Source organism: Desulfovibrio simplex (assembly GCF_055387835.1).
Window position 1 is genome coordinate 1,560,001 of record NZ_AP042377.1, and the last position, 57,671, is coordinate 1,617,671.

Consider the following 57,671-nt stretch of genomic DNA (forward strand, 5'->3'; position numbering starts at 1 on the left):
CATCCACGATTTTCTCAAGCGCAAACATATCCGAATTCCCGATGACGAGTCTGACGGCAGCGATGACGCCGGTTCCAGCGCAGAAACCGCCGCCGCGGACAATACATCCAACTGATCCACAAATGAGATCCGCCAGGAGATCCGACCATGAGCCACTGCTCTACCGATGAACACGAAGGCTGCGGGCAAGATTGCGGCTGCAAGCCAGCCGACGGCCTCACCCCGCTGCATGCACATGACCATACGCACGCCTGCGCTGGAAATGTTCCCGCTACTGACGCTTGCGCTGACGAAAAAGAAACTGACTGCGGATGCAGCTCTTGCGGTTGCCACAGTCGTGAGCATGATCATGCTCACGGATCGGGCGACGACAAACGCGAACTTTTGCTCATGGGCGCATCTGCCCTGCTTTTTGCCACAGGCATGCTTGTTGATGACCGCATGGCCCAGCATGTCCCCCACTGGTTGGTAATAGCCATATTTTATGTCCTGCCCTATATCCTTTGTGGCTATGATGTTCTTCGGCTTGGCCTGAAAAGCATTCTAAATAAAGATTTTTTCAATGAATTCACTTTAATGGGCGGTGCGACCATCGCAGCCATTGCTCTGGGCGAGTTGCCTGAGGCTGTGGGGGTCATGTTGTTTTACCGCATCGGAGAATTTGTGCAGGAACGGGCTGCCGGTCATTCCCGCCGATCCGTCAAGGCGCTCCTGGCAGCGCGCCCGAGCATTGCGCACCAGATTGTTGACGATGGCAGCATTCGTGATGTCAAGCCCGAAGACCTGGGCCCTGGCAGCCACATTCTTGTGCGGCCCGGTGAAAAAATCCCCCTGGACGGTACTGTGCTCGAAGGCGAATCCCAGGTTGACACATCACCCCTCACAGGTGAGTCGGTTCCTTTGAGGCTCTTGCCTGGCAGTCGCGTACATGCGGGAACCATCAACCTGAACGGCTCGCTGCGGGTAGAGGTCACATCCGCCTTTGCCGAATCATCCATCGCGCGCATTCTGGAGATGGTGGAAAACGCCGTGGCCCGCAAAGCCCCCACCGAGCGCTTCATAACTCGAGTGGCGCGCTGGTACACTCCTGCCGTCACGGGGCTGGCCCTGCTGGTCGCCGTAATTCCCCCTGCTCTGGGCTTTGGCGCCTTTTCTGAATGGCTCTACCGTGCACTGGTTCTTTTGGTAATCTCCTGCCCGTGCGCCCTGCTCATTTCCATTCCTCTCGGTTATTTTGGCGGCATTGGCGCGGCGTCGCGCAGGGGCATCCTTATCAAGGGCGGTGCTGTGCTGGACAGTCTGCGCGACATTCGCGTGGCCGCCCTGGACAAGACAGGCACCCTCACCGAAGGCGTTTTTGAGGTCAATGCAGTATTGCCCGCACAGGGCGTGGAGCCAGATGAACTGCTGACAACGGCGGCCCTGGCTGAAAGCCGTTCCAACCACCCTATAGCGCGCTCCGTGATGCGGGCCGCGCTCGAGGCCAACATTATCACCGATGACGCAGCCATCACCGGCATGCGGGAAATTCCCGGGAAAGGAGTGGAAGTGCACGCTGCCGACGCCACCCTGCTTGCGGGCAACGCTGCGCTTATGGAGGCCTATGGCATAGTGCCGCAGACAGTAACCATACCGGGCAGCGTCGTTCAGGTTGCCAGCAATGGCCGTCTGCTTGGAGCCCTTGTGGTTGCGGACCGGCTCAAGCCGCAATCACCGGAAGCCATTGAAGAACTGCGCCTTTTGGGCGTGGGCACCATAGCCATGCTTACCGGAGACCGCGCGGAGCAGGCTCATCCTGTGGCCGAACGCCTGAAGCTGGACATTCTCAAGGCCGACCTTCTGCCCGAAGACAAGGCAGGCGCGCTTGAGGCCATTGGGCCCGTCAGGAACACGCTTTTTGTGGGAGACGGCATCAACGATGCGCCAGTGCTGGCCACGGCAGGCGTCGGCGTGGCCATGGGTGGCCTGGGCGCTGAAGCCGCCATTGAAACCGCCGATGTTGTCATTTTGGACGACAACCCCGCCAGGTTGCCGGAACTGCTCCGCATCGCCCGCCGCACCAGAACGATAGTGTGGCAAAATATCATCATGGCTCTTGGCATCAAAAGCGTCTTTATGGGGCTTGGCATCTTCGGACTTTCTGGTCTGTGGGAGGCCGTATTCGCCGACGTGGGCGTGGCGCTCATGGCAGTGCTGAACGCCGCCCGCGCTGGAAAAATCGATACCCAATAAAGCAGCCGGCCTTTGAAAAAGGCTCCATGCTCTAACACTGCGCTCAACACTGCGTGCGCGTGCAGCGCGCCGCAATGTGGCGTGAATTCTGCCGAGAATCGCATTTTTCGGCAGAATGACAATTTGAAATGTGAAGCATTTCTAAGTAAACCTGATCTGGAGAAATCAAAAGCACGAAGGGCGCTGCTTGTGAGGCAGTGCCCTTCTTTTTTAAATCAGGTCAGCTTCGAGAATACACATTCCCGAAGCTTATGACACCCCGTTAGCGGGCATTTCGACGCGGGTCGACAGCATACACGCCTTCACGGCAAACGCCACCTCGCTCATCCATCCGAATGCCCGAAGCATGGCATCGCTCCGACCGAGAAGTTCTCTTTATCCGGCAGGGGCGTTTTCGGCCGATGAGCCGCACGCATTCCCATCCCCTGGTGCCCCACGGTCAGCCCAGCCACTCCACCTCATGCCCGGCCGATTCAAGGACAGCAAGGGCTTTTGACAGAGTATCTTTTTTGACCAGTATATAGTCAGTGTCGTACGTGGAAAGCGCGAAAATACTGACAGACGCCTGAGCCAGCACCGTGGACAGTCCCGCCAGCACGCCTGTCATGCCGAAGTCCATTTGTCCTGCCACCCGAAAAGCGCGCCAGCCGTCTTCACGCGCAAGACTGTGCAACGGGGCATGCGCGGACAGACAAACTAAAGAAATTTCGGCGTCGGTTCTGCCTATAAAAAGCCAGGGGGCAGCAAGGTTCACCCCGTGCATGTCGGACACCTTGCAGACAGTAAACTCCCCTTCAATTACTTCAACACGCATGATTTTTTACCTTACTTGGAGCAGATTGGCAGGCAGGGAATTTGCCCCAAAAAGCTCTGCCAACAAGTATGGGCTTGGCAGGAAACCGCGCCCAAACCGCCGTGAAGGCGTACCTCAGGAAAGCAGGAGTTTTAAGTGCGTATAGGCGCGCGCAGTGGCCATACGGCCGCGCGGGGTACGTTTAAGAAACCCGCACTGGATAAGATATGGCTCGTAAATATCTTCAATTGTACGAACTTCTTCTGAGCACGCCACCGCCAGGGTTTTTATGCCCACAGGGCCGCCGTCATAGTGTTTGATAAGCACTTCAAGGAGCTTACGATCCATCTGGTCCAGGCCATGCTCGTCCACATCCATACGCTTGAGCGCCGCTGAGGCCTCATGCCCCGTGACTTGCCCATTGCCATGCACCAACGCGAAATCTCGCACCCGACGCAGCAGCCGGTTGGCGATACGCGGCGTGCCGCGAGAACGGCGGCCAATTTCTTCCGCCCCTTCCTGCGTAATGGACACGCCAAGAATACGGGCAGTGCGCAGCACAACACGGGCCAGATCAGCGGGGGTATAGTATTCAAGCCGGGCCACAATGCCAAAACGGTCGCGCAGTGGAGAAGAGATCAGCCCCATGCGGGTGGTGGCACCGGCCAGTGTGAAAGGCTCAAGGTCTATTTTAACCGTTCGGGCTGCCGGGCCCTGCCCAATAACGAGATCGAGCTTGAAGTCTTCCATGGCAGGGTAAAGAACTTCTTCCACCGCGATGGGCATGCGATGGATTTCGTCCACAAAAAGTATGTCGTGGCGATTCAGGTTGGTAAGGATGGCGGCCAGATCTCCGCTGCGTTCCAGCACCGGGCCAGATGTGCAGACCAGATTGACGCCAAGCTCAGCGGCCATGATCTGAGCCAGGGTTGTCTTGCCAAGGCCAGGGTTGCCATAAAAAAGCGTATGGTCAAGAGCCTTGCCGCGTTCACGAGCGGCATCAAGAAATACGCGCAGATTGGCCCTCAGGTCGTCCTGGCCGATAAAGTCATCCAGACTGTGCGGACGTACGCTTTCATCAATATTGACAGCGCAGTCCGGCTGACAAAATTCCGCCATCAGGATCTCCCTCTGGCCAGCGTCTTCAGCGCGGCCCTGAGCGCGCCGGTCACATCCAGATCAGGCTCTTCAAGCAAGAGTTTTTTGACCATGGGGGCGCATTCGTCCTCGGCGTAACCCAGGTTGGCCAGGCCATCAAGCACATCCCGGAACACAGAGCCGGGCCGTTGGCCGGTCGCGGCCAGCACCGCAGTCTGCGGAGCCTCATCAACCTTGAGCTTATACTTGAGTTCCAGAAAAACATGCTGCGCGGTTTTCTTGCCGATTCCCGACACGCGGGTAAGCGCCATCACATCTTCTTCAAACACAATGCGACGCAGGTCGTCGGGTCTGTAAATGGAAAGAATGGACAAGGCAGTGCGGGCGCCCACTTTTGAAATGGAGACCAGCACTTCAAATGTCTGGCGTTCCTCAAAGGTGGCAAAGCCGAAGAGTTCCAGCGCGTCTTCACGCACGGCAAGGCTTGTATACAGGGCAATATGCTCTCCCTTGCCCGGCAGGGCCGACAATGTGTGGGCGGGTAAAGCCACTTCGTAGCCCACGCCGCTTTCAGTGACGAGCAGGCAGGCATTGCCCCATATTTCGGCCAGGCGGCCTTCAAGGTAGGCTATCATGAATTCCCTTGTAGAAAGTGCTGTTGGCGGCGCACAGATCAGCGTTGAAATAACATTCTCGACATTTAGACACGCCCGCTTCGTCGCGTAACAGCCGGACGAGCCGCGCCCAAGCCTTCACGGTGAGCGCCTGCACACCCAGCCGACAGAGCGATTTTCATGCAAACTCTGGAGCGCTGCCGTAAAATAATGTCATGAAAACCAGGCAGCCTGCCGCATTCCGGCCTGACTTACGTAGTTGAGCCGGGCAAAACCTCACGCAACGCGGTCACACGGCAGCCCATCACAAAAACGATCAGCATTGGAAAGAAGGGTTGCCCGTGATCTTTTCTAGACTAAGGATATACGGAACAGCCCGAGTTTTCAAATACGCCGGCACCGTTTTTTTAGCCGCCTATGCCCACCATCTGTTTGTCGACCACAGCCCCCTTGGTCCTGCTGGCCAGCAAGTCCGCGCCAATAGGCTTTTCCGCACATGCCTCGCGCACAAATCGCCCGATCTGGGCGTCGCTTACGCTTGTATCGCGCAACATGTCACGCAAGCCGTATTCCCTGTCGTCAAAAAGGCATGTGCGCAGGTTGCCGTCACTGGTAAGCCGCAGGCGGTTGCACGACCCACAGAAATGGCAACTCACCGCCGTGATAAAGCCCAGTCGCCCCAAGCCGCCTTCAACGGCAAACATGCGGGCTGGCCCGGCCTCGCCCGTATCGTCACGCGAGGGCATGAGCCGCGCGCGGGCTTCAGCTTCCGCGCGAATCTGCGCGGCAGGCCAGAAGGTCTCTTCATTCCACAAGGTTCCATTGCCCATGGGCATAAATTCTATAAAACGCAGGTCAATGGGCATGGTTCGGGCGGCATGAATAAAGTCGTCCATTTGCCGATCATTGATGCCACGCATGGCTACCGCGTTTATTTTAACCTTGATTCCCGCCTCCAGTAATTTATCCAGAGAGGACAGCACCGCTGGCAACATATCGCGCCCGGTGACGTGTGCGAACGTCTGCCTGTCAAAACTGTCCAGCGACATGTTGACGGCTTTTACGCCAATCTGCCGCAGCAGGGGAATATGTGGTTCCAGCAAGGTCCCGTTGGTTGTGATCCGCAGATCCATGGCGGGAAAACGCTTGTGCAGCATATGCAAAAACTCGTCGCTGCCTTTGCGTGCAAAAGGTTCGCCTCCTGTCAGGCGGACCTTGACCACGCCCATGGCGGCCATGATGGACACCATACGTGCCATTTCTTCATAACGCAGCACCTGCGGGTGCGGAATGTAGGTCTGACGGGCATTGCTACAGCAGTAAATACAGCGCAGATTGCACCGGTCCGTAATGGAAAGCCGCAGATAGCGCACCGTGCGCCCGTGATTGTCCACAAGCGGCGAAAGGCTGCGCCTGTCACGGCAAAGACCGCCGCTTTTCTGACCGCCGTCCGTCACAGTAGCGTCATCCCTGTTGCCAAGAAACGAAAATGGATTTACATCTGCCTGCATGAAACACCTGCTTATGGGAGCGGCCCTCGCGGGCATCCTGAGTTTAGCCCTGTGTGCCCCCCCGGTTGCCCGGGCTTGGGATGGATTTGACGCGGACTCCGCTGACCTTGTGGAAATAACCCCTGACCGCGTGCCTTTTCAGGGCGATGCGGTGGATGTTCGCAACTACGATTCCGATTCTGTTGAAACGTGTCTCGTTGAAAGCGTAAAACGCAATGCGCGCACTGTGGAACTGGTGGTGCGCACCCCTTCCGGCGCTACGCGCACGCTCGTAATGGAAGGACGCTGAAAAAACATTGGGCGCGGCCCGTTCAAGGCAGCGCCCAATGAAAGCCCTCTACCGGGGCGTTTCTTCATCCGCACCGCGCTCATGGCCTGGCAGAAGAATGCTGGCACTCTCAGCCTGACCCTGTCCTTTGGGACATTGATCCTGAAGATGACAGATTTCACACCCCCCACGAAAGGGAAAGTGCGTCACAACCGCATAGCGGCGGGACAGAACAGATGCGCCGGGCTTGTATTCAAGCCCCAATTCGCTTAATACGGTACGCAAGGCCTCAGTAGGCCTGGGCGAAGGCGCACAGCCTGCGTCCTCCACTTGCGGGAGCATCGTCTGCACTGCGCTCATGCACATGAACTGGGCAAGGTTATTGATCATAAAGCCGTCAGAGGCGGATTTTCCCCAGGCTTCATCCACTTCAATCTCCACTTCTTCCGGCAGCCATACCGCCAGATATGAAATTTTGCCTGTGGTTATTTCGCGCACCTTGAGTTGCGCCAACCACTTCCCCCACAATTCAACCAGACGCTCAAGAACTGCCCCTCCAAGGCGGGTTTCCTGGCTCATGACCAAAAAACCTTCCATGTCAAAATAGGGCTGGATGTCATGTTCCTTTACGCCAGCACTGCTTGCCTCGCTCACATACGCTCCTTCAATGAATAAAAACACGACCACGTGCCGTCGCTTAAACGGGTTTCAGCCCTGCGCCCGGACGCTTGTACCTGCCAGGATAGTTTAACCAAGGGGCGGGCATCGTCAAGGGCCATGCGCACAAATTGGGCAGATTACCTTTGAAAACATGCATTCTCAAAAGGCACAACCCGCCCGCTTCAGCGAGTACCAGCGCAGACAAACCACGCCTGCGCCGCTTGGCGCGCGCCTGCCCGCGCAACACCAGCGCGTTTCAAAATGAAAACTCTTTGCATCTGAAGCGACGCTACGCCTGCCGACAGTATTTTGATCAATTTTTCAAGACCGCCAGCCTGACCGCTGCCTTTGTATTTAAGGCGCGCCGCGGGCTGGTCCCCCATCGACCGTGAAGCGGCTTTACTTGGCAGAGCCGCTTTTTTATCATATGCCATTGCACCATACGTACACGAAAGGAAAGGAAGGCGCATGAACAAACCGAACGCACATCCGGCTAAAATCCGCTATAGATATAATATGGACAAAGAGGCCCGTCTTCAGACGGCCCATGGCGTATGGGGAGGAATCAACCCCCAGGGTGAAATAGAAATGAATTTCTATCACGAGAGCGACTCGCTGCCCGCGTTTTCCGAGCAGCTTGTGGCCCCTGACGGCTCCATAGGGCATGAAATGATCCCCGGCGAAGACGACCTGCGCGAAGTCACCCGTTGCATACACAGCCGTGTGCTGCTCAACTACCATACCGCCCGCGCCGTGCTTGACTGGCTTGAAGACCGCGTGGCCGCCCTTGAAGAAGAAGGGGCCACCGGTATGTACGAGGCGGATCTGGACATTGAACAATAGCCGCCATGATTGAAAAAACTTACCATATCATGACATTCGGTTGTCAGATGAACGTGCACGACTCACAGTGGCTGGGTCGTGCCCTTACCGCTCGCGGCTTTGCGGAAGCCTCGCTTGAAGAAGCCCAGGTGGTCGTGGTCAATACCTGTTCCGTGCGGGAAAAGCCGGAACAAAAGGTCATGAGCGCTCTGGGGCGCATCCGTCAGGTCACGGGGGGCAACCCGGAGGTTCTGGTTGGCGTTGCGGGCTGCGTGGCGCAGCAACTGGGCGAGGCCTTTTTTACAAAAGAAAGCCAGGTGCGCCTCGTGGCTGGCAGCGACGGCATCAGCGGCGCGCCTGCGGCCATTGAACGCCTGATTGAAGAGCCCGGCCTGAAGCTTTCATTGCTTGACTTCACAAGCCATTATGCTGAACGCGAAGCCGGACCGGAAACAGCCGAGGGCCCGTCCGACCCTGTGGCCTACATAAACATCATGCAGGGCTGTGACAACTTCTGTGCCTACTGCATCGTGCCCTTTACGAGGGGGCGTCAAAAATCGCGCTCCTCAGCGGCCATTCTGGAAGAATGCCGGGCTGTTCTTGACAAGGGGGCACGAGAGATCAGCCTGCTTGGCCAGAACGTCAACGCATTCGGCCAGGACAAAAGCGGCGACGGCACAAGCTTTGCCCAACTGCTACGGCAGATCGCCGCCCTTCCTGGCCTTGAGCGCCTGCGCTATGTGACCCCGCATCCGAAAGATATGGGGCCCGAAGACATCGCGGCCTTTGCCGAACTGCCCCAACTGTGCCCGCGCCTGCACCTGCCGCTTCAGGCCGGCTCCGACGCAGTACTCAAGAGCATGCGCCGCCGCTACGACAGCGAGACCTTTTTGCGATTGGTGGAAGACTTGCGCACCGCACGGCCGGATATAGCGCTGTCCACGGACCTTATTGTCGGCTTTCCCGGTGAAACTGAAGAAGATTTTCAGGCAACGCTCGACATGATGCGCACCTGTGCCTTCATGTCCAGCTTCTCGTTCATTTACTCGGACAGGCCCGGCGCAAGAGCCGCGCTTTTTCCTGACAAAATACCAGCGGAAGTGGCTCAGGACCGGTTGATGCGCCTCCAGGCGCTTCAGGACGAACTGGGGGCCCGGTGGCTCGCCAGCCGTCTGGACGGACAGGCGCAAAGCACACTGCTGCTCGAAGGGCCAAGCCCCAAAACCAGTGAAGGACAAGAGCCCAGCTGGCAGGGACGCGACCCCTACGGCGTACCCGTTCATGTGCCGCTGCCCGCCGGAATCGACCATACTGGCCGCCTTGTGCAGGTAACCGTTACCGAAGCGAAAAAGCACAGCCTCATGGCCGTGCGCGCGGGGGAGCCATGGTAGAGATGAACGTCTTCGGCCTGACCATTGATCCGCAGACCAAGACCCCCATAGTAATGCTGCGGGAAGTGGACGGAGAAACCATCCTGCCCGTATGGGTTGGCGCCATGGAGGCTATGGCCGTCTCTCTTGTGCTCAACAAGGAAAATCTGCCACGGCCTCTGACCCATGACCTTTTGCTTATGACGCTCAGGGCGCTCAAGGCTTCTCTGACCCGCGTGGAAATCACCGACCTCAAAGACGGCGTTTTTTTTGCTCTGCTGGTGCTTCAGGGGCCGGACGGACGCGTGCGTGTGGACTGTCGTCCTTCTGACGCCATTGCTCTGGCCATGCGGGCCGAAGCCCCCATCATGGTGAATGAGGATGTCTTGCGCCGGGCTGCCGAAGCTCAGGAAAAAGCGGAACAGCGCCTCAACGAAGAAGTGTTGTCTCCGGTGCCGGACGCGGCTACCGACATGGTGCGCAAAGCCGGCGCCCGCAAGGAGGCCGACATGCTGCACAGCCAGTTGCTGCGCGGCGCAGCCCTGCCGGATGGCATTGATCCGGAAGAAGACCGCAGGTTTCGCGAAATGCTGCGTTCGCTTGAACCTATATCGCGGCGCAAAATGTGACGGCGCGCGCCGCAACCTCAAAAAAATCCAGACACCTTGAAATTGTGTTAAACCGCAGTCAATTGCTCACATAACTGGTGAAAATCCCTGCCAAACCCGGCCTAAAGCTTTTTTCTCCTGTTCCGAATAGACTCGCATAACAGGGAAAAAACATGCTGGATTATCGCCTTTTCAAAACAATCAATGACTTTTTTGCGTCAGGTCAGCACGACAAGGCCCGTCACCTGCTCATGGAGGTGCAATCCCGCTGCATAGCCCTTCGCGATGAAGTAAGCATGCTTAAAATTCGTCTGAAGACTCTGGAAGATACAGCTTTTCTGGCTGAAAATCTACACCTCAAGGACGGATTCTACTGGCTGACCGCCAATGACGTACGTCAGGGCCCCTTTTGCCCGCGCTGCTATGAAAGCGAGGGGGGGCTCATCCGGCTCGAGCGCTCGCAAAAGGGCCTGCACTGCCCTTACTGCCACGCCGTCTATCCCGGCATCAGACAAGAGGCTGAATACCAGGATGGCGCCACCGTGCGCCACGCCCGGATCATTCCCTTTGCCCGCTGATTCGCTTGCCTACGGGGCCGCTCCACTATAGAATTACAACGGACAACAATGCCCTCGTAAATTTCCCCGCCCGGGGACAGTTCCCGCCCCTTGCCCCTTGAGGATGTACATGACCTGGCCAGCCTCCCTGAACATTCTTCTTCTTAGCGAAAGCGATTCGCTGGCCAGTCTTGACCGGCGCGCCCTGCGTGAAGCCGGGGCCAGCCGGGTGGACAGCATGACATCAGGCATTGACGCGGCCCGCATGCTGGCTGCCCTTGATCCGGTTCAGGCAACCCTTATGCCCGATGTGGTCGTCTGTTCACAAAAACTGGCCGATATGGACGGTGAGCAGTTCTGCGCCATACTGCGCCTGCACCCCCTGCTTCTCGATTTGCCGGTTCTGCTCATTTTACCCAATGACAGCGAGGTCGAACAGCTCAAAACTCTGGGTTGCGGCGCCAGCGCCTTGCTGGCACGCCCGTACTCCGTCAACGTTCTCAAGGCCCATCTGGACTCCCTGACAACCTCGCGCCCAAGCCTGCAGCAGCTCCAGGACGCCCAGCGCTATACAGACACCAGCTCTTTTGACCAGGCGCTTGCCACCTATGGCATCCTGCTCAAGCCCGTGCGTCAGCCCGAGGACTATTTTCGCGTGGGTATGCAATGCTTGCAGCAGCGCCAATGGAATAACGCCATAAACGCCTTTCAGCGCGCCCTGCGGGGGGCGCTCATTCAGGGACATGCGGAGCTTGGAATGGCTGTCGCCTGGAAGGGCAAGGGCGACATGGCGCAGTATCGCCACTATCTCGGGCTGGCGGCCACTACCTTTGTGCGTGCCCGTCACTGGCACCAGGCGCGCACCGTATACGTCGGGCTGCTCCGGGAAGACCCGGACGCCAGAAGTCCTTTTTTGTCCGAAGCTTTTCAGATGATGCGCCAGGGACAGTACGACGAGGCGGCCGAGGTGCTGTCGCAGGGACATGATGTGACCCCCCGGCGGCAATTGACCGAGCGTATAGCCCAAACCTGCCTCAGCACCGATGAGCCGCAACGCATGCTGGCCGAACTCGAAGCCAGTCTTGGCCGTACCATAGGCATGGCGGCCGGGCCGTTGACCGAGGCCATCCGTTCGACGCTGACACATCTTGCACGGCAGCAAGAAGAAAAAAAACGCCAGGAAGCGGCTGAAAATCAATGGCTGGCAGCCCGTCAGGCCGCCCGCCAACGCGAAAATGCGGAACAGGCCGAAGAATCGGCCAATGTCGCCGCCTCACGTCAGGCAGACGGCAAGCCGTCCCGGAGCCCGGACAGCAGCCTTGGGGCCGCAACGTCAACGCGCTCTCAAACGGACAGCGCCGCCGCGTCCAAAAGGCAAACCAGCGATAACGACGCAGAAATCCTGCCTGTCCTGTTATGGGGACAAGACACGGCAGACTTTCCGCAAACGGCGTTCGACCAAGAACATGCCGCCCCGGAAGCTTTTTCCGCCCCCTTGCGGGAGGGAGGCGATACAATGCCCCTTGAACCTCTGGCTGAAGCTGACCGTGCACACAGGCTTACCGATCTGCTGTCCGTGATGAAGTATACCTGGAAAATGGCCCGACGCCGCAAAGAATAGCCATCCGCTCTACCTGCGCACCCGCAGGAGTATGGCTTCGGGCGCAAGACCGTGCAGAAACCGTACCCGCAAAAGATAGCACAGGGCGCCAAAACCAAGGGCCACAATGTAGGCTATCCAGAAGCCCTGGGCCCCCATGAGCGGCGCCAGCACATTGGTGCGGGCCAGCACAAAGCCCAATGGCAGCCCAATGACCCAGTAGGCTATAAAACAGATGGCGGAAATGATCCGCGTGTCGTTATAGCCACGCAAAACGCCTATGCCCGTGACCTGAAGCCCGTCCACCACCTGATACGCCGCCTGAAAAAGCAGCAGATGCACGGCAAGAGCCGTAACTTCGGGATTGTCCGTGTATATGCGCACGATCCCATGACGGAACAGCACGGTGAAGATGGCGATCGCAAGAGCAAAAACCACACTGAGAATAAGGCCGGTCCGCGCCACCAGTTTGGCACGCTCGACCTGCTGCGCTCCCAGGCAGCGCCCGACGCGAATGGTGACGGTCATGCAAAGGGACAAGGGCACCATAAAGGCCAGAGAACCAAAATTGAGCGCAATCTGGTGCCCGGCCACCATTACTGTGCCCAGCGGAGCCAACAGTATGGCGCTGAGCGCGAAAAGCGAGACCTCAAAAAACAGGGCCAGCGCGCCGGGCGTGCCGATGCGCAGAATTCTCCAGACCAGCGCGCCGTCAAAACGCGGCGAGCCGCCCACCCCATCGCTCGCGTCCCCGGCCGAAGCGCTCTTGCGCCAGAGAGGGGCGAAAAGCGGCCGCAGGTGGGCATTGCGCGAATCCCGCCAGACATAAAAAAGCATACACAAGGCCATAACCCAGAAACTGATGGCTGTTGCAACGCCACAGCCAACGCCCCCCAACTCCGGCATGCCGAATTTGCCGTACACAAAAATGATGTTGCAGGGCACGTTGATGGCCAGACCCACGAGCCCAATGATCATGGCGGGCCGGGTACGCGCAAATCCCTCAAGAAAGCTGCGTAGATTTACAAAAAGCATGAAACCGGGCAGTCCCCACATGATGGCGCGCAAAAAGCCGCCTGAAATTCGCGCCATTTCCGGGGTCAGCCCAAAAGATTCCATCCTCCACGAAGCCACATAAAAAAAGCTCATGAGCACAACGCTCAGGCCCAAGGTCAGCCACAAGCCCTGACGCAGAAGGTGCGCCGCTTTTTCCGGCCTGCCAGAACCCACCATCTGGGCGCTCAAAGGGGGAAGAGCCAGCAGGCAGCCAATGCCGAGCAGCATGACGGGCACCCATACGCTGCTGCCAACGGCCACCGCCGCCATGTGTTCCGCGCTATACTGACCCGCAATGGCGGTATCGGCAAAAGTCATGCCCGTCTGTGAAAGCTGGGCGATAAAAATCGGCAGGCCGATGGAGTAAAAACGCCGGGCTTCGGACAAGGAAAAATATTTATGAAGCATAGATCTTGGGGGGGTTGAAGGTCATCCATGGCGGACCACAGCAGAAGCGTCAGTACTGTTCAAACCGGTGGCGCAAAATTCTCGGCCATCCGGTTTATGCTGCGACCGCCAGAATACTGGGGAAATGTTGCGACATCGTTGCGCATTGGCGCAGTTATCGCAAAAACAAACCTTCGGCAGGCAGTTTTTTGCCTGCCATATCTGCGGCGCGACCCACAAGATGCTCAATGGCAGACCGGCCTGAAGCGCCAAGGTCCAGGCTGAAATCCGTCACAAATGTCTTGATGTGCGCGCGCGTGACGTTTTCGTCCATTTCCTGGGCATGGGACCTGATGTAGTCGCGCGACGTGTCAGGATGCGCGTTGGCATAGGACAGGCTGGCCGTAATGGCGCTCTGCACCCGACGCGCCAGAGCCAAGGGCACATCACGCCGCACGGCAATGGCTCCCAGGGGCAGAGGAAGATGAAACTCGCCCTCCCACCACTGGCCCAGGTCAAGCACCTTGGTCAGGCCAAGTTTTTCATACGTGAATCGTCCCTCGTGAATGACAAGCCCCATATCGGCCTCGCCCCGAGCCACGGCGGGCATGACGTCGCTGAACAGCATTTCCTGTCTGGCCCCCTGAAAGCCGCCGTGCAGGGTAAGCAGAAGATTGGCGGTGGTCAGCAGTCCGGGCACGGCCACCGTGGCTTTTTTCCAATCCTCTGGCGTCAGGCCTTTGCGGGCAACGACAAGGGGGCCGCAGCCCCAGCCCAGGGCCGCCCCTGATGACAAAAGCGCATACGAGTCCATAACCTCTGCCACCACGCCAAGAGAAAGCTTGGTAACCTCAAGCTGACCTTTTTGGGCCAGCGTGTTCAGTTCCTCAACGTCCGCCATGTGTGGGCGCAGAGCCGCGGGCGCGGGCACAATACCGTGCAGGAGGGCGTGAAAAATATATGTGTCATTGGGACAGGGCGAAAGTCCGAACCTCAGGCTCTGAAACGTGGTTTGCGGCAAAACTGAAGACATTGTTCCCTCTGATTGACAGCGTGCTGCGGGCGGCCTACTCTGCTTGCGGCCATTTCGGTCCACTCCACCTACAGGATTTCATCATGTTAGACGCTGCATACTACGCCGCACTGGGCCTTTCGTCCATCCATGAAAAAGTGCTTGCCGGGCAACGCCTGAGCTTTGACGACGGCCTTGCCCTGTTCCGCTGCCCCGACATTACCGCCGTGGGAGCCCTTGCCCTGCACGTGCGCTGCCGCCTGCACGGGCATAAGGCTTTTTATGTGGTAAACAGGCAGATCAACTACACCAATGTTTGCGTCAACGGCTGTACGTTCTGCGCTTTCCGGCGCGATGCCGAAAGCGACCCAGGCGCGTTTGCCCTGAGCCTCGACGATGTGATGGCCCGCCTGCGTACTGCCGATGCCACCCCCCTGCAACTGGATGAGCTCCATATTGTGGGTGGTTGCCATCCCACGCGCCCCCTGTCCTGGTTTGAGGACATGATACGCGCGGTGCGGGCCTTTAATCCAGATCTGCCGGTAAAAGCTTTTACAGCCGTGGAAATCGAGCATTTTTCGCGCCTTGAGGGCATCAGTTCCCTTGAAGTCCTCCGCAGGCTGCAAGCCGCCGGCCTCGTCATGATGCCCGGCGGCGGCGCGGAAATTTTTGATGAAGAACTGCGCCCCAAAATCTGCCCGCACAAGGCGGACGCCGCCGCATGGCTGCGCATTTCGGGCGAAGCGCACAGCCTGGGCATCAAAACCAACTGCACCATGCTTTTTGGGCACCTTGAGACCTATGAGCATCGTGTCGACCATCTTTGCCGTCTGCGCGAGCAGCAGGACAAAAGTGGAGGATTCACCTGCTTTATTCCCCTGCCCTTCCTGACGGCCAACAGCCTCCTCAAGCTGCCCGAAGACAAGGTCGGCCCGCAGCGGGGTCTTGATCAGCTGCGCACCGTGGCTGTTTCGCGCCTTATGCTGGACAATATTCCCCACCTCAAGGCCTACTGGATAATGATGGGGCCCAAGCTGGCGCCTGTGGCCCTCTGGTACGGCGCGGACGATCTGGACGGCACAATCATTGAAGAGCGCATCGGCCATATGGCCGGGGCCCAGTCCGCCCAGGGCATGACGATTGCCGAACTGGAGCATCTTATACGCGCCTCCGGCTTTACACCCGTACGCCGTAACGCCACTTTCAACATTGTGAATGACACAGACAGCCCGGAGGCGCGCCAGTGAGCACCTTTACCCCCGCACACAGCCCCTTTGAGGAAGAAAGCCCGGCATTTGCCGATGTTCGCGAGGCGGCGGCGCTGGCAGCCAGCGGCCAAAGGCTTGACCGCTCAGCCGCTGAAGCCCTGTACTACAAGGCCAGCCTTCACACGTTGGCGCAACTGGCGCATGGCATGCGCCTGCGAATGCATCCTGAACCCGTTGTCACCTACGTCGGCGACCGCAATATCAACTATTCCAACGTATGCGTCTGCGCCTGCCGGTTCTGCGCCTTTTTCCGCGCGCCGGATCATGAAGACTGCTACGTCATCAGCCGGGAAGAAATGGCCCAAAAGGTGGAAGAAACCCTGGCTCTCGGCGGAACGCAGATTCTCCTTCAGGGGGGGCATCACCCTGACCTGCCCCTTGAATGGTACGAAGACCTCCTGCGCTGGCTGCGGCAGACATGGCCGCAACTGCACATTCACGCCTTTTCGCCGCCGGAAATCTTCTTTTGGGCCGAAAAATTCAATTTTTCCGTGCCGGAAGTGCTGCGCCGTCTGAAAGATGCCGGGCTGCATTCTTTGCCCGGCGGCGGCGCGGAAATCCTGCATACCGGCGTCAGGGCCCAGGTTTCGCCCAATAAATGTACGGCTGAACAGTGGCTTGGCGTTATGGAAGAAGCCCACAAGCTGGGCCTGCGCACCACGGCCACAATGATGTTCGGGCACGAAGAATCCCCGGCCCACCGGCTTGACCACCTTTTTGCGGTACGTGAGGTACAGGACAAAACGCATGGGTTCACGGCCTTTATTCCCTGGACCTTCCAGCCCGCGCATACGCGCATTCAGGTTGATCCGCTGCCCGCGCCCGCCTATTTGCGTCTGCTTGCCGTCTCGCGCCTGGTGCTTGATAACATCGTCAACATCCAGGCGTCGTGGGTGACCATGGGCCCCCACGTTGCCCAACTGGCCCTTTTCTACGGCGCCAACGATTTTGGATCGCTGATGATCGAAGAAAACGTCGTGGCCGCGGCCGGAGTATCTTTTCAGATGAGCCGGGCCGATATTCACAAGGTCATCCGTGCCGCCGGGTTTACGCCGGTGCAACGCACCATGGACTACAGGCCCGTGGAACCCCAGCCTTCAGTATAAAGATAAGAGATTCATAAAGGCGCACCCGGACGAAATATCCACATCACGGCCGTTCGTCCGGGTGCGGTCCTTGCAGTGCATTTTGTCAAAGGGCTTCCCCTTTTTTGCTCAGGCAAATAACGCCCACCCTGCAACAAGGTTGTCGTCATGACCAGTCCCAAACAGCGGCCTACGCTGCGCATGGGCCGTATCGGCTATCTTAACGTTCTTCCTGTCTATCATCCGCTTGAAGCGGGCATCCTGCCCCACGACTTTGAGCTGGTATCGGGCCCGCCCGCCCTGCTCAACAACATGATGGCCCGCGGCGAACTGCACGTGTCGTCCACATCCTGCTTCGAATATGCCTGCCGACCGGAACGCTATTACCTCGTGGAGGATCTTTCCATAGGCTCACGCGGCCCGGTCATGAGCGTTCTTCTGCTTTCGCGCGTCCCCCTGGACCAACTGGACGGGCAGGAAATTCTGATCAGCGGCGAAACGCATACCTCTGTGGCCCTGTTGCGCCTGCTCATGCAGGACCGCTACAAACTCAACGTCACATACAGCACAGGGCAGGTCACGCCCGCTCTGCGCGGCGACAATCCACCTGCAGCCTTTTTGGCCATAGGTGACGAGGCGTTGCGCCTGCGCAACCATGCCGACTACCCCTACCGCCTTGATATGGCTGAAGCATGGCGCGACTGGACAGGCCTGCCCTTTATTTTCGGCCTCTGGGTGGTAAGCAGGGCTGCCGCCGATGCAGGCCTTTTTTCCACTGATCCGGGAGAACTCCTGCGCCAGGGGCGGGACTGGGGCCTGGCCCATATGGACGTGATACTTGATCTTACAGGACACGGCTGCCCGCTGAACAGGGATGAACTGACCTTCTACTACAGCAATGGGCTTGTCTACAGCCTCGGTGAGGAAGAACAGCGCGGCCTGAAGCTTTTTTACGACAAGCTGGCAGCCGCACGAATGATTCCCGCAGCACCGCCATTGGAATTTTTCAGGCTGCAAACTGGCCGTTAGAGCAATTTACGAATGAAATGAGTTAACTGCTCTGCAAGGATTTTCAGGAAAACCCTTGCCACGAAATGCGGGCGGGCAGGCTTTTGCCTGCCGTACACGAGCATTTCAAGAGTTAAATGCTCTAGAGCAGATTAACTTTGAAATGCTTCACATTTCAAAGTTTTCATTCAGCCGGAAAATGTGATTTTCGGCTGAATCCACGCCACGTTGTGGCGCGCTGCACTTTCGCGCAGCGTTAGAGCATTTACTCTTTTTCAAAGTTAAAATGCTCTAGTTCCGCAAAAAGCCCGCTCGTGAGAGCGGGCTTTTTGTACATGAGATCTTGCCGTAATGACCTGTCGTAAAACCGGTGCGAAGCGCAACGGCGATCTTTTTTGCGTTCCTACTGCAACGCTTTCAGAATGCTGCCCGCAGAGACGGAAGAAAGGTGCTGCCCGTCCACAACAACGGCAGGCAGGTTCTTGATTCCGTAGTATTTGCTGATTTGCTCGGCCTGATACAGGTTTACGTTGCCGGCGTCATAGCAATACTTGGCCACGCTCAGTTCCTGACTGGCAGGCACGGGCGGACGCAGGTGTGAAAAATAGGCATAATGGATGGGGTAGTCCGTGTTTTTGGCCGTGGCGTCATATTCGTTCTGGAAAGGCACCGCCTTGCCACGGGTGCTTTTCTGCTCTGCCTTGACCTTGTTCCACTGGCCGAGAGCATACGTCAGATACGGCATTGCCTGGCCGGGACGGGAATGGCTGATCCAGATGGCAAGCCCCATAAGGTCCGTGCCGTAGTATTCCTTGCTGTTGGCGAAAACGACGATCTTACACTGCTGGGGTGAAAGCGAACGGCTGGCCTCCACCACGGCCTGCCAGACCTTTTCGCTCTGGGGAGCGGCAAAGTCGAGCAGTACAAGAATTTCATGCGGCGCGGTGGCCGTGCCAAAAACCACAGGATATATTTCGCACTTCCATTGGGGCCGATGGCCCGCCTCACCCTCAATGGTCGGCACACCCCCGCCCAGTTTTTTGAGCATATCCGCACTGTCAGACGTAGCCTCGCGAAGATTGGGCGTACTCTGGTGCATATAGGGATTATACTGGTTGGCATTGCCGTTCTGCACCGAGGGCGACAGGTTTACGGCGCCCCCGGAACCGCCGCTGCTGCTGGCAGCCCCACAACCGAAAAGCATAAGGGCCAAAAGCAACACAGTCATCAACATTCCACGCATAGATCACCTCATGCAAATTCGAAACAGGTTTGGGCGGCATGATCCAGATGCCGCAACCATATTTCAGCAAAACCGGCGTATTCCGCCGTACCTTTCAACACGGGAACACACTGGTGCCCCAATGCCTCAACCCTGCTGCGCCAGGACGTGCCGCCCTGGCCCGCCATATCCTTGAGGGCATGATTGCCCACAACGGAAAGCAAAGGCATGAGCCACACGCGCTCAGACGTCAGACGGGGTAAAATATCTTCAAGCAGCACAGCGCCGTTCATGGCCCCCACGTGCACGTGCGGGTCAAGCGCATACACGGCCTGCGCCAGATCCGCATAACGGGACACAGCCTGATGTTCGGCTCCGTGGCCCATAAAAACCACGTCTTCCCCGGCTGTCCGTTCAGGGGGCAGATGGCGCAAAATAGCCTGTGTCGTTGCATGCAGGCCTTCTTCCGTGGCAAGCAGGGGCACCCCTACCTGGCAGCACAGCCTGTCCCGGGACATGGCTTCATCCACAGCCGCGCACACCTCGCCATGCTCGCGCCCCGGAATGGTTTGCAAGGGCTGTACCGCCACATGCGTAAAACGTTCGAAAGAAAGACGCTGTAAAGCTTTACGGACGGAATCGCTCTTCTGCCGGGCCTGGGCCAGGCGTTCGCGCAATAGAAGCGAGGTATAGGCCCAACGCACGGGAATTCCGGGGTAATGCTGGCGCACCAGAGCGTCAAATCCTTTGAGGGCATTTTGCCCCTGAGCGCTGCTTGCGCCAAAAGCTACCAATAAAATCGCACGTCTCATGGGGCTCATTTGTACGTTACTTGCAGCATGGTGGCAAGAAGGCGCGGCGCTGAATCATCTCATAAGTGTTCCATATTGACCCACACGCCCCGCAAAGATACAGTGGCCGCAACATGAGATCACATACCCACACAAAAAGCGGGGCATGTCGCATGGGGGGGTCAGAATGGCAAAGGCGCTGATTTTGGGTGGCGCAACCGGTCTGCTGGGGCAGGCTCTTGTGCATGTACTCACGGCACGGGGCTGGCAGATTGAGACATTGGGACGGCAGGACGGCAACTTGCTGGATTTTAATTTCCTGCAGTCCCGCCTGAACACGGTTCGCGCCGATGTGGTTTTTAACGCCGTGGGCTATACGGCGGTGGACGCCGCCGAAGACGATGCTGAAGCCGCCTGTGAGCTTAACCGGGCCTTGCCGGACGCGCTGGCGCACATTCTTCATACGCTCGCGCATGGCCGCCTGATCCATTACAGCACAGACTTTGTCTTTTCCGGTCATGGCGAAACGCCCCTGACAGAAAACGATGAAGTGCACCCGCAGTCCGTATATGGCCGCACCAAGCTGGAAGGCGAACAGGCTGTGCTGCGCGGCCTGCCTGAACGTTCCTGTGTACTGCGCACGGCATGGCTTTTCGGACCGGGACGCAAAAATTTTGTGGATACCATTGTGGCGGCCTGTGTGAAACGGGACGCCATCAATGTTGTGTATGATCAGGTAGGTTCACCAACCTACAGTATGGATCTGGCCCAATGGAGCGCCGCGCTGGCTGAAAAACAGGCCACAGGCCTTTGGCACGCCGTCAATAGCGGTCAGGCCAGCTGGTGTGAGCTGGCGTGTGAATCCATTGCGCTGGCGGCGGCTTCCTGCCGGGTTGTGCCCATTGATTCAAGCCAGTGGCCGCAAAAGGCGCGACGCCCGGCATTTTCAGTACTGGATAACAGCAAGCTGAGCGCATTCCTTGGCAAAAAACCCCGCCCCTGGCCTCAAGCCTTGCGCGACTACATCTACAGCGACTACCTGCCCACGCACCGCAAGGAAAAGGATCTGCATTGACAGCGGGCCGGAGCATACGCCCCCTGGCCTTGCGCCAAGCCCTTGCATCCCCGCCGTACAGGCAGCCGGGCGTCAATGAGCGCTGCGTCAGGAAAAACGTATGGTTATGGCAAAAAAATCCCCCGTCCGCTTGAAGCGCCTCGCGCTTTCCCACATATTCCTCCGGCTCTTTCTGCCGTTGCTGATGCTGCTCGTCTGCCTGCCCGAAGCGCAGGCCCGTCCTAAAAGTATGGAAGAACTGGCGGCCATTACGGGTAAACTGGTGGAAACCGGCGTCTCATATGGCGCTATCCCCTCGCTGTACAGACCCCGCTATGACCGCGTCATGGACGCCGACCTCAACACCAGTGCCGAAGAAGTGGTCTTTGTGGTCATGCTGCCCAATGGGCCGCACATCTACCCGCAACGGTTCATGGTCTGGCATCAGGTGGTCAACGAGGTGGTTGATGATGTGGCCTATGCCATCACCTACTGCCCCACCACCGGCACGCTGATGGCCTACAATGCCTCCATGGGCGGTCTTAATCTTATTTTTGACGTTGAAGGCCGCCTTTACGACGGCAACAGCGTGCTCATTGACAGAAATTCTGGCAGCCTGTGGCTGCAGGAAACAGGTATGGCTTTTGACGGCCCCCTTATGGGCAGAGGCCTGCCCACCCTTCCCGTATTCTGGACAAACTGGGGCGCGGCCCGCAGCGTGTATCCCAATGCGCCGGTTATGAGCAAGCCTGCCGGAACCCGCCCTTACGGCCGCGATCCTTACGGCAATTATCTGCGCAAGGGAAACTATTACGACAACGACAGGCTCATCTACCCCGTTCAGCGAATGGACAAACGCTTTCCACGCAAGGCCCACATGCTGTGTCTGGAATATGAAGGCTACTTGCTGGCCATTGATGTGGCCTATGTGAAGAAAAAAGGCGCGGTGAATTTTTTTGCAGGGCCGCACGCTCTGCTGGCCACGCACGATCCCAAGCTTAACGTGGTGCGCGTGTTCAACCGCCAGATATGGGCCGAACCGTTCCTGTTCATCAGCCGCTACGGCAAGATTATGGATCTGAAGACCCGCAGCATATGGGACCCCTCAACAGGCGCGGCCATTGAAGGCAACATGAAGGGTGCGTCCATGCCGGAATACTTCGGGGGCTATTCCATGTGGTTTGCATGGTACAGCATCAATCCCGAAACGCTTACCGTGCCTGGGCCCGGCGTTGTGCCCGAAAACCTGCTTTCGCCCGACGCACCCGGCAGTGACGGCCGTACCGCGCCTGCTCCCGGGGCTTCGGCCACCCCCACGACGCCAGCGGGTCAGTGAGCCGTGCAAGGGGGTTCCCAACCCGGCACAAATCCAACCCCGCCATCGCACGCCCGGCACTATCTCCCGACGCCAACGGGTCAGTGACGGCGCGCTCACGCGCAAGCCGCCAGCCCACAGCTTTCTGCGACTGAGCGCTTCGGACGCGCTGTTCCGTGTGCAGTTGCTGTAATATCAGCGCGCTGCGTGCAACCGCAGCAAAACCGCCGCCCCGCCAAGAAGGATATGACGCTCTGAAACCGTCAGCCCCAAACGGTGAACCATGCCCTCAAGTCCGCCAGCGCGCATAAATGACGTGCCCCGTGCCCCGCACATTCCCCGCAGGCACGCTGCGGCGGCAGCACAGGGCAACTCCAGATTTCGCTCGGCACATTTGAAATCCGCCACCAGCACCTCGCATGCGGCAGCGAGGGCAAGACTCAGGAGAGCCTCGCCTTGCGGTAGTGAAAGATAAAAAAGCCTGTACGCCATGCGCAAAAGCGGCCGTGGAGCGCCAAACATGCTGTACAGGGATTCAGGAGCAGGATTGAGCGGTGCGGAAAGGGCTCCAGCAGGCCAGGGAATCCTGGCCGCAAGCGCGGCTGCCGGAAAAAAACGCGGGGGGGCGGGAATATCCGCCAAGACCGCCCATGCGGGTTGGCCACTATGCAAGGCGCTCATTTCTTTGTCAGCCTCGTGCAAGGGCCGGCCTTCAGGCCATGCTGCGGGTTGGGCTTCAGGCCAGGTTTCGGGCAGGGTGTTCACCACGGGCACAGCTTCAGGATGATGTCGCGTCACGCAGCGCTCCTAGAGCAGATTAACTTCGAAAATATACATTTTCAAAGTTTGAGGCACGCTCACTTCGGCGTTTAACCGCGCAAATAAATTGCACTTACGCCTCCGTGGCGGGCGTCTGCTCCCGCATCCGCCAGAGCAATTTCATTATGAAATTGCTCTAGTTTTTCAAGCATCGCCTGTCTGGCCTGTCCATACGGAGCGTTCGTGGGCAGACCACGCAAGAGGTTCAAGGCATGGCCGTCCTCCACAAACTGACGGCGACTTGAGGCAAAATGCATGTCGAAAAACCAGGTTCCCAGCAGAAGGCGAAAATCATTGACGCTGCGCAGGTCCGCATAGGCCGCCACTCTCCCCTCACGCGCCGCCCGCAGCACAGCCTCGCTGTAGACGCCGGGCGCGTCGGGCAGGCTCAGCACAACTGTGGGGTTATACGGGCCTGGGCCGCTCAAATGTTCATCCATGACGCGCAGAATATCCAGCTTATCGGCATCGCGCACAACATGGGCGGCTATTGCCGTCAGTTCAGGCAACCCCCTGGGCAATGCGAAACGGTTGTGCAGCGCCACCGCAGCCAGCACAGCTTTGCGCACAAGAGGGGGTTCATCATTGAGGCGCTTTTCCTGCTTGAGGACGCGCACACCCATCTGGCCGTGATCGCACGAATCCCTGTCCTTGAAGGTATGAAACCGCAAATACTGCTCAAACCGTCCGACATCATGATACAGCGCCGCAAGCAGGCAGACACGCAGTTGCACGGGAATAAAATTCTCGCAGGCAACCATTCGTCTGGCATTCTCCAATACAGCCATGCTATGCCGTACCTTCAGATGCATGGGCCCCACATCGCCATGGGGGTTGGCTGACTCCACCGCACACTTGCTGGCAGCATATGCCGCAAACCATTTTTCATGCGCGCTGATATCGCACACGTTTACCGTATTCGTTTCCATGACTTTTTTATACGCCCTGCCTGAACGCAAGGCAATGCGCCGAGCCTCCCACTCCTGACAACCGCTTGAGCCATGGTGACTCATTTGCTATAAAGACCGTTCACACTCGCTGCGCGCCTGCGGTCCCCCGCGCCACACGCTTCAATCCACTCTTTTTATAGCATTTCCGGAGCTTTCATGTCCGATTTCGTTCATTTGCATTGCCATACCGAGTACAGCCTTCTGGACGGCGCCATACGCATCAAGGATCTTTGCGCCCGCGCCAAAGATTTCGGCATGCCCGCCTGCGCCATCACAGACCATGGCAATCTTTTTGGCGCAGCCTACTTTTACCAGGGCTGCAAGGACTTCGGCATCAAGCCCATATTTGGCTGCGAGGTCTACGTCTGCCATGACCATACGGACAAAAAAACGGAATCTCCGCTGGCCCGCAAGCGTAACCATCTAATTTTACTGGCCCAAAATAAAACGGGCTACCACAATCTTGTCAAACTGGTAAGCCATGGCTTTCTTGAGGGTTTTTACTACAAACCCCGCGTGGACAAGGCCCTGCTGCGCAAATATTCCGAAGGGCTTACCTGCCTTTCAGCCTGCATCGCCGGCGAAATTCCCCGTGCCATTTTGGCCGACAATATGGATCTCGCCAAAAAGCTCACCCTGGAGTACGCCAGCATCTATCCAGGGCGGTTTTACCTTGAACTGCAATCCAACGGTCTGAAAGAACAGGAAAAAGCTAATATTGCCCTTATGGATCTGGCCGAAACCTGCAAAGTGCCCCTGGTGGCCACCAACGACTGCCACTACCTTGGCGCAGACGACGCCGAAGCCCATGAAGTTCTGCTCTGCATACAGACGCAGACCACCATGGATGACCCCAAGCGCATGAAGTTCGGCACCCATGAATTGTACTACAAGTCCATTGAAGAAATGGAAAAATCATTCAGTCATGTGCCCGAAGCGCTGTCCAACACCATGCGCATCGCCGAGGAATGCAATGTGGCTCTGGACTTCGGCAACCATTACTTCCCTGTGTATCAGCTGCCCGAAGGGGCCAGCATGGAATCGGAATTCCGTCGTCTGGCAGAAGAGGGTCTTGAGAAAAGGCTGGAAAAGCACCCGGACCGGGCTTCCATCAACGCCGACCTGTACCGTGAACGCCTGCAGTACGAACTGCGCGTCATTCTGGAAATGGGTTTTCCAAGCTACTTCCTTATCGTGCAGGAATTCATCAACTGGGCAAAAAACAACAATATTCCTGTGGGGCCGGGGCGCGGATCAGCCGCCGGGTCACTGGTGGCATGGGCCTTGCGCATCACCAACCTTGACCCCATCCCCTACAACCTGCTGTTCGAACGCTTTTTGAACAGCGAGCGCGTATCCCTGCCCGATATCGACGTTGACTTCTGTGAACGGCGTAGGGGCGACGTCATCAGGCATATGGTTGAAACCTATGGTGAGGGTTCAGTGGCGCAAATCACCACCTTTGGCACCATGAAGGCCAAGGGCGTGGTGCGTGACGTGGGCCGTGCGCTGGGCATGAGCTTTGCCGAAACCGACCGGATTGCCAAACTGGTGCCCGCCGACCTCAAGATGACCATCAAAAAGGCTCTTGAAGCCGAACCCGAACTGGAAAAGCTCTACCTTGAAGACCAGCAGGTCAAGCACCTGCTGGATACGGCACGCCGGCTTGAAGGGCTCGCGCGCCATGCGTCCACCCATGCCGCTGGCCTTGTGGTGTCTGACAGGCCCATGGAGGAATACCTGCCCCTCTACCTTGGCAAACGCGGCGAACTTGTGACGCAGTTCGACGGCCCCATGACCGAAAAAGCCGGGCTGGTGAAGTTCGACTTTCTGGGCCTCAAGACCATGACCCTCATTCAGGATACCCTGGACAACATCAGCCTTCAGGGGCAATCCCCTCCGGACCTGGACAATCTGCCGCTCACCGATGCCGAAACCTACGACCTGTACGCCAGGGGCGAGACCGATGGCGTCTTTCAGGTGGAAAGCTCGGGCATGCGCCAGTATCTGCGCATGCTGCGGCCCACGTGCTTTGAAGACGTTATCGCCATGCTGGCGCTTTATCGCCCCGGCCCTCTCGGCTCCGGCATGGTCGACGAATTCATCAAACGAAAGCACGGCCAGGTGCCCGTCATATACCCCCATGATTCGCTTACCGACTGCCTGCGCGACACCTACGGCGTTATCGTGTACCAGGAACAGGTCATGCAGATCGCCCAGATTATCGCCAGCTACACGCTGGGCGGAGCCGACCTGCTGCGCCGCGCCATGGGCAAGAAAAAGGCCGAAGCCATGGCCAAGGAGCGCGTCACCTTTGTGGCCGGCGCCACAAAAAACGGCATCAGCGAAGAAAAAGCCAACGAAATATTCGACTTGATGGAAAAGTTTGCGGAATATGGCTTCAACAAGTCGCACTCTGCCGCCTATGCCCTCATTTCCTACTACACCGCCTACCTCAAGGTTCACTTTAAAGTCGAGTTTATGGCTGCCCTGCTCACCTCTGAAATGGGCAATCAGGACAAGCTGCTCAAATACGTCTCCTGCTGCAAAGACATGGGCATTGATGTTGTGCAGCCTTCAGTGAACCGCAGCCAGCGTGAGTTTACGGCCTATGACGGCAAGGTCGTATTCGGGCTTGGCGGCATCAAGAATGTGGGCGACGAAGCCATCCGCGAATTGGTGGAATCCCGCAGTGTGGAAGGGGAATTCGCTTCGCTCTTTGACCTGTGCTGCCGCGTGAATCTGCGCAAGGTCACCAAGCGCGTTCTGGAATCTCTTATCAAGGGTGGCGCTTGCGACTGCTTTGGCGTGCCCCGCGCCGCCATGCTGGCCTCACTTGAAGCGGTGGTCACCCGCGCGCAAAAAAAGGCCAAGGACAAAAACTCCAATCAGGTGTCTTTGCTGGCCATGGCCCCGGCGGTGGAAAGCGCGCCACAGCCCGGCATCGGGCTCGACTGCCCTGAAGCCGATTTGCCCGAAATGCCCGACGAAGACAAACTGCGGGCCGAAAAAGAGGCTCTGGGCTTTTTTCTTACAAGCCACCCGCTGCAACCCTATTTGCGTGAAATCCGCCGTCTTGGTCTTACAACCCTTGAAGACGCCCGCGACATGTTTCCCGGCGCCGAGGTGCGCTGCGCCGTGCTCGTAACCAGCGTTCGCGAGGTTATAACCAAGAGCAAGGGCGAACGCATGGCCTTTGCCGCCATTGAAGACCTCACAGGCCATGGCGAGGTGACCTTTTTCCCCCGCAGTTACGCGGAAGTTCGCCAGTTGCTCCATTCGGAACAGCCGTTGTGCCTTACCGCCAGACTGGACAAGGAGCCGGAAGACAGCCGCGATCTGGACGAAGACGGCGAGGACGCCCCCCGCGAAATCAAACTTCTGGGTCAAAGTCTGCTGCTGATGGCAGAGTGCTGCGGGCTCAACGATACCCCGGTATGCGTGCAGATTCCCCCCCACCGCATGGGCCGGGAGGATTTGCTGGCGTTGCGCAACATCCTTGAAAACCATCCTGGTCCCGTGGAAACCCACGCCCAGGTCTGCCTTGAAGGACACGTCTGCCACCTGCACCTGGACAACAATCTCAAGGTCAGCCCTGGTCCGGAACTGGACAAGGCTTTGGCCGCATGGGCTTCATAAGGCATATCCATTTATGGTAAAATTTTTTGTTGTGACGGGGCTTGGCCTTGTCTTCGCCAATGGATGGATCGCCTGGTGGCTATGGCGCGCCCTTGACCATACGGGCTGGCTGCGCCCGGCACTCTGCCTCACCGTGGCTGTGCTTGGCGCGTCATTTCCCCTGCTGTACAAGCTGGGCGGCGATTCCGCCATTGAGATCTGGCTGCTGCGGGCAGGCGCGTTCTGGCTGGGCATGCTTTTCTACGTTCTTTGCCTGGTGGTGCTTATGGACATATGGGGGCTGACAAGTCGCCTGTGGGCGGATCCCCCCACTTCTCCCCGCTGGGGAGCCACCCTGATGGTTATCGGCCTGCCTCTCGTCATCGGCTGCGCCAGCTGGTTCAATGCCGCCTACCCTGTGGTGCGGCAGTACGATCTGACCATACGCACCAATAACGCCGTATCCCGGCAGTACACGCATTCGCCCCTTGTTCTCGGCGTACTGGCAGACATGCATCTCGGGCGGATCATCACGGCCCCGCGCCTTGTGCGTGCCATGGACCTTCTGGCCCCCTACAAACCTGATGCCATCCTTTACGTCGGCGACATCCTTGACGACCACGTTCTGGTTGACGTGGAGGCCATGGCCGCGGCACTGGCCCGCATACAGCCCCGGCTGGGCCATTGGGCAGTGCCGGGCAACCATGAGTACATCTCCGGCTCCATTGATGACAGCCTTGATATCCTGCGCCGCAGCGGCATGCAGGTACTGCGCGACCAGTGGCATGTTCTGGACAATGCCTTGGTACTGGCGGGCAGAGATGACATGAGCGGCCACATGTTTTCAGGGAGTCCGCGCAAAAACCTCAACGAAATCCTTGCAGATCTGCCGCCGGAGCATCGCGGTCTGCCGCTCGTTGTCATGGATCATCAGCCTTCCTCGCTGGACGAGGCGCGCATAGCGGGTGCGGTGCTGGAACTTTCCGGGCACACGCACTCTGGGCAGCTATGGCCTTTTCACTGGGTGGTGGAAAATATGTATGAAAATCCGGTGGGGCTGCTGATCAAAAAAGGCCTGCATTCTGTGGTGTCAGCAGGAACCGGCACCTGGGGCCCACCCATGCGCAACACATCGCGCGCCGAAGTCCTCGTTGTCAAAGTGCATTTCACGCAAGCGAACAACTAGTGCATAGTAACTTTGAGAATATATATCCTCAAAGTTTAAGGCACGCTCACTACGGCGTTTAACCGCGCAGATAAACTGCGCTTACGCCTCCGTAGCGAACGTCTGCTCACGCTGCCGTCAGAGCAATTAACACTTGAAACGCTCACGTACGGGAGGCAAAGCCTGTCTACTCGCATTTTGCGGCAAGGATTTTCAGAAAAATCCTTGCGGAGCAGTTAACTCATTTCATTCGTAAACTGCTCCAGCAAAAAGGCGGCCCACAAGGCCGCCTTAACGTTTTACTTTACTTTGCTGTAATCTGCTTCTTCAACTCATTCTTCAACTTTGGGCGTGCCGGTTGCAGGCAAGAAACCGTGCCGGATAAAATAGTCTATCAGGCCGAACACGGTTTCGTTGCCGCAAAAGCTGCCTTTGGCGATGGCCGCCTTGTAGTCGGGAAGTTTAGCCTCAAAGCGGCGCAGCAGCTCCGGCTCCAGCGTGAGCATGTCGGCCTGCATGCCATAGCCAAGCCGCTCAATGTACAATGCGTTGAAGCGTTGCTCCACCATGGCTTTAAGAGGCAGGGTGAGAATGGGCTTTCCAAGATACAGGGCCTCGCCCATAAGGGTATGGCCGCCCCCCTGGATGACGTATGAACACCCTTCCAGCAGGCGCAAAAAGCCCTCTTCGCTCTTGCGCATGAAGATGACATTATCCTCCTGCCCTTCCTCACGGTCATATCCGAAAACATAGCAGGTTTTGCGCGTGGCCGAACGCAGAAAATCCACCAACTTGCGGTGCGTGGAATTGCTCTGGTACACCAGCACGTGCCCGTCATCACGCGGGTTCAGCGCCAAAACGCTGTCCCGCAGAATGGGCGGCGCTATTCTGGCTTTATATTGCGGCAATACCGGCGGAGCGTAGAAAGAAATAATAAGATTTTCTGATGTGGGACGAAAAAGATATCGTGGCGTCAGCCCTTGCACAAAGCTGTCCCACCACATATCCGGCGGAAGGTCATGACGGCAGCACGTGATGACATGCTGATGATCCAGGGTCAGACACGGCAGGCCCGCCCTTTCTGCGGCGCGAGGCACAAAGTACTCGAGATCGGTCATGCAGACATCGGGCTTGAATTCGTCAATCAGATGCAGAACCTGATCAACGTACCGCTGCCGATGCCAAAGGATGGGCAGGGCTTTTTTGATGGTGGCCGCAAGGTCCACCTTGTAATCTTTGAACACAGTGCCCAAATTGGGCAGGCGGCGCACAGGAAACTCCGGCTCAAGGATTTTGGGCGCGTCGTCATTGGCGATAAAAAGGAATTCGTGGCGGGAGAGGCGGCGGGCGATGGTCAGCCCACGCATGGCATGCCCATGCCCGGTGCCGTGTATGCCATAAAGAATGCGCGCCATAATTTTCCTTTTTCTGTTAGTAGCCTGCGCCTGTTCCCACGCACGCCTGCGGGGTTGCCCAGGCCGGAAGCCGGGTGGCCCCAAAGCTCAGGATGCCGTAACATTGCGTAAAAACAGTATTCATTGGCCGTACAATGTCACAGGATAACAAGCAGCCAGCTCAGCCGTCAATGCCGCAGTTATGACGCATGCCTGCAACATCTTGACGGTACAGGCTTTTATTATCTAGCATTCAAGAGCAATTTCACTTTCACTTTGAAGCAATTCGGGCGCCTGCGTGGGCAGGTGTTTGGTGTGAAGGCGTAAGCGCTGCTTCTCCGGGCTGTTACGGCCATAGCGGAGGGAGAGATCGTAAACTTTAAAAAGTATGCTTTCAAAGATACTCTGCTTCGGGACAACGCGCGTAGAATACATTGATGTTTGACCTGGCATGCCGTCATGGGCGTCGTAACCGCTTCATGGTCTGTGCCCGACATTTTTCACGCTGAAAACGCTTTGGCGACCGTGCATGCGCCCCGGGCGTTGGCGGAATCCGGCTGTGCCCGCACGCGCTGCGCAGGCAGTACAACATGTTGAGAGAATGCGATACATCCCTAAAGCATAAATGCTCCACGACTTGATGAGGTATTAATGAACGTTCGCAAAATACGTGAAGACCTTGGCCGCGCCAGAGCCAGTTGCGCCCGCCGCGACCACATGCGTGCCCTCTATCTGACCATAACAGCCCTCAAGGATCTGGGCGGCCAGCCTGCCCCCACGGACCTGCGCAGCGACATTCGTACGACTGTCAGTGAACTGGCCGCAGACCCTGGTCTGAAAGACATCCTGCCTGCAACACTTGCCTATCAGCCAGGCAACGAAAAAGAACTTCTGCAATTATTTTCAGATAGTTACAAAAACATGCAAAACAGTGTTGAAGAAGAAGATTACGAAACCACACTGCAACGCAAGCTCAACATTGACCGCAATCTCAGGGAAGGCAAAAAACTTCTATCCGAGGGGCGAGCCTCTGAAGCTGACGCCTGTTTCGCTGAAGTCATGAAACACTACAAGGATGAACAGGCCGTCTTTGCCATGATGGCCACTGCCATGCTCAACGCCGGAGAATATGTGCGCGCTCTCGGGCATGTGCGCAACGGCCTCAAAGAAGCCCCCGACAATCCGGAATTGCTGCGACTGGCCAATGAGTGCATACGTCTGCGCACTCTGAACGGAACCTAGCTCCATTCCATTTTACTTTTGTTCTTTTCAAAAAATATTTACTGCATGAAAACTACGATGTTAGCAGGACTGCGCCCTGCGTAACTTGCTGTGCGCTTGTCTTGTGTCAAGAAAAAGTCTAAAGTTTGGTGCTTATTCATTACCAATCCTACGTGAGGCCACGCATGGACGTTGTACGTTATATCCACGCAGCCGATCTGCATCTGGATACCCCTTTTCGCGGGCTTTCGCGCGAAACCGCTCAAGGCGGCCATTTGGCCAGTCTGTTGCATGAAGCCACCTTCAAAGCGCTGGACCGGCTTTTTCGCCTGTGCGAAACAGAAAAACCCGATTTTCTCGTGCTGGCTGGCGATGTTTATAATGAAGAAGATCGTAGTGTTAAAGCACAACTGCGCCTGCGCGATGGTTGTTTGCGCCTGCGTGATGCCGGTGTGCGCGTTTTTATCGCTCACGGCAATCATGATCCTCTCAATTCCCTGCTCTCTTCCATCCGCTGGCCCGACAATGTGACTATCTTCGGCCCTGAAATTGAACGCCATGTCATTGAAAAAGACGGAAAACCTCTGGCCGTGATACATGGCATCAGTCACGCCAAAGTTCGCGAAGGACGCAACCTGGCCCGATTGTTCCGGCGTGATGCCGAGCGAAACTGTTTTCAGCTCGGCGTGCTGCATTGCACTGTTGAGGGTGAAAGCAAGGCTGACCGCTATGCACCCTGCTCGCTGGACGACCTTAAAAACGCCGGATTGGACGCATGGGCGCTTGGGCACGTGCACGAACGCCGTATCCTGTGCGATGAGCCCTTTATTGCCTACAGCGGCAACAGTCAGGGATTGCATATCAATGAGACCGGCCCCCGTGGCTGTCTCCTGGTCACGGCCCGTGCCGAAAACTTCGACGCCGAGCAGTCCGCCGACCCTTGCGCATGGCGCTGCGGCGCGGAATTCATGCGCCTTGGGCCAGTGCAGTGGGCCACCCTGGATCTGGACCTGAACGGCATTGACCAGATTGATCAGGTGGAAAACCACCTGGTTCAGAGCCTTGATCAGGCCGCCAGTGATACCGATCCCGGGTGCGAGGCCCTGCTTGCGCGCGTAAACCTGCATGGCCGCACTGCCCTTGACGCCGTCCTGCGCGACGCCAGCAACCAGGAAGACCTCCTGGAACGCCTTGGGCACCTTGCCACCGGCACGCCAGGAGTATGGGTCAAGGATTTGCGCATGGACACGAGCCCGGCCACGGACCACGCCCAGTACCTGCAACGCGAGGATCTGCTTGGCGAAACGCTTCGCATGGCTCAGCGCATGGGTGAAAGTCATGAAGTTTTTCAGGAGGTGGCGGGCCCGGCTCTGGCCCCCCTGTTCACCCATGGGCAGCTGCGCAAGATTCTGGCCCAGCCTGACGACGCCCAGATGCAGGCGCTCCTTGAGGAGGCCCAACGCCTTTGCACTGACCTTCTGGAGGTTCGCTGATGTATATCCAGTCCTTCCATATGGACGGATTCGGCATTTTTTCCGATGTAACGGTTGAGGGGCTTGGCCCCGGCCTCACCATTTTTCTGGGTGAAAACGAAGCGGGCAAGTCCACGTGTCTGGAATTTTTGCGTTCCACCCTGGCGGGCTATCCGGCCCCAAACAGTAAGGAAGGCAAGCTCATTCCCGGCGCGCTGCGCGGCGGCACGGCAGGTGGAGGTCTGACCCTGCGCGCAGATGACGCGCAGATTTTGCGGCTGACGCGCCGTCCGGGCAGTGCAAACGGACAGGTATCCCTTACGGACGGTCAGGGCAAACCCCTGGATGAAGACGTTTTACGGCGCCTGCTTTCGGGCGTCAGCCGGGACGTATACCGCAATGTTTTCGGTTTCAGCCTTACCGAACTGGAACATATGGGCAACCTCACCGGCGAAAGCGTACGCCATGCCCTCTATGGCGCCAGCTTTGGTCCCGGTTTGCGCGCCCCCGGCGAAGTTCTCAATATCCTGAAGAAACAGAATGATGAAATTTTCAAGTCCGGCGGCAGCAAACCACCTCTCAATCTGGCCCTCAAACAGCTCAACGAACTGCGCCAGCGTATCGCAGAACTGCGTCAGCAACAGGCTGGTTTTGACGACCTCGCCCGTGAACTGGACCAAAAACGCGACGAACTGACCGCGGTGCGCGGCTACAAGGCGCAGTTGGAAGAGGAACGGCGCTTGCTGGAACGTCGGCTGGGCGTCTGGCTGCAATGGAACGAATGGCGCATGGTCCGCTCCGCCCTGGAGCGGCTCGGCCCTGTTAACGAGTCTTTTCCCGAAGACGCCCAAGCCCGTCTGGCCCGCGCTCAGGAAGCCAGGGAAAGCTGTGAACGTCATCTCGCCGCCCGCAGGGAAAAACTTGATCTTTTGCGCGAGCGTCGTGACGCGGTGCAGCTGGATATGCCCCTGTTGGAGGCATTGCCGGCTTTGCGCCGACTGGCGGAGCGCAAAAGCGGCTACCGGCAGGCGTTGACCGCCCTTCCCGCGCAAAAAGACCGCTGCCGCCGTGCCGAGGAGGATCTCGCCCGCGAACTGGCGCGCCTTGGGCCGGACTGGAGTTGTGACCGCATCCGCCAGACTGACCGCTCACTTTTCGCCCGCGAAGACCTTGAAAAACAGGCACGCGAAATGACGGCTTCCGTATCCGCGCACCAGGCCGCAGTTGACACGCTGAACCAGTGCAACCGCGAGGTTGAGTCCGCCGAGCGCGAAGTGGATGCACATCAAAAGAATCTGGCGCTGCTCCCGATGCCGGTAGCCGCGCTGGATGACGACCAACGCGACACGCTGCGCCAGTCCCTGACCCGCCAGGAAGAGGCCCGACGCCAGATCCCTCTACGCCAGCGTGCCGTGCAGGAAGCACGTACCACCTTTGCCCGTGCGCTCACTCCGCTGAAGCTTTCTGGCGGAACAGCCCTGGAAGCCAGCAACGGGGCGGTGGCGACACTGGACGCGCTGCTGGCCCGGCAGGACGAAGCGCTTGAGCTGGCGGCCAGCGTACAGGAGCGTCTGGAGCATGCTGGCGAAGCGGCCCAGGCAGTGCAGCAAGCCGAGGAGCATCTGCTCTCCGTCAAGGCCCGCATGGACGTTATACGCGAGGAGCAGCGAGGCAAAAACGGCCCCACCCGCGAACACCTGGACGGGCGAACAGCAGCACTGCGCTCTTTGCGCGCCCTTTCTTCCACCCTTGAGACGGAAAGTCTGCGGCTGAATGAACTGGACGCAAGGCTGGACAGTGAACCGCCTGTCAAACATATCAAAAATCTTCCATTACTGCTTTTGGGCCTGATTTTTTTTGTATCAGGCGTTGGCATGCTGCTGACATACTGGCGCTTTGGCCTGACTGTCATTTCACTGAACGAAGGCTTGGATTTTCCCATAAACCTCTGGTCTGGCTATCTCATTCTGCTCTGCGGAGTGGGCTTCCTGGCTGGCGGGCTGCCGCACAATGGCCCTGAGGCCAAACGCCGCAAAAAGGAACTTGCCAGCCTGCAGAACCGGCGTGAAACCTGCGCCAACCACGTGGCTGAACTGGAAGAACAGGCCCGCCAGCTCTGCCGGACAGCGCAAGTGCAGAATATGGATATGATCACTTTGGAAGCAACGGAAGTGCTGCTCGAACGCGAACGCGAGCAATGCTTTCATGAAGAGCGCGCCCGCAAAGATATGGAAGACCTCAAGCGCACTACAGATCTCGCGCGCACCGAGGTCAGCAGGCGGCAGGCGCTGTGCCAGGAAGTTGAAGGCGTTGTGCAGCAGACCCGACGCCGCTGGCATGAGTTCATGCTCTCTCTCAAGGTGGGCAATGTACCTGCACCGGAAGGCGCTACGGCCTTTTTTGCCAGAGCTGAAGCCGCCAGACTGGCCTACAGCGGCGTAGCCGCCGCCCAAGCCGAGCTCGACGCGCTTGAAGAAGACCTTACGCGCACCGAGGAACGCATGCGCAAGATGGCCACAGTGGCGGAACGCCTCCCGGTCGTGCCCAATGACGCACAGCAGTTGCAACCTGGCGGCAATCTTTCCGATGCTCTTGCCGAAATCGCGCATCAGATACTGGAATCCTGCCGTGAGGCTGATGTCGTGCGTGAACAACGCATCAAGGCCGAGGCCGCTTTGCAAAATGCCGAAAGCGACAGGCAGCGCTGCAAAGTACGGCAGAATGAAGCTATTGCCGAATTGCGCGCTGCCGAAGCGCGCCTGAATGCTGCGCGTGCGCAGTGGGCTCACTGCCTTGAAGGGCTTGGGCTGGGTACGGATCTTGATCCTGAAACTGTGCGTGAAGCTTTCAAGTATATGGAAAACTGCCTGTCGGCCGAATCCGCGCTGGAAAGGGCACGTATCGAGTTGGCGCAGAGCCAGACGGAACTGGGCGCCCTGCGTGCCCCCCTGGCTCAACATCTCGCCAACCTGAATCGCCCCCCCCTGGCCGGCACTGACGATGAGCCGGACTGGCTGGCCAGCCTGGACGCTGCGCTGGAAGCGGCAGAAGCCATGGCTGTGGCCCAGACCCGCCGTCTTGGACTTGATCAGGAACTGGTGGAGCTTGAAAGCGAAGCGCGCGCCGCTCAGGCAGCCCTGGATTCAGCCACGCATACTGAACGCAGCCTGCTCGCCCTGGCAGGAGCAACGGACGCCGAAGACTTTTTGCGACAGGCCGCGCGCCATGAAGAACAGCGCAGCCTCGCCCAACGCCGCCTTGACCTTGAAGACGCCCTGCGCCTTGCAGCGGACCAATGCCCCCTGGAAGAATTCCTGCCCCAGTTCGAAACTGAAAGCCAGGAAGCCCAGGAAAAGCGCTGCGCAAACATCAACGAAGAACTGCTCCAGCTTCAGGGCAAGGAGCAGGAATTGAGTGACAGGGTGAGCACCCTGCGCTCCGGTGTTGCAGCGCTGTCGCACAATGAGGAACTGGCACAGTTGCAGCAGGAAGCTGCCGCTCTTGAAGAAGCCATGCAGCGCATGGCCTTTGACTGGAGCCGTCGGGCGCTGGCGCGTGCCATTCTTGAAGCTGCCAAACGTAACTTTGAGCGCGAAAGGCAACCCGAAGTCATCCGGCTTGCTTCAGAAATCTTTGCCCGCATTACCGGCCGCCGCTGGCTCGGCATCAGCGCTTCTCTTGAAGACAAGACGCTGAATATCCTGCCCGCGCAAGGCGAACCCCTTGCTCCTGAAAATCTCAGCAGAGGCGCGCGTGAGCAGGCATATCTGGCGTTGCGTCTGGCCTATATCAAGAACCATGCGGCGCACGCCGCTCCTCTTCCCATTATTATGGATGAGGTTCTGGTCAACTTTGACCCGCAAAGGGCTGAGCGCACGGCCAGGGCCTTTGTGGACCTGACTGACGCTGGCAGCAGTAAGGGGCATCAGCTCCTGTACTTTACCTGCCAGCCGCATATGGTGGATCTGCTGCGCAAGGCAGAACCAGCAGCGGCGCTCTTTTGCGTTGAACAGGGACAGATCCGCGCAGCCTGACGCCATTAGCGCAACCCGCAACGCGCTCTTTTATGATACAGATCGGCCGTTGTCCTGATGTGGGACAACGGCCGATTGTATTCAGCGCATTTTACTTTTGAAATGCCTTGTTGGGGAGGGACCCTGTTGCAACAGGGTCCCTCCCCAACGCCCCCACCACCTAAAACTCTTATTGTATTTTAGCATATTACAAAATATTTTCTAAATTAACGTGAGGGTTTAAAGGCAACGTCTCCCAGACATCACACCATAGCAAAGTTATTTGCGTTAACAGCAACATCATGCCCGATATTTCCAGCAGAAATTTTTGCCCTGTTTTTGGCCGTAATGCATTAAGCGCGCCATTGTCATGCGCAACAGAGCAAATATATAGCGCATATGCACTCAAGGCCAGCGCCTGCGCCCACCGTCGCCAGAGCTCTTTCACTGTAAAATTTGGCCTGCGGCTCTCCATCTGACACAAACGAGAGCGTCTTTGGCGCCATTGTCCAGGAGAAACACGCCCATATTTTGTTCATACGGCGACTTTTCATTGTAGTCATCTCGCATAATATTTCGTCAGGATATCCACAAAATTGTTATCGTTGTCCAGAGACATTTTGAAAAACGATTTCATTTTAGTTGACATCGGTTTTCAAAAATGCCACTGTGCGCCAAGCAAATAACGTAATCCGGAGGAAAGCATGGCCCACAATGGCAGTTCCACTCAGAACTCAAACGTTTCCCACCGCTTCAGTCACGAAAACCTCCACATTTGCCTCGACGATCAATTCGATCCTTCTCAGGCCAATGCAATAATTGATCTTCTTCAGCACAATCACGCCGTCTGCAAGCGTATTTTCATTGACGTACGCCAGATACGACACCCCAACCCTTCGGTTGTGGACTCTTTCAAAGCGTCCATGCTCCTGAATGGATTTAATAAAGAGCAGGTCATTTTCAAGGGTAAAAGTGGTTTCGACATGGCCGTGACTGGAAACAGGGTCATCATTCAGCAAGAAAAAAAGCATGTTTGCAAGGGCAACTGCGCCAATTGTAAATGTGGTCACAATAAAGATGGCCAACACAGGCACGACCATACACATGACGGCCATCATGCCCACCATGCCCAGCATGGTCATGAAACGCATAACTGACCTGCCGGCAAGGGTTATGGTCTCTCAGCGACGTTGCGAGGGCGCCTTGCCATCGCCGTGTGCAACCACTGACATGGCAATCACACAGCTCAAAATGCGGCAAAATGTCGGCCTGACCGCATTGTCGCCGCAGAAACTATAAAACTGGAGGAAAAGGTATGAACGTCAAGCAAAGGAAAGGGTTGCAACGCTTTAAAAAGAGCTGCATGGTGGCGCTGCTTGCCGCCGGCCTGCTGATGGGCGTGGCCGGGGGGGCCAAAGCCATCGAATTCAAGGCTCAGGGCGAATGGCTTGTGGGCTTCGGCCTGGCTGACGCCACGCTGACCGAACACACCAGGGCTCCCAACCATGGCGAGAAGGAAAAAGCCAACGACAACGACATGTTCGGCGCGGCCCAGCGCCTGCGCTTGCAGTTGGATGCAGTGGCTTCAGAAGCCCTGTCCGGTACTGTATATTTTGAAATCGGCACCCAGAACTGGGGCAAGTCTGATGAAGGCGGCGCTCTTGGCGCCGACGGCAACAATGTCATCAAACTCAAGAATGCGTATATCGACTGGGTAATCCCCCAGACTGAGGCCCGTATGCGCATGGGCATACAGGCTCTTGCCCTGCCCAACATGGCTGGTGGTTCTTCCGTCCTCGACGCTGACGTCGCCGCGGTTGTGGGCAACTATAAGTTCAACGAAAACGTCAGCCTCACCGCCTTCTGGGCACGCCCTGTCAATGACAACTTCAATGCAAACAAATACGGCATCAACGACAGCAAGGCCAAGGACAACTACCTTGACAACATGGACCTCTTTGCCGTCAGCCTGCCTATGACTTTTGACGGCATTGAAGTGACGCCCTGGGCCATGTATGGCATGCTTGGCCGCAATGCCCTGCGCGGCCTTGAGTCTCCCAACAATAACGAACCTTGGGAAACCAGCGACGGTGTTCTTGGTTTGACAATTCCCGGCTTGACCCCTGGTTTCAACTACGCTGGCGGCACCCCGCTCGACTCCCGCACTACCGGCAAGCAGTACGGCAACATGTTCTGGGCTGGTCTGCCCGTTGGCATCACCATGTTTGACCCTCTGAACATTGAGTTCGACATCAACTATGGCTATGTGGAAAGCATGGGCCGCTTTGATGTAAAAAAACGCGGTGACGATAATGATATCGTACGCGGCAGCACCGAACGACAGGGTTTTGTCGTCAAGGCTCTGGTAGAGTACAAGATGGATTGGGCCACCCCCGGCATCTTTGGCTGGTACGGTTCTGGCGATGACGGCAATATCAAGAACGGTTCCGAGCGCATGCCGTCAATCGCGGGAGCTGGTAATTTCACCTCCTTCATTGGTGACGGCAACCTTGCATGGGGTGCGGGCCCCGGCAACATCGCTGACTGGAACATGTCCTATGCCGGCACCTGGGGCATCGGCGGCCAGTTGAAGGACATGAGCTTCCATGAAGACCTCAAGCATACCCTGCGCGTGGCCTACTGGGGCGGTACCAACGCTCCTTCCATGGTCAAGTATATGGAAAGCGCCTCTTCGTGGGGAGAGGGCTACGGCGGCGATGGCCCGTACCTGACGACCAACGACGGCCTGCTTGAATTCAACCTGATCAACCAGTGGCAGATCTACGAAAATCTTGAAGCCAATCTTGAACTGGGTTACGTTGTGAACATGATGGATCAGGACACCTGGAAGAAAGACGGCTACTACAACGGCGGCGGCAACGGCAGCTTTGACAAAAAGGATGCCTGGAAAGCCCAACTTGTTTTCGCTTACAGCTTCTAGGGCCTGAGTGCCACTCCGGGGTTCGCCTGTGCCCCGGCCAGTCAATCCACAACTGCGCGCGCCCCCTTCCCGCGCGCGTTTTGACCGCCGCCTTCTTCATTGAAGGCGGCGGATTTTGCGTGTGGCCCCGCCAACGAACAAAAGCACAAAAACACCATCTGCTCCTGCGCGCACTGTCAGGATTGTTTAAACCCGGCGAAAAATCTTCGCATCCGGGCGATCTTCAAGCAAAAGCAAAAAACTTGACACCATGCAATCCGACAAATATATATATGCGGTTGCGCTCGTAGCTCAGTTGGATAGAGCGACAGCCTCCTAAGCTGTAGGCCACAAGTTCGATTCTTGTCGGGCGCACCATTATATTTCAAAGGGATACGTGATATGCTCGCGCATCCCTTTTGTTGTTTTTTGCCTTTTATTGCTTTTTGTCACCCGCCTGTCACCCACCCAAGCGAACAAGTGTACTTCCAACAGTAATCCTTCCTCCCGGAGGACCGGCCCGACTAACGTTTTATGGCGAGATTCTGACTGGCTCCTCTGCCGGGATGGAAGGTTCAGGCCAGTTAGACCCGGCTCATTCCCGCTGGTTATCGGCAGCCAAAAACACCGTTGGCACGGGGTATTTCATGATGTAGACGGCAAGGAAGATTTACGCCGCCATGCGGTAGCACGAGACAACTTGCCAAATTGCGAAATCTGTCAAGTTTGGGCCGCTCAGAACTGGGCGGCTTTTTTACGATTTATGTAAACGCAAAGCACATGTACATGTTATGATCATTTTTCGCACATTATAAATATAAATTTTGTACGAAGAATTGACATTTTCACACTTCTCTGCTGCTCGGCCTCACCGTTTGTTACGCGGAAACATAATAATACAACATTAAAGTTAAATTTTTTGAACGAACAGTTTTATTATGTTGTTTTATGATGCACGGTTGATCAACACTCAATTTGGAGGGAACATGTTCAAACGCATTTTACTTGCCATGGCTTTGACGTTGACTCTTTCAGTATCTGCCCTTGCTGCGGATAACGGCTTCTACATGGGATTGAAGTTTATCGATTCCATCCAGAGCACAGGGAGTGTCTCCAAGGGCGGCGCCATCGATTTTTTTGAGGTAGACGGCTACACTCAGAACACTGTCGGCGGCGGCGCCTTTGTCGGCTACGACTTCTACCCCATGCATCAGGTGCCTGTCCGCGCTGAAATCGAATACGCCATCCGCAGCAACAGCAAAACGAAATGGGATTCCAAGGATTTTGGGGATCTCGTCACCCTTAAAGGCCAGTGGAATCTCCAAACGCTTTTCCTGAATGCGTATTGGGATTTCCATAATGATACGGCCTTCACGCCTTATATTGGAGCTGGCGCTGGCTTGGGCTTCATCCAGAGCAAATATGAAATGGAGATCGCCGGATTAGGGAGCGACAGCTATAACAAAGCCAATACCGTCTTCGCCTGGAACGCAGGTGCTGGCGTGGCCTACGCCATCACAAACAACCTGTCCGCCGATCTGGCCTACCGTTTCGTGGGCCTTAGCTACCACGAAAACGAAACGACCGTGGATGGCGTAAAGATGAAGCTTGGCATGGCTCCTTATGCCAACGAATTCAGCCTTGGTATCCGCTATACCTTCTAAAAGCCCTTTCATGACCTTCCTCTTGAAGGCCGCCTTCGGGCGGCTTTTTTGCGTGGGGAGGAGTTGCCCGGACGGGCGGAGGGGGGTGTGGGGGATGGGGTGAAGGCCAGCGCCCGTGGGCACATATCACGGGCACATTTTCGGGGCCAAAATGGGCACATTTGGCACATTTTCAAATTGACAAAACGTGAAATAACAAGCTATTAGGATGAAATTCCCAAGACTCCTAAGCTGTAGGCCACAAGTTCGATTCTTGTCGGGCGCACCAGAAAATTCATGGGCTTGCGGAAATTCCGTGAGTCCTTTTTTAATGCCGCCCAGCACCCATCCCACGCTGGAGTAAAACCCAAAAAAACTGGCGAAAGCCCCTAGCCATATCGAACAATATCTTTTATAATTACCACCCATACTGGCAATGATTACTAACTATAAAAAAGGAGATCGCAATGCCCCTGAGCTATAAAGAAATGCAGGATTTGTTGATGCGGGAGCTGCGACTGTACCATTTTCCTATCGCCGTGAATTTTCACAAAACTCAGGCAGATGTGGAAGCGTTCAAAAAGAAGGCCCGCTATGTTGAGCCTGTCAAGCCAATTACTTACTGCCAGTGGGAAATAACCGCACGCATGCAGGGGCAAACCGTACTGGCGACCAAGGAAAAGCTTGGTTGTACCAACTCACAGGTTTCCTTCGGCTGGAAAGACATCGACGAAGCAGAAATCAAATCACAATCCAAGTACTGCAAAGACCTGGCGCAGGCCGAGCGCTTTCTGCGCTCCAAACCCCGCCTGCCTATGAACTCCATTGTCGCGGTTTCTGTCGGCCCGCTGGCAGACGCCGTCATGCAGCCGGACGTAGTGCATTTTTACTGCGACAACTTGCAATCCTACCACCTGGCGGTAGATTACATGGCGGGAACAGATACCCATCCCCTGCGGCCCATGGTGACCATGAGCTCCTCCGCCTGCGGCGGGTCTGTATTCACCCACCTTGAACAGAGCATGAACATGTGCCCGGCCTGCTCCGGCAGTTACAACGCCGGCAAAACCGAGCGCGGAGAACTGAACGTGTTCATCCCCGGCGCTCACATCGGGCTTACGGTTGATCGCCTGATGGAACGCATAGCCAAGTCAGGGTCCGCATCCATAACACGTCCCGGCGATCCTTTCCCTGGTGCGGATATCTGTAAAAACTGCCCCTTGATCATCTTTAAGAAAAGCGGCAATGAACCGGAAGCCTGCGCCAGCTGCTCCAAGGCATAAAAAATTCTTTCCTGGCTGAACTTTTAAATAATAACTTTCTTCTCTTGCTCACATATTTGCCAATGCCCTTACGGTAACAGCGTGAGGGCATTTTTGTTTTCTATGACAATTGGGGTTGCCCTGTTACCCCAGAGTAAACATCACCTCCAGGGCGACTCAAGAGCCTGTTCGCAACAAGCCTTTTCAGGCTGGCTCTCTTCCTCCGACTGGCGCAACCGTTTGGCATCAAAGATATCCATTCCGTCGAATCTGCTGCGCAATGTAGAAAAGATCGCATCCGAAATGCCATTCTGACGCACAAATTGACAGCCCGCACTCCTGCTCCGGTTCCCCATAGTATCCCAATACGCTGCTCTTCGTTGAATCTGTTTCGTTTCATTCTTGTGCTCCTTGTCGGGAACACCAATTTTTCACTGCCATACGTTGCTGGGGAGGCTAGAGCATTTTAACTTCGAAAAAGTGTAAATGCTCTTACGCTGCACGAGAGTGCGGCGCGCCACGATGTGGCGTGGATTCAGCTGGGCTTCAGCCGTTGCGACGCAGGAAACTACGGATAAAGACAGCATGAGTAACCATACATCTTGTTCTGTGTAATCGCTGTCGCCATTCGTAAGGCTCGTAGACTCGCCAACGACTGCCGCGAAGCCAGCATGCCTAACGACACGGCTTGCCCCTTACAATCGCTGTCGCCATCCGTAAGCGGCAAAGCCCCACTACCGACTACAGCAAATCGCATTTTTCGGCTGAATGAAAATTTTGAAATGTGAAGCATTTCAAAGTTAATCTACATCTAGATAAAGCGCCCCCTGAAAAAACCAGCGAAAGCAAAAGAACAAGCACCTCAACCATGCTCGGTTCAAACAAGGGAATGATGTTCATCCTGGCTTTTACAGAGGGGGATATGCGTGTGTGGGCTGGCGCAGCATGCGTCGAATCCAGACTCAAAAAAATGCAATATAGAGCTGTGCCGAGCCTGTTGTGAACAGATGTGGAAACATACCGATAAAGTGTTGGGGTTGGCCTTATAAAAAATACTTGAGGGCTACTCTGCCGTATCTTCACCTGGTGGCCGAGTCGTGCCAGGCACTTGTGTCTGCCCACCCTCGCTCGCCAAAAATTCCATCCTCGTTTTCAACGTCGCATTTTCATATGTAAGTTTAAGAATTTTATCCTGAAGCTCTTCATTCCTGGCAAGCAGCTTCTCAAGTAATGCATCACTGATAGTTGCAGCCTGTGTATCCAAAGTTTGACCGCTGGCGTGACATTTTTCTTCTGCCATCAACATCTCGCCCTCTCCCCAAAAAAGCCATTCCCGGTTCACCTGAGGAAAGGAGCGTACAATGCTATTCAAAAGTTCTAGTCGAATTTTAGACTGACCCTTGGGTTTAAGGTAGTCAAGAAAGGTGGTTGGTTTTGAACCAATCAGCAGCGCAAAATCATTTTGTGATATGCCGTCAACGCGCTTACGCCAAGCGATCAAGTCTCGCAGGCGTTCGCAAATTTCTTTTTGTTCTATTTTTCGATTGACCATATTCAAATTTTCGACTAAATATTTATCACCAGGAGCTAGAGCAAATTACCTTTGAGAATGTGCATTCTTAAAGGTTATGCCACATCCGTTATGGCGCTTACTCGCGCGCTAAATAGCGCCTATGCCATCACGGCTGGCGTCTGTTCACACAGCCGCCTGAGCGTTTCAAAATGAAAAGGCCTTAGCCGCAGCCAAAAGCCACGTATAAAAAACCGCATTGTCTTGATACCAAGGAGGCCGCGCAATGGCAACAAAGCGCATTGCCCGCCATTTCATGCCCTAGGCGTAAAAATTGGTTAGTCGGCGAGGGTTCCTCCCATGATTGCCCGCCCTTGTCCAACATTTCGTGTTGCTGCCCCATGAGGGCTGGGCTTTCCCATAACATGCGAAAAAATTAACCTGTGGCACGAAACAGCGTCGCGCAAAAAGCATTCTGACTGAAAGGTGGTAAATACATGATTATTTCCGAAGAGGAACGTATGTATTTAACCAGAGATTTATGGGAATGCATTTCCCCTGCGCAGTCAGAAGAATACACTGATGTTAAACCACGGCAACAACAGAAGCGCAAACATGCGCCACCTCCTCGGCGACGAAGCGCAAAGCATAAAAAAAGAGCCATCACCCAACAAAACCATAGCAAATGCACGCAAAAAATGAACCGCAGACCTCAAGGTAAACCTGTACCACCCGCAAACCGGGGCGTCGTATTCATCATGGCAATCTCTGCCGGAGTGGCAGGATTTATGCTGGCAGGGCTCTTTGTCTGCCTCCTGTTTGCCGGATTGATTGTAATATAGCCATGTTAACTGCGCCGATAAAAATCATGCAATACTCTGGGGGCACCTTATCCATGGGCATATGGTGTACTAGTTTCGCCTAAAAAACCTCTGATCGGAATTGCTCACAAGGGCGATTGCAACACCGCAAGGCTTTGAAAACACATAGGTGTGGCGCTGTACGGAATGTTTTTTGCGCATTTACCCTTGATGTCCAAGCTATCCGCCGCACACTTTGCAGGGTCGAAAGCCCTTTGCTCTCGCTTCCTGTGGAGATGCCAGCGGCACAGTGCACGCCTTGCAGTTGAAATACTTGCATCCACTATTGTGGTAAATGCGCGATTTTACATTTCCCCTGTAGGCCGGCCATTCCGCCTGGGCGGTCATGCCGGGCGTTGCCGCCAGCAGGGCGAGGGTCAAAACAAAGGCCATGGTTACTATGCGTGGCATGCTGCACCTCCGGCATTCAGGTTCAGTGACACAACGGCGCCATCTCAGGGCAATGCTTAACCCAGCCAGTTATACAGAGTCACCGGTCGCCCCTGCCCGCCGTAGCCCTTGGAACTGCCAAGTCGCCCTGTTTCAGCCAGGTAGTCAAAATACTTCTTTAAAGAGATTCGCGAAATTCCGGCCACACGTTCAATGTCTTTGAGACTGAAGAGACCGGGCTGTTTTCGCAATACCGAAACAACGGTTTCCAGGGTTTGGGCGTCGATTCCCTTTGGCCTGCCAGAACCCCCTTCGGGCTTTTTTATGAATATACGCCTGTCCAGAATATCCTGAGTCATGGCGACTTCAGGCGACATGAGCAGACGGCGCTTTTCCTGAAACTGCAGAATGGATTCCCGAAAGCGTTCGAAAGTGAAGGGCTTGACGATATAATCCGCTACTCCAAGCCGCAAGGCTTTCAGAATATCTTCGTTATTCTGGGCTGCCGTGATCATAATGACATCTGAATGAAAGAACTGGGATTTGATAATCCGCAGCAGTTCCATCCCGTCCATACCGGGCATGAACACGTCGAGCAGCACCAGATCCACATGGCAGGTACGCAACAGCTCCAGGCCATCTTCGGCCGATCTGGCGGTATGATCAAGGCTGACCCCTTCAATGCGCTCCAGATACCCGGCTGCGAGATCAGCAACCATTGGGTCGTCTTCAACAATTATCGTGCGGATCATGCCCGCCCTCCATTGGTGAGCATGGCCAAGGGAATACGTACCGTAAAGGACGTCCCCTGCCCCGCATGAGAATCAACCTCGATGGAGCCGTCAAGCTCGTCAAGCGTCAAAAGCAGCATATACAGGCCGATGCCTCTGCCCGCCCCCTTGGTGGAAAATCCTTTTTTGAATATCTCCGGCAAATATTCTTCGTCAATGCCCCGCCCTGTGTCCGCAACGGTTACGACAAGGGCATCATCCTCGCAACGCACGGACAGATCAATGTGCTTTTCCTGCGTATAGCTGACAGCGTCAAAGGCATTATCCACCAGATTGCCCAGTATTGTCACAAGAGCATGCGCTCCGTTTGGCGAAAGCTGCGGAATAACGCCGCTGCCGCCCAGGGTCAGCGTGACATTGCGTTCGTGGGCGCGGCTGAACTTGCTTTCCAACAGCCCGGCGAGAATCGGGTCCTGCACATTAACCTTGATGGATGACGTTTCGCGTATTTTGCTGCCTATGATCTGCGACAGATATTCTTCCAGATCTTCATAACGCCTGTTGCGCAGCAGTCCCGAAATAACATGCAGCTTGTTCAGATATTCGTGCGAGCGGGATCGCAGAGCCTCCGCATAATTGCTCAGCCCCGTCATGCGCTCCGCAAGAGCGCGCATCTCTGTCATATCCCTGAATGTTGCGACAGCCCCAACGGTTTTTCCCTGAATAATAATGGGGGATCGATTGGTCATAATGATCTGTCCATTGATGTTCTGTTCGCGGTCATATTCAGGCTTGCCTTCCTTGAGGATGGAATCAAGGCGCGTTGACGGCACCACTTCCTGTACGGGCCGCCCCAGCAGTTCTCCCTGTACCCCCGCGGACCGAAGGATTCTCTCGGCCATTTCATTTACGACAACAAGCCTGTTATTCCTGTTAATGGCGATAATGCCCTCGCGCACCGTACTCAGGATGGCGTTGCGCTCTTCAAGAAGACGGGCGATCTGATGCGGCTCAAGGCCGAAAAGAATTTTTTTGATTTTGCGTGACAGCAAAACGGCCAGCAAAAGACCTGTGACCAGCGAAAGGCTGAACAGCCATGTCATGGGACTGGTAAGTCGGGATACGCTCTTTTCAATCTCACTAGACATGATGCCAACCACAACGGCGCCGATCTGCTCACCATTTTCATTATACACGGGCCTGAAAGCCCGTTGCGAAAAACCGAAGGTGCCGCGGGCGGAAGAAATATAGGTTTTCCCCTGCAAAGCTTCACCCTCATCGCCGCCAACAATGTGCTCGCCGATTTTTTGCACCTCAGGGTGATATATACGGTTGCCATGCATGTCTATGAGCACAATAAACTTCACTCCGGAAACGCTTGTGAGCATGCGGAGAAAGTCTATCATCTGAAGCCAGGCATCCCCTGTCGGAGACCGCATCCCTTCAATGACAACAGGGGATTCTGCGGTAAGTTGCGCCACATTGGAGACCGTCTGTTCCGCCTGCTCAAAACCGTATTTGCTGATAAAATATGAGCTTGCAAAATGGCTCAGAAGTATGGGGGGGCAGAGGGCCAGACTGACCATCATTACAAGCCTGATGAACAGGCTGTTATTTTTGACAAAACTCATCTGTACGTATGCAGGCGGCTGCCATGATTATAGTGTTGCCGGACAAAAGCATCCGAGTCGATGCAATACCGATATGGCGGGAAATATATGAATTTTGCTAAAGACGATTCGAAGCACCCTGCCGCCAAGCATCCGTCCACTCAAAACCGATGCGCCCGGCAGCACAGTATCAGGAAGGGAGCAATGTAACCGTATTTGATGCAAGCAAGTGTTATTTATCTACTTTGTTCATTTAATGAGATACAATGCATGATTATCATGACGTGTTAAGGCATAGAAAATCATGGTCGCGACAGTTTAGCGTAACAAATGTCACTTTTTGCTTTACTTGATGTCATTTTTCACTGCCACGCCGGAATCGCTGTGCCTTTCACCATTGACTTCTGTTGCCGAAGAGCCTTTCTCCACTGCGTTCTTATCAAACTGGCAAACCCCGATGCAGCGGATTCCGCCGCAGTGCGGGCAGGCATTACGCGGTTGCGGCAAAAAAAGATCACGGAATACTCGAAAGAAACTACGCATACTCATTCAGTGTTTCTACCGCAGAAGCCCAATGGCCGCAACGCCCAACCCCGGCTTGCTATGTAGATTAATTTGGGTCAAGTTTAGGTAAACTCGATACTGTCTGATTTCAAAAGAGGATTCCAATGGAAAACAAACGTTTCATGAAAAGAGCAATCGAGCTTTCCGAAGAAAGCATGCGGCTGGGCGGTGGGCCTTTCGGCGCAGTCATTGTGAAGGATGGAAAAATTATTGGCGAGGGCATGAACAGGGTTGTCCCACTCAATGACCCAACCGCTCATGCCGAAGTTGTGGCCATACGCGATGCCTGCCACAAACTTGCAACCTTTGACCTCTCGGGTGCGGTTGTATTCGCCAGCTGCGAGCCTTGCCCCATGTGTCTCAGCGCCATCTGGTGGGCACGCATTGAAAAAATATTTTTTTGCAATACACGCGAAGACGCGGCAGCCGCCGGCTTTGATGATGCGGCCATTTACCAGGAAATATCAAGGGATCTGACAGAAAGACAACTGCCTATCGAGCAACTGCTTTGCGAAGAAGCATGCAACACATTCGCCTCATGGCTGACCAATGCAGACAAGACAGCATACTGATGCTGACTGGATCATAGTAACCTCGAAATGCCCCACATCGCAATTTATCATTCCGCCGGATATTGCGATTTTTAACCGAATCCACGCCACGTTGCGGCGCGCGGCTCTCTCGTGCCGCGTTAGAGCATGCAATCTTTTTCAAAGGTAACATGCTCCAAAACCTACCTCTCTGCGACAGGCCAACGCGCTGCCTCCCGCTAACCTCGCCAAACTCGGGCAACCCGGATGTGCGCTCTTTTGGGCGCAATCTATCTTGACAGCCGCCTATTTTAGAACTATGAAACGACGATTCACAGCCTGACGGTGCGATCCCTTTTTTTACTGTGGATTACGGCATCGCACCAATTGGTAGGTATAAAACTATCTTGTCGGTATCGCTCAAATTTCTTTTAACGCCGGTGATTTTTGGCGCTTTCTCTGCTCAGCAAGAAAGCGCCGTTTTTTATGGTGGAGCACATACATGCAAGTAGCTGAATTAATTAGTACCATTGAAGAAATTGCGCCTTTGGAAGCAGCGGCCCCGTGGGACATTTCCGGGCTTCAGGTTGCTGCCTTGCGGCATGAGGTCAACAGCATCGCGGTCTGCCTTGACCCGACGCCGCACTCCATCAGGCAATGCCTTGATCTTGGAGTGCAGTTTGTCCTGAGCCATCACCCCCTTACGCTCAAGCCATCCTTGCCGGCGAAACTCGATGCGTACCATGAAGTGTTGCGCCTGCTTTTGCGCGCGGATGTTCCCCTGTATGCGGCCCATACCTCGTTGGACGTCAACCCCAGGGGGCCTGCGGGCTGGCTGGCGACAGACCTGCGCCTTGACAATCTGACAGTGCTTGAACCGGTAACCCCTCTCGACGCGGACGGGCACATGCTGGGTTACGGCCTGGCGGGCGACCTGCCGCATCCCCAGACTGTCGAGCATATCATTCGCGCGCTTGAAAGCATTCTTGATCTTTCCACAGCGACCCTGAGCGGGCCGCCTCCCGGAAAAATACACCGGCTGGCTTACTGTACCGGTTCCGGTTCATCACTGCTGGCCGCGGCGCATAAGGCCGGGGCCCAGTTGTTCATTACCGGTGATGTAAAATACCACACCGCGCTGGACGCTGAAATCCCGCTTCTGGATGTGGGGCACCACAGCCTTGAAGAAGAAATGATGCGCCGCATGTGCCACGTGCTCCAGCAACGGGCTCATGGGGTTGCAGTGCACTTTGTGCCTTCTGCATCCCCGTTTCGCACCGTTGCCCTGTCATGAATCCTCAGGAGGACCTTATTAATGAATAATGCCGTTTACTTTGAACAGATAAAGCAGCTTGTCGAGCTGCAGAAAGTTGATGATGCCATCCACACAGTACGGCAGGACATGGAGCGTGCCCCCAGCGAACTGGATTCGCTTGAACAGCGTTTCAGCTCCAGCGAAACGCAACGCAACTATATAGTGGACAAACTGACCCACCTTCAGGATCAGCAAAAACGACTGTCGCTTGAAATTGACGATGACAGCGCCCGCATCAAGAAAAGCAAAAACAAGTTGATGCAGGTGGAAAACACGCGTGAATACCATGCCATGATGCGTGAAATGGACAGCATGGAAAAAGTGAACCGCTCCCGTGAAGAGGAAAAAATGACTCTCATGGAAGAACTGCAGTTCCAGAAAGATGCGCTGGCCGAAATTGACCTCACCCACATGGCCATCAAGGCCGAACTTGAAGTCAAGCGTGACGGCCTTGAAGAAAAGTTGCAAAAAGGCAACGCCGCGCTTACCGAGCTCAATGCCAAACGCGCCCAGGTCAGCAAAGCCATTCCCCAGCCTGTCTTCATGCGTTATGAATTCATCCGCGAACGCCTGGAGCACCCCGTCATTGTGGCCGTTAAAGAAGGCATCTGCTCTGGCTGTCACATTGCCGTTCCGCCGCAGTCTTTCATCGAACTGCAGCGCGGCCAGCAGATTTTGAGTTGCCCCAACTGCCAGCGCCTCATTTTCTGGTGCGAACACTTCAGCGTGGCTGATGCGCCGCAATGCGCCCCCAAGCCACAGACGCTGACCGACTAAAACTTTTGGCTCATGAGCCAGGACCGGACCGCTCAGATTTAGAGCAATTTAACTTTTAAATTGCTCTGACGGCTGCGTGAGCAGACGTTCGCTGACGGAGGTGTAAGCGCAGTTTATCTGCGCGGTTAAACGCCGAAGTGAGCGTGCCTTGAACTTTGAGAATGTATATTCGCAAAGGTAATCTGCTCTAAGATCATGCGATCCGGTCTTGCGGCGTACCTTGCCGCCCATGCAGCCCCAGATTGCGGGAGTCGGACAGACCGTCGCCGCGGGTGAAAACCCGGGGAGGAAAGTCCGGGCTCCACAGGGCAGGACGCTGGGTAACACCCAGGAGGGGCGACCCTCGGACAGCGCCACAGAAAGCAAACCGCCCGACCCCTGGTCGGGTAAGGGTGAAACGGTGGTGTAAGAGACCACCAGATGCCGCGGTGACGCGGCATGCTCGGCATACCCCGTTCGGAGCAAGACCAAATAGGGAAGGCGGCTGGCCCGGCCACAGCCTTCCGGGTAGGTTGCTTGAGGGTGCGGGCAACCGCACTCCTAGAGGAATGACGGTCACACACGGGCAACCGTTGTGACAGAACCCGGCTTACAGTCCGACTCCCGCATACTGTCAGCCAAAGGCTCAATCATGCCTGAAAGTTCCATCCCCCCCCCAGGGCAGATCAAACCCTGGGCCATACTTCTGGCGGCCGGGCAGGGCAGCCGCCTTGCCGCCGCCGCTGGCGGGCGTGCCAAGCAGTTCCTGCACTGGCGGGGCGCGCCCCTGTACTGGCACTCCGCCAGAGCCATGAGCCGCAGCGCGGTAGTGGCGGGCATTGTTTTTGTTTTTCCCCAAAATGGACATGCGGAATACGAAGAGCGCCTGCGCGAACTCCACGCGACCGAAGACCTGGGCATTCCCTGGCTTACGGCTGTCGGTGGCGAAATGCGGCAGGATTCCGTACGAAACGCCCTGTCCGTATTGCCCGCGGATGCCCGTCATGTGCTTATCCACGATGCGGCGCGGCCCTTCCTGACGCCCGCTCTGGTGCGAAGCGTCTGTGAGGCTTTGCAGCGCGGCGCGTGCGGGGTTATTCCGGCCCTGCCCGTGACGGACACCATCAAGACCGTCGCTGACGGCCTTGTCACAGGGACCTTGCCGCGTCAGGCCCTTATGGCTGTTCAGACGCCGCAGGGGTTTTCTTCTGACCTTTTGCGCCAGGCGCATGCCCATGCACGGGAAACAGGCTTGAGCGTCACTGATGACGCCTCGCTGCTGGAAGCCCTGGGACACAAAGTTCATGTGGTCGAAGGCGAGGCTGCCAACGTGAAAATTACCAATCCCGACGATCTGGCTCTTTTGCACGATGTCCCTGCCCTGCCGCGTCCATGTACCGGCATGGGCTATGATGTGCATCGTTATGGCCGTGGTCGGCCCATGAGGCTGGGGGGAATTCTCATTCCCTCAGGCCCCGAGGTTGTGGCCCACTCTGACGGTGATGTCCTCCTCCATGCTCTTACCGATGCCGTGCTCGGCTGCGCGGGCCTCGGCGATATCGGCCAGCACTTTCCCGACAAAGACCCCCGTTTTGACAACATTTCTTCGGCGCTTCTGCTGGATCAGGTTCTGGACATGGCGCAGCAGGCAGGCGTGCGCCTGTGCCACGCAGATCTGACAGTGGTTGCCCAGACGCCACGCCTTGCGCCATACCGCGAAGAAATCAGAAAAAATATCGCTCGCCTGCTGGCTCTGCCGCCCGCCTGCGTCAATCTTAAAGCCAGCACCGAAGAGGGCCTCGGCTTTACGGGCCGCGCCGAGGGCATCAAGGCATACGCCGCTGTCACCGCGTGGGCGGGAGACTGCCCCGCACTTGCGCCTTCTTCATTGCAACGCGACATCTGATTCCATAAGGATCGCCATGAACACAGAATTGCACCGCCCCTGGTTTGCCCACTATGACGCCTTTGTCCCCCGCACTACAGAAGCATGGGACAAACCTCTGTACGCCATACTGGACGAAGCCGCGGACAAGTATCCCAACCGCCCGGCGATCATTTTTCATAATACGCGCATTTCATATAAAAAGCTGCGCGAATCCGCCGAACTTTTCGCAGGGGCGCTCAAGCGCCTTGGCGTAAAGACCGGCCAGCGCGTCGCCCTCATGATGCCAAACATGCCGCAGACCGTGATCGCCTTTTGGGGCATTATCAAGGCCGGGGCAGTGGTGGTTATGACCAATCCATTATATATGGAAAAAGAGATCATGGCCAATATGCAGGACTCCGGCGCGGAGCATATTGTCATGCTCGACATGCTCTGGCCGCGCGTTTCCGCCCTGCGTGACCGCCTGCCCCTGCGCAATTTTATCATAACCGGCGCGGCCGATGCCCTGTCTTTTCCCCTTAACTGGCTGTACCGCCTTAAAAAATCCCGCAACAAAAAGACGCCCATCCCTTACGATGGCAAGAGCGTTTTTGAGTGGAAAAAAATCTTCAAGGGTGCGGAGCGCTATTCAGCCCCCATCGCCGACCCCCTGCATGACCCGATCATGCTCCAGTACACGGGCGGCACCACGGGCCTGCCCAAGGGTGTTACCCTGACGCATTCCAATTTGGGCACCAACTGCCAACAGGTGCTGGACATCATCAACGTCAAGGCTGAAGACCACCACACCTTCATATCTCTTCTGCCCTTTTTTCATGTGTATGGCCTTACGACAGGCCTCATTATCCCCATCGCCCTGGCCGCCACCACCCTGCCGCTGCCCCGGTATGTGCCGCAGGACGTGCTGCGCCTCATAGCCAAGCACAAGCCCAGCATTTTCCCCGGCGCGCCTTCGGTGTACATTTCTCTTTTGCAGCAGAAAAACCTGGCCCAGTTCGACCTGCGCAGCATCAAGATATGCGTGTCCGGCTCGGCGCCGCTGCCAAGGGAAATATTCCGCCAGTTTCAGGAAACCACCGGCGCATCCATTCTTGAAGGCTACGGACTTACCGAGGCTTCGCCCATCACCCACTGCAATCCTTTGGGCAGACAGGGGCAGAAGCCCAACTCCATCGGCATGCCCCTGCCCGGTACAGACGCCCGAATTGTGGACATGGAGGGCGGCTCCCTGACCCTGCCCCCCGGCAAGATGGGCGAGCTTATCGTCTCCGGGCCGCAGGTCATGAGCGGCTACTGGCGGCGGCCTGATGAATCGGCCAGCGCCCTGCGCAACGGATGGCTCTATACCGGCGACCTCGCCACCATGGACGAAGACGGTTACTTTTACATTGTGGACAGAAAGAAGGATATGGTTATTGTCAGCGGTTACAACGTTTACCCCCGCGAGGTGGATGAAGTGCTGCTGGAACACCCCAAGGTTCAGGAAGCGGTGAGCGTCGGCATACGCGACGACATTCGCGGTGAAGTGCTCAAGGCCTATGTTGTGCCTCAGGAAGGGGAAGAACTCACCAAGGCTGACATCATCGCCTGGTGCCGCCATAAGCTGGCCGGATACAAAGTGCCGCGCCTTGTGGAATTCCGCAAGGAACTGCCCAAAACCATCGTGGGCAAAGTACTCAGGCGCGCCTTGCGCGAAGAGGAAGAAGCCAAGATGGCCAAACGCAAGCAACGCAAAGCGCAAAACGGCGCCGGGGCAAACGCGGCTGGAAACGGCGAAAAACCCATGGACCATTCCTGATGCGTATTCTGGTCCAAAGGGTCACGGAAGCTTCCGTCAGTGTTGATGGCCGCCAGATGGCGGCCATCGGCCCTGGCATTATGGCTCTGGTGGGTTTCGGACAGGAAGACGGGCCAGATTTCAGCACAAGCCCCGCGTTTCAGGGAATGGCCCATAAGCTGCTGAGTTTGCGCATTTTTCCCGGTCAGGGCGAACTTGCCAACAAATTTCATACTTCGCTTGAGGAGTTTGGCGGCCAGCTTCTTCTTGTCCCCCAGTTCACTCTGTACGCTGACTGCCGCAAAGGGCGACGCCCATCCTTTATCGATGCGGGAAATCCCGACTGGGCACGGCCCATGTTTGACTATTTTGTGAAGATGGTTGACGAATCTTGTGCCGTCAGCGTATCTTCAGGCATCTTCGGTGCCGATATGGCGGTACGCCTGTGCAACTGGGGACCTGTCACCATATGGCTTGATTCGGCAAATCTTTTTGCCACTTGACGCCCGCGCAGCCTGGAGGCAGCCTGTGTTTACCCTGCAAGCGGAGTCTCATAAAAACGTCACCGTTCTGCGCTATCTGGGCGACATGCTCTTACCTGATGTTCCCCAGTTCAGCCGCCAACTGGAAGCACACCTTCTGGCCCCTGGCATCAAACAGGTGATTCTGGATCTGAGCCACGTTGGCAAGGTGGACTCTTCCGGGCTTGGAGTGCTCGTAAGCGCCAGTACCAAGAGCCGGGGGCACGGCAGAAGACTGGTTCTCCTGACGCCCGCGCCCCACGTAGCGGAGCTTTTGAAAAAAGTGGAAATTGAGGGGTTTTTTCCCACTTTTGACAGCGAAGAGGAATTGAAGGGCTATATTCCCGACGCTGCGGACTGACCGCCCGGGCGCATGCTTACAGGCTTTACGGATGGTGCATGGTGCAATACTATCTGCGGCATTACTTCAATCCCGATTTTGACCACCTCCACCTCAAACCGGGCGGAGAGAACGGTTCTTCTGACGTCTATAGTCTGGGGTATGTCCAGAACGCTATTGACGGTCAGGTGCTCGCTGAAATCATCCCCCTTGAAGACGCCGGGCCGGCTCCCGACCCCCGCTTTATGCTTGACAAGCACAAATTTCCGGCTGGCCCCAACACCCGCGTCGATCCCCAATATCCCAATTATCTGCTCGCTGCCGCCAACGGCTACGTGTTCTATCTTGACGGCAAAATCACGGTAAAATGTCTGCTCAACGTCCGTCAGGACATCAGCTTTCAGACAGGCAATATTTTCTTTGTGGGCGACATGGCCATTCACGGCTCCGTGCGGGCCGGCTTTTCCGTCCAGGCCAACAATGTGCGCATAATGGGCATGGTGGAAGGCGGCGTGGTGCGCGCCCGGCGTAATCTCATGATTGACGGCGGCGTGCGGGGCGGCGCAGGCCAGCATAGCCTGGTGGATGCCGGAGGCAAGCTGCTCTCCCCGTTTCTGGAAAAAGTGGAGGCCCGCGCCCGCGACAATATCGTTATTGACAAAAGTTGCCTTTATTCCACTGTTTATGCCGGAGCCAGCATCGTCGTCCGTGAACTTGCGTACGGGGGCATCATCAACGCCTACGGCAGCGTTTATGTCGGCAAGCAGCTTGGCAACAAGGCTGGCATTCCCACCAAGGTATACCTGGGTTACGACCCGCTAAGCATCCGCCAACTGGAAAAAATCGACAGCATCATCGCGCAGCAGTCACAGACCATTACCCACCTCAATGCCGTTGCCGGACACCTGCCGCCCGAAACCAATGAAACGAGCCGTAAATTGCAGGCTCTTCGGGCGCAGCGCCAGCAGCTCATCAAGCGACGCAACGATCTCTGGGCTCGTCTTTCCCTGGACGAAAACTATATGCACAACTGCCGCCTGCTGGTGCCGGGGCGCATCTACCCTGGCGTGGAACTTTCCATCGGGCGCGCCTTCCTCACCATTGACAGCATCTACGACAAGGTGGTGTGCCGTCTGGTTGATAATGAAATTATCATCGAGCATTTACAGCACTCTCACCTGGGCGCGCCTCAATGAGCCAGCCAGGTTCCCTGCCAGACCAATATTCATTTCGGGCAATCTTTCCCTGTGGCGAAAACGTAGCCCCCGATGCTGCTCCCGTTGATCTGGAAGCCGTCAGCAGCGCCCGCAGCTTCGCCATGCTTTCACCGGGCGGCCCGGAAAGAGAAACAGCCATTATCCTGGCGCTGCCTGATGAACAGTTGCGCGACGCCCTGCCGGTGCTCCTCGGCTGTGGCATGGGGCATGCCCTGAAGCTCTTGCTTGAGCGCTGTAGAGGCCCCGTGGCCGTTGTGGAAAAAGAACGTGAAATCCAAAAACTTAGCGGCGTTATTGCCGCCCTGCCCTCGCAAGACCGCCAAAGAGTGCAGCTTGTCTCCGCCATTGACGTGGATGAAGCATTGCGCCAACTGACCCACTGGCAGGCACAGCATAACGACTTGCGCCTGTTGCCGCTGCCCCTTCCCTTCTATCTGCGCCTTGACCGCGCCTACTACGGCCGCCTGCAGAAAGAGCTTGCGGCCAGCGCCCAGTTCGACTTCTGGAGCCGGGCCACAGGGCCGCGATTTACGGATGCGCAGCCGCGCGTACTTCTGCTCACCAGCAAATATTTTCTCATGGGCGAAGTAGAGGGAGCGTGCCGCAGGCTTGGTCTTGAGTACAAACTTGTGCATATCAAGAACGACACCCTGGCCTGCACTGATTTTGTGCAGCAATTGCTGGAAGCCGTGGTATCGTTCCGCCCGGACTGCTGCATCACGCTGAATCACATGGGCGTGGACGTTGAAGGCGTGCTCATGGACCTGCTCGCCCGTTTGCAGCTGCCCCTGGCCTCATGGTTTGTGGACAATCCCCACCTCATCATCCACCTGTATTCCCGTTGCGTCAGCCCC

At 56.4% G+C, this 57,671-nt stretch carries 48 protein-coding genes, 1 tRNA gene and 1 other RNA gene (2 of these 50 only partly in view); 33 read left to right on the top strand and 17 right to left on the bottom strand.

The window, feature by feature from the left end:
• Nucleotides 1–115: the end of an ArsR/SmtB family transcription factor gene (locus ACZ5DH_RS06305; RefSeq protein WP_464256233.1), read on the top strand. The gene continues 329 nt to the left of window position 1, outside the view; the window shows 115 of its 444 coding nt (coding positions 330–444); the start codon falls outside the window, past its left edge; the stop codon is at nt 113–115.
• 32 nt (nt 116–147) lie between these two features.
• Nucleotides 148–2,232 (top strand): heavy metal translocating P-type ATPase, encoded by a 2,085-nt coding sequence (locus tag ACZ5DH_RS06310; protein WP_464256234.1) that lies wholly within the window; start codon nt 148–150, stop codon nt 2,230–2,232.
• A 439-nt stretch (nt 2,233–2,671) separates the two neighbouring features.
• On the opposite strand, the gene ACZ5DH_RS06315 is transcribed toward ACZ5DH_RS06310, so the two are convergent.
• From ACZ5DH_RS06315 to moaA, 4 genes are all read right to left on the bottom strand, one after another.
• The gene (locus ACZ5DH_RS06315) at nt 2,672–3,046 is read right to left on the bottom strand and encodes an ACT domain-containing protein (protein ID WP_464256235.1); all 375 of its coding nucleotides are present in this window, start codon (nt 3,044–3,046) and stop codon (nt 2,672–2,674) included.
• A 114-nt stretch (nt 3,047–3,160) separates the two neighbouring features.
• Nucleotides 3,161–4,144: a Holliday junction branch migration DNA helicase RuvB gene (ruvB, locus tag ACZ5DH_RS06320; RefSeq protein ID WP_464256236.1), complete on the bottom strand. Its 984-nt coding sequence runs from the start codon at nt 4,142–4,144 to the stop codon at nt 3,161–3,163.
• Nucleotides 4,144–4,758 carry a Holliday junction branch migration protein RuvA gene (gene ruvA / locus ACZ5DH_RS06325; RefSeq protein ID WP_464256237.1) on the bottom strand — a complete coding sequence of 205 codons (615 nt, stop codon included), beginning with the start codon at nt 4,756–4,758 and terminating at the stop codon, nt 4,144–4,146. The genes ruvB and ruvA overlap by 1 nt, the downstream gene beginning before the upstream one ends.
• Before the next feature lie 386 nt (nt 4,759–5,144).
• Nucleotides 5,145–6,248, bottom strand: a complete 1,104-nt coding sequence (moaA, locus tag ACZ5DH_RS06330) for a GTP 3',8-cyclase MoaA (RefSeq protein WP_464256238.1) — start codon at nt 6,246–6,248, stop codon at nt 5,145–5,147.
• Between moaA and ACZ5DH_RS06335 the strand changes: the two genes are divergently transcribed.
• Entirely contained in the window at nt 6,247–6,537 is a 291-nt protein-coding gene (locus ACZ5DH_RS06335) for a DUF5334 domain-containing protein (RefSeq protein ID WP_464256239.1), read from the top strand. The genes moaA and ACZ5DH_RS06335 overlap by 2 nt on opposite strands.
• Nucleotides 6,538–6,585: 48 nt before the next feature.
• On the opposite strand, the gene ACZ5DH_RS06340 is transcribed toward ACZ5DH_RS06335, so the two are convergent.
• Nucleotides 6,586–7,170: a hypothetical protein gene (locus ACZ5DH_RS06340; protein ID WP_464256240.1), complete on the bottom strand. Its 585-nt coding sequence runs from the start codon at nt 7,168–7,170 to the stop codon at nt 6,586–6,588.
• Between the two features lie 474 nt (nt 7,171–7,644).
• Between ACZ5DH_RS06340 and ACZ5DH_RS06345 the strand changes: the two genes are divergently transcribed.
• The 5 genes from ACZ5DH_RS06345 (at nt 7,645) to ACZ5DH_RS06365 (ending at nt 12,154) form a co-directional block, all read left to right on the top strand.
• Nucleotides 7,645–8,019 (top strand): hypothetical protein, encoded by a 375-nt coding sequence (locus ACZ5DH_RS06345; RefSeq protein ID WP_464256241.1) that lies wholly within the window; start codon nt 7,645–7,647, stop codon nt 8,017–8,019.
• Between the two features lie 5 nt (nt 8,020–8,024).
• A complete protein-coding gene (gene miaB, locus ACZ5DH_RS06350; protein ID WP_464256242.1) occupies nt 8,025–9,389 on the top strand; it encodes a tRNA (N6-isopentenyl adenosine(37)-C2)-methylthiotransferase MiaB in 1,365 nt (454 codons plus the stop codon).
• On the top strand, nt 9,383–9,997 hold the full coding sequence (locus ACZ5DH_RS06355) for a bifunctional nuclease family protein (protein WP_464256243.1): 615 nt from the start codon (nt 9,383–9,385) through the stop codon (nt 9,995–9,997). The genes miaB and ACZ5DH_RS06355 overlap by 7 nt, the downstream gene beginning before the upstream one ends.
• 152 nt (nt 9,998–10,149) lie before the next feature.
• The gene (locus tag ACZ5DH_RS06360; protein ID WP_464256244.1) at nt 10,150–10,554 is read left to right on the top strand and encodes a hypothetical protein; all 405 of its coding nucleotides are present in this window, start codon (nt 10,150–10,152) and stop codon (nt 10,552–10,554) included.
• A gap of 109 nt (nt 10,555–10,663) precedes the next feature.
• Nucleotides 10,664–12,154 (top strand): histidine kinase, encoded by a 1,491-nt coding sequence (locus ACZ5DH_RS06365; protein ID WP_464256245.1) that lies wholly within the window; start codon nt 10,664–10,666, stop codon nt 12,152–12,154.
• Between the two features lie 9 nt (nt 12,155–12,163).
• Here the strand turns inward: ACZ5DH_RS06365 and ACZ5DH_RS06370 are convergent, their stop codons facing one another.
• Nucleotides 12,164–13,597: an MATE family efflux transporter gene (locus ACZ5DH_RS06370; RefSeq protein ID WP_464256246.1), complete on the bottom strand. Its 1,434-nt coding sequence runs from the start codon at nt 13,595–13,597 to the stop codon at nt 12,164–12,166.
• Nucleotides 13,598–13,751: 154 nt separating this feature from the next.
• A complete protein-coding gene (locus tag ACZ5DH_RS06375; protein WP_464256247.1) occupies nt 13,752–14,609 on the bottom strand; it encodes a 1,4-dihydroxy-6-naphthoate synthase in 858 nt (285 codons plus the stop codon).
• An 83-nt stretch (nt 14,610–14,692) separates the two neighbouring features.
• Here ACZ5DH_RS06375 and mqnE point away from each other — a divergent pair, with 83 nt between their 5' ends.
• The 3 genes from mqnE (at nt 14,693) to ACZ5DH_RS06390 (ending at nt 17,970) form a co-directional block, all read left to right on the top strand.
• Nucleotides 14,693–15,835, top strand: coding sequence for an aminofutalosine synthase MqnE (gene mqnE / locus ACZ5DH_RS06380; protein ID WP_464256248.1), 1,143 nt, complete (start codon nt 14,693–14,695; stop codon nt 15,833–15,835).
• The gene (gene mqnC, locus ACZ5DH_RS06385) at nt 15,832–16,962 is read left to right on the top strand and encodes a cyclic dehypoxanthinyl futalosine synthase (RefSeq protein WP_464256249.1); all 1,131 of its coding nucleotides are present in this window, start codon (nt 15,832–15,834) and stop codon (nt 16,960–16,962) included. Before mqnE ends, mqnC begins: the two co-directional genes overlap by 4 nt.
• Before the next feature lie 147 nt (nt 16,963–17,109).
• Nucleotides 17,110–17,970 (top strand): menaquinone biosynthesis protein, encoded by an 861-nt coding sequence (locus tag ACZ5DH_RS06390; RefSeq protein ID WP_464256250.1) that lies wholly within the window; start codon nt 17,110–17,112, stop codon nt 17,968–17,970.
• A gap of 382 nt (nt 17,971–18,352) precedes the next feature.
• On the opposite strand, the gene ACZ5DH_RS06395 is transcribed toward ACZ5DH_RS06390, so the two are convergent.
• Together ACZ5DH_RS06395 and ACZ5DH_RS06400 are read right to left on the bottom strand one after the other, a co-directional pair.
• The gene (locus ACZ5DH_RS06395; protein WP_464256251.1) at nt 18,353–19,177 is read right to left on the bottom strand and encodes a hypothetical protein; all 825 of its coding nucleotides are present in this window, start codon (nt 19,175–19,177) and stop codon (nt 18,353–18,355) included.
• A gap of 23 nt (nt 19,178–19,200) precedes the next feature.
• Nucleotides 19,201–19,983, bottom strand: a complete 783-nt coding sequence (locus ACZ5DH_RS06400; protein ID WP_464256252.1) for a sirohydrochlorin cobaltochelatase — start codon at nt 19,981–19,983, stop codon at nt 19,201–19,203.
• 166 nt (nt 19,984–20,149) lie between these two features.
• Here ACZ5DH_RS06400 and rfbD point away from each other — a divergent pair, with 166 nt between their 5' ends.
• Both rfbD and ACZ5DH_RS06410 read left to right on the top strand, forming a co-directional pair.
• Nucleotides 20,150–21,037, top strand: coding sequence for a dTDP-4-dehydrorhamnose reductase (rfbD, locus tag ACZ5DH_RS06405; RefSeq protein WP_464256253.1), 888 nt, complete (start codon nt 20,150–20,152; stop codon nt 21,035–21,037).
• A 106-nt stretch (nt 21,038–21,143) separates the two neighbouring features.
• On the top strand, nt 21,144–22,352 hold the full coding sequence (locus ACZ5DH_RS06410; RefSeq protein ID WP_464256254.1) for a DUF3179 domain-containing protein: 1,209 nt from the start codon (nt 21,144–21,146) through the stop codon (nt 22,350–22,352).
• 174 nt (nt 22,353–22,526) lie between these two features.
• On the opposite strand, the gene ACZ5DH_RS06415 is transcribed toward ACZ5DH_RS06410, so the two are convergent.
• The gene (locus ACZ5DH_RS06415) at nt 22,527–23,129 is read right to left on the bottom strand and encodes a hypothetical protein (protein ID WP_464256255.1); all 603 of its coding nucleotides are present in this window, start codon (nt 23,127–23,129) and stop codon (nt 22,527–22,529) included.
• 71 nt (nt 23,130–23,200) lie between these two features.
• The gene (locus ACZ5DH_RS06420; RefSeq protein WP_464256256.1) at nt 23,201–23,938 is read right to left on the bottom strand and encodes an HD domain-containing protein; all 738 of its coding nucleotides are present in this window, start codon (nt 23,936–23,938) and stop codon (nt 23,201–23,203) included.
• Nucleotides 23,939–24,256: 318 nt separating this feature from the next.
• On the opposite strand from ACZ5DH_RS06420, the gene dnaE reads away from it, so the two are divergent.
• A complete protein-coding gene (gene dnaE / locus ACZ5DH_RS06425) occupies nt 24,257–27,739 on the top strand; it encodes a DNA polymerase III subunit alpha (RefSeq protein ID WP_464256257.1) in 3,483 nt (1,160 codons plus the stop codon).
• A 13-nt stretch (nt 27,740–27,752) separates the two neighbouring features.
• Entirely contained in the window at nt 27,753–28,904 is a 1,152-nt protein-coding gene (locus ACZ5DH_RS06430) for a metallophosphoesterase (protein ID WP_464256258.1), read from the top strand.
• A gap of 311 nt (nt 28,905–29,215) precedes the next feature.
• On the opposite strand, the gene ACZ5DH_RS06435 is transcribed toward ACZ5DH_RS06430, so the two are convergent.
• Nucleotides 29,216–30,298, bottom strand: coding sequence for a glycosyltransferase family protein (locus tag ACZ5DH_RS06435; RefSeq protein ID WP_464256259.1), 1,083 nt, complete (start codon nt 30,296–30,298; stop codon nt 29,216–29,218).
• Nucleotides 30,299–30,928: 630 nt separating this feature from the next.
• On the opposite strand from ACZ5DH_RS06435, the gene ACZ5DH_RS06440 reads away from it, so the two are divergent.
• From ACZ5DH_RS06440 to ACZ5DH_RS06450, 3 genes are all read left to right on the top strand, one after another.
• Nucleotides 30,929–31,519: a tetratricopeptide repeat protein gene (locus tag ACZ5DH_RS06440; RefSeq protein ID WP_464256260.1), complete on the top strand. Its 591-nt coding sequence runs from the start codon at nt 30,929–30,931 to the stop codon at nt 31,517–31,519.
• A gap of 164 nt (nt 31,520–31,683) precedes the next feature.
• On the top strand, nt 31,684–32,991 hold the full coding sequence (locus ACZ5DH_RS06445) for a metallophosphoesterase family protein (RefSeq protein WP_464256261.1): 1,308 nt from the start codon (nt 31,684–31,686) through the stop codon (nt 32,989–32,991).
• Entirely contained in the window at nt 32,991–37,004 is a 4,014-nt protein-coding gene (locus ACZ5DH_RS06450; protein WP_464256262.1) for an AAA family ATPase, read from the top strand. Before ACZ5DH_RS06445 ends, ACZ5DH_RS06450 begins: the two co-directional genes overlap by 1 nt.
• Before the next feature lie 713 nt (nt 37,005–37,717).
• Here the strand turns inward: ACZ5DH_RS06450 and ACZ5DH_RS06455 are convergent.
• Nucleotides 37,718–38,134 (bottom strand): hypothetical protein, encoded by a 417-nt coding sequence (locus ACZ5DH_RS06455; protein ID WP_464256263.1) that lies wholly within the window; start codon nt 38,132–38,134, stop codon nt 37,718–37,720.
• Nucleotides 38,135–38,298: 164 nt separating this feature from the next.
• Between ACZ5DH_RS06455 and ACZ5DH_RS06460 the strand changes: the two genes are divergently transcribed.
• The 4 genes from ACZ5DH_RS06460 to ACZ5DH_RS06475 all read left to right on the top strand — a co-directional run bounded on the left by ACZ5DH_RS06460 (nt 38,299) and on the right by ACZ5DH_RS06475 (nt 42,829).
• Nucleotides 38,299–39,924, top strand: coding sequence for an outer membrane homotrimeric porin (locus tag ACZ5DH_RS06460; RefSeq protein ID WP_464256264.1), 1,626 nt, complete (start codon nt 38,299–38,301; stop codon nt 39,922–39,924).
• A gap of 280 nt (nt 39,925–40,204) precedes the next feature.
• Nucleotides 40,205–40,281 (top strand) — tRNA-Arg (locus ACZ5DH_RS06465).
• Nucleotides 40,282–40,889: 608 nt separating this feature from the next.
• Nucleotides 40,890–41,567, top strand: a complete 678-nt coding sequence (locus ACZ5DH_RS06470) for an outer membrane protein (protein ID WP_464256265.1) — start codon at nt 40,890–40,892, stop codon at nt 41,565–41,567.
• A gap of 446 nt (nt 41,568–42,013) precedes the next feature.
• The gene (locus tag ACZ5DH_RS06475) at nt 42,014–42,829 is read left to right on the top strand and encodes a DUF169 domain-containing protein (protein WP_464256266.1); all 816 of its coding nucleotides are present in this window, start codon (nt 42,014–42,016) and stop codon (nt 42,827–42,829) included.
• A 1,042-nt stretch (nt 42,830–43,871) separates the two neighbouring features.
• On the opposite strand, the gene ACZ5DH_RS06480 is transcribed toward ACZ5DH_RS06475, so the two are convergent.
• A complete protein-coding gene (locus ACZ5DH_RS06480) occupies nt 43,872–44,366 on the bottom strand; it encodes a hypothetical protein (protein WP_464256267.1) in 495 nt (164 codons plus the stop codon).
• A 449-nt stretch (nt 44,367–44,815) separates the two neighbouring features.
• Here ACZ5DH_RS06480 and ACZ5DH_RS06485 point away from each other — a divergent pair, with 449 nt between their 5' ends.
• Entirely contained in the window at nt 44,816–45,160 is a 345-nt protein-coding gene (locus tag ACZ5DH_RS06485) for a hypothetical protein (protein ID WP_464256268.1), read from the top strand.
• A 198-nt stretch (nt 45,161–45,358) separates the two neighbouring features.
• On the opposite strand, the gene ACZ5DH_RS06490 is transcribed toward ACZ5DH_RS06485, so the two are convergent.
• From ACZ5DH_RS06490 to dcuS, 3 genes are read right to left on the bottom strand one after another with little or no spacing between them, the layout of a single operon-like run.
• On the bottom strand, nt 45,359–45,589 hold the full coding sequence (locus ACZ5DH_RS06490) for an Ada metal-binding domain-containing protein (RefSeq protein WP_464256269.1): 231 nt from the start codon (nt 45,587–45,589) through the stop codon (nt 45,359–45,361).
• Nucleotides 45,590–45,645: 56 nt separating this feature from the next.
• On the bottom strand, nt 45,646–46,320 hold the full coding sequence (locus ACZ5DH_RS06495; protein WP_464256270.1) for a response regulator: 675 nt from the start codon (nt 46,318–46,320) through the stop codon (nt 45,646–45,648).
• Entirely contained in the window at nt 46,317–47,930 is a 1,614-nt protein-coding gene (gene dcuS, locus ACZ5DH_RS06500; RefSeq protein WP_464256271.1) for a DcuS/MalK family sensor histidine kinase, read from the bottom strand. The genes ACZ5DH_RS06495 and dcuS overlap by 4 nt, the downstream gene beginning before the upstream one ends.
• A 647-nt stretch (nt 47,931–48,577) precedes the next feature.
• Here dcuS and ACZ5DH_RS06505 point away from each other — a divergent pair.
• From ACZ5DH_RS06505 to ACZ5DH_RS06550, 10 genes are all read left to right on the top strand, one after another.
• A complete protein-coding gene (locus ACZ5DH_RS06505; RefSeq protein ID WP_464256272.1) occupies nt 48,578–49,045 on the top strand; it encodes a nucleoside deaminase in 468 nt (155 codons plus the stop codon).
• A gap of 460 nt (nt 49,046–49,505) precedes the next feature.
• Nucleotides 49,506–50,297, top strand: a complete 792-nt coding sequence (locus tag ACZ5DH_RS06510) for a Nif3-like dinuclear metal center hexameric protein (protein ID WP_464256273.1) — start codon at nt 49,506–49,508, stop codon at nt 50,295–50,297.
• A 21-nt stretch (nt 50,298–50,318) separates the two neighbouring features.
• The gene (locus tag ACZ5DH_RS06515; RefSeq protein ID WP_464256274.1) at nt 50,319–51,095 is read left to right on the top strand and encodes a zinc ribbon domain-containing protein; all 777 of its coding nucleotides are present in this window, start codon (nt 50,319–50,321) and stop codon (nt 51,093–51,095) included.
• Between the two features lie 247 nt (nt 51,096–51,342).
• Nucleotides 51,343–51,703, top strand: an RNA gene (gene rnpB / locus ACZ5DH_RS06520) — RNase P RNA component class A.
• Between the two features lie 56 nt (nt 51,704–51,759).
• Entirely contained in the window at nt 51,760–52,980 is a 1,221-nt protein-coding gene (gene ispD, locus ACZ5DH_RS06525) for a 2-C-methyl-D-erythritol 4-phosphate cytidylyltransferase (RefSeq protein ID WP_464256513.1), read from the top strand.
• Nucleotides 52,981–52,996: 16 nt separating this feature from the next.
• Entirely contained in the window at nt 52,997–54,760 is a 1,764-nt protein-coding gene (locus ACZ5DH_RS06530) for a long-chain-fatty-acid--CoA ligase (protein ID WP_464256275.1), read from the top strand.
• Nucleotides 54,760–55,242: a D-aminoacyl-tRNA deacylase gene (gene dtd / locus ACZ5DH_RS06535; RefSeq protein WP_464256276.1), complete on the top strand. Its 483-nt coding sequence runs from the start codon at nt 54,760–54,762 to the stop codon at nt 55,240–55,242. The genes ACZ5DH_RS06530 and dtd overlap by 1 nt, the downstream gene beginning before the upstream one ends.
• Before the next feature lie 25 nt (nt 55,243–55,267).
• On the top strand, nt 55,268–55,621 hold the full coding sequence (locus tag ACZ5DH_RS06540; RefSeq protein ID WP_464256277.1) for an STAS domain-containing protein: 354 nt from the start codon (nt 55,268–55,270) through the stop codon (nt 55,619–55,621).
• 38 nt (nt 55,622–55,659) lie between these two features.
• Entirely contained in the window at nt 55,660–56,796 is a 1,137-nt protein-coding gene (locus ACZ5DH_RS06545; protein WP_464256278.1) for a FapA family protein, read from the top strand.
• Nucleotides 56,793–57,671, top strand: the beginning of a protein-coding gene (locus ACZ5DH_RS06550; protein ID WP_464256279.1) for a CgeB family protein. The gene runs 903 nt beyond the window's last position; 879 of the gene's 1,782 nt are visible here — the first part of the coding sequence; its start codon is at nt 56,793–56,795; its stop codon lies off the right edge, out of view. The genes ACZ5DH_RS06545 and ACZ5DH_RS06550 overlap by 4 nt, the downstream gene beginning before the upstream one ends.

Bases quoted from the DNA above. Each gene is read 5' to 3' on its own strand.
- ACZ5DH_RS06545 (WP_464256278.1), top strand. From the start codon at position 55,660: ATGGTGCAATACTATCTGCGGCATTACTTCAATCCCGATTTTGACCAC.
- ACZ5DH_RS06315 (WP_464256235.1), bottom strand. From the start codon at position 3,046: ATGCGTGTTGAAGTAATTGAAGGGGAGTTTACTGTCTGCAAGGTGTCC.
- ACZ5DH_RS06505 (WP_464256272.1), top strand. From the start codon at position 48,578: ATGGAAAACAAACGTTTCATGAAAAGAGCAATCGAGCTTTCCGAAGAA.
- ACZ5DH_RS06375 (WP_464256247.1), bottom strand. From the start codon at position 14,609: ATGTCTTCAGTTTTGCCGCAAACCACGTTTCAGAGCCTGAGGTTCGGA.
- moaA (WP_464256238.1), bottom strand. From the start codon at position 6,248: ATGCAGGCAGATGTAAATCCATTTTCGTTTCTTGGCAACAGGGATGAC.
- ACZ5DH_RS06475 (WP_464256266.1), top strand. From the start codon at position 42,014: ATGCCCCTGAGCTATAAAGAAATGCAGGATTTGTTGATGCGGGAGCTG.
- mqnE (WP_464256248.1), top strand. From the start codon at position 14,693: ATGTTAGACGCTGCATACTACGCCGCACTGGGCCTTTCGTCCATCCAT.
- ACZ5DH_RS06445 (WP_464256261.1), top strand. From the start codon at position 31,684: ATGGACGTTGTACGTTATATCCACGCAGCCGATCTGCATCTGGATACC.
- ruvA (WP_464256237.1), bottom strand. From the start codon at position 4,758: ATGATAGCCTACCTTGAAGGCCGCCTGGCCGAAATATGGGGCAATGCC.
- ACZ5DH_RS06395 (WP_464256251.1), bottom strand. From the start codon at position 19,177: ATGACTGTGTTGCTTTTGGCCCTTATGCTTTTCGGTTGTGGGGCTGCC.
- ruvB (WP_464256236.1), bottom strand. From the start codon at position 4,144: ATGGCGGAATTTTGTCAGCCGGACTGCGCTGTCAATATTGATGAAAGC.
- ACZ5DH_RS06450 (WP_464256262.1), top strand. From the start codon at position 32,991: ATGTATATCCAGTCCTTCCATATGGACGGATTCGGCATTTTTTCCGAT.
- ACZ5DH_RS06335 (WP_464256239.1), top strand. From the start codon at position 6,247: ATGAAACACCTGCTTATGGGAGCGGCCCTCGCGGGCATCCTGAGTTTA.
- ACZ5DH_RS06510 (WP_464256273.1), top strand. From the start codon at position 49,506: ATGCAAGTAGCTGAATTAATTAGTACCATTGAAGAAATTGCGCCTTTG.
- ACZ5DH_RS06400 (WP_464256252.1), bottom strand. From the start codon at position 19,983: ATGAGACGTGCGATTTTATTGGTAGCTTTTGGCGCAAGCAGCGCTCAG.
- ACZ5DH_RS06410 (WP_464256254.1), top strand. From the start codon at position 21,144: ATGGCAAAAAAATCCCCCGTCCGCTTGAAGCGCCTCGCGCTTTCCCAC.
- ACZ5DH_RS06310 (WP_464256234.1), top strand. From the start codon at position 148: ATGAGCCACTGCTCTACCGATGAACACGAAGGCTGCGGGCAAGATTGC.
- ACZ5DH_RS06435 (WP_464256259.1), bottom strand. From the start codon at position 30,298: ATGGCGCGCATTCTTTATGGCATACACGGCACCGGGCATGGGCATGCC.
- ACZ5DH_RS06345 (WP_464256241.1), top strand. From the start codon at position 7,645: ATGAACAAACCGAACGCACATCCGGCTAAAATCCGCTATAGATATAAT.
- ACZ5DH_RS06455 (WP_464256263.1), bottom strand. From the start codon at position 38,134: ATGCGTTTCATGACCATGCTGGGCATGGTGGGCATGATGGCCGTCATG.
- ACZ5DH_RS06460 (WP_464256264.1), top strand. From the start codon at position 38,299: ATGAACGTCAAGCAAAGGAAAGGGTTGCAACGCTTTAAAAAGAGCTGC.
- dnaE (WP_464256257.1), top strand. From the start codon at position 24,257: ATGTCCGATTTCGTTCATTTGCATTGCCATACCGAGTACAGCCTTCTG.
- dtd (WP_464256276.1), top strand. From the start codon at position 54,760: ATGCGTATTCTGGTCCAAAGGGTCACGGAAGCTTCCGTCAGTGTTGAT.
- ACZ5DH_RS06355 (WP_464256243.1), top strand. From the start codon at position 9,383: ATGGTAGAGATGAACGTCTTCGGCCTGACCATTGATCCGCAGACCAAG.
- ACZ5DH_RS06420 (WP_464256256.1), bottom strand. From the start codon at position 23,938: ATGGCTGTATTGGAGAATGCCAGACGAATGGTTGCCTGCGAGAATTTT.
- ACZ5DH_RS06495 (WP_464256270.1), bottom strand. From the start codon at position 46,320: ATGATCCGCACGATAATTGTTGAAGACGACCCAATGGTTGCTGATCTC.
- dcuS (WP_464256271.1), bottom strand. From the start codon at position 47,930: ATGAGTTTTGTCAAAAATAACAGCCTGTTCATCAGGCTTGTAATGATG.
- ACZ5DH_RS06530 (WP_464256275.1), top strand. From the start codon at position 52,997: ATGAACACAGAATTGCACCGCCCCTGGTTTGCCCACTATGACGCCTTT.
- ACZ5DH_RS06360 (WP_464256244.1), top strand. From the start codon at position 10,150: ATGCTGGATTATCGCCTTTTCAAAACAATCAATGACTTTTTTGCGTCA.
- ACZ5DH_RS06485 (WP_464256268.1), top strand. From the start codon at position 44,816: ATGATTATTTCCGAAGAGGAACGTATGTATTTAACCAGAGATTTATGG.
- rfbD (WP_464256253.1), top strand. From the start codon at position 20,150: ATGGCAAAGGCGCTGATTTTGGGTGGCGCAACCGGTCTGCTGGGGCAG.
- ACZ5DH_RS06440 (WP_464256260.1), top strand. From the start codon at position 30,929: ATGAACGTTCGCAAAATACGTGAAGACCTTGGCCGCGCCAGAGCCAGT.
- ACZ5DH_RS06430 (WP_464256258.1), top strand. From the start codon at position 27,753: ATGGTAAAATTTTTTGTTGTGACGGGGCTTGGCCTTGTCTTCGCCAAT.
- ACZ5DH_RS06470 (WP_464256265.1), top strand. From the start codon at position 40,890: ATGTTCAAACGCATTTTACTTGCCATGGCTTTGACGTTGACTCTTTCA.
- ACZ5DH_RS06390 (WP_464256250.1), top strand. From the start codon at position 17,110: ATGACCAGTCCCAAACAGCGGCCTACGCTGCGCATGGGCCGTATCGGC.
- ACZ5DH_RS06515 (WP_464256274.1), top strand. From the start codon at position 50,319: ATGAATAATGCCGTTTACTTTGAACAGATAAAGCAGCTTGTCGAGCTG.
- ACZ5DH_RS06365 (WP_464256245.1), top strand. From the start codon at position 10,664: ATGACCTGGCCAGCCTCCCTGAACATTCTTCTTCTTAGCGAAAGCGAT.
- ACZ5DH_RS06370 (WP_464256246.1), bottom strand. From the start codon at position 13,597: ATGCTTCATAAATATTTTTCCTTGTCCGAAGCCCGGCGTTTTTACTCC.
- miaB (WP_464256242.1), top strand. From the start codon at position 8,025: ATGATTGAAAAAACTTACCATATCATGACATTCGGTTGTCAGATGAAC.
- ACZ5DH_RS06490 (WP_464256269.1), bottom strand. From the start codon at position 45,589: ATGCCACGCATAGTAACCATGGCCTTTGTTTTGACCCTCGCCCTGCTG.